We start from the raw sequence: 57,671 nt of genomic DNA on the forward strand, positions 1-57,671 counted from the left end.
TTCCTGTTTATCCCTAAGGCTATGTTCAGCGGCGAGGGTCAACTCCCCACTGATGTTGTGTCTCTCTTCATCTAACAGAACCGGATCCTGACGGGAGGACGAAGACCAACTCCGTTCATCCATGCCGATCAGGAACGTGTACGGTCTGCCGCTAAGTCCCCCATTCGCTAAAGAAGAAATATGCAAAAAGCCCGGCCTGGGTGTCGCAGAAACATGAGTTCTGAACCTCGCAAGCTGTTCTCTCGCATATTGGAGCGCTTCCGCCTTTGACATCGGGGCCGTCCCCAGCATCCCAAGCGTTTCCATCGAATCCTCCAGCGCCTTGATGACCGAGGCGTCTTCCTCATTGTGAATGACGCCATACGTACTCATCAATTGATGCAGCCAACGAAGCACAAGCAGCGGACTCCAGCCTTTATCGTCGTCAGGTAAAGGGGATAACAACTCTATGAACAGGCTCCTAAGAAGCTCGACCCTATGAATCTCCTCTTTTTCGGTACAACGTTCCGGATCGAGCAGCAGCAAATACCGCTCTTTTCCCCACCCTATATTCAGCCGCTCCAGCCATCGAATCCAATCCGAGCCGCTTACTCCCTCATCCCTCTTCCGCAATGAGATTCCTCCGCCTCGAAGCATAGAGATGAACCGGGAAACAGGAAAGTCCAATTCCACCCAGTCGAGTGCCGCAAGCAGTGTCCAACCTGCACGGGAATATGGCAGCGGCAGACCTCCAGAATAAGTACAAGGCATGCCTAACTCCAATGCCATCGTATGAATCGGACCGATGTAAGAGTCCATATCCGATGAAATGATTTCCACTTGGTCCAAAGGAATGTGCTGCTGGTGTATACGCCGCAGCACCTCCCGCACCTCGGCAAGCGTACCTGCCGCATGAAAAAACTCCGCCTTCTCTACAGGAAATCCGGAAGTCGGCTCTGTGAAGGACCTCTCCCGCTCCACAAGCACAAGACGCCCCCCCGCGATGGTTTTCAAAATGACCTGTTCGGACTTGGCTCGAAGCGCTTTCTCCGGCAGAATGTAGACGACGCTGTCCGTGTCGGGCTCTATATATGTCACGAGCGAGGCTAGATCGGCATAATGATGCTTTGCCAGATAACATTCGTATCTGTTCAGCAGTTCTTTCAAGTAATGGCCTTTGCGCTCATCCATAAACATGTCCAGGCGCAAATCCGCCGACAGAACCAGCGCGCTGCGCAAGTCGGTAACGGACCGGTGGACGCAAGCTGCCATTCCAGGCGTTAGCAGCGTTTGGCTAATGTATGTGCTGCCTTCCTCCGCAAGCTCCGTCATCAACTGCTGCACGATCCAGAAAGTTTGACCTGAGCGCAAATAGCACATGCCCTGCTGAAAAAGCTGAAGCCCCGCCTGCTTCAAAGCTAAGCTCTCTATCGTTTGCGGCTCGACATTCAGCACACGGCCATGATCTCTGCAAACCTGCTGCAGCCACTGCTGGCCATCAGCAAACCGGTCAACCAACAGGACTTTCCTGGTCAAAGGAGAATGCTCAAACACGTCGTGCAAATTCCGGATGAAGGCAGAGGACAATTCGGACCACTCCTTATCATGACATATTCCCATTTTGTCATATGGCAAAGACAACATGCTGTCAGCGAATAGCTGTTTGGTACAAAATAAGCCCGCCCGCATGGCAAGATGTCACTACGGAATGGCTTGAAAGGGTTCTAAACTATTTTATGACTTAAGGGCTCGTATGCTGATTCCTATATTTAGTAGATTCGCCTTATCTCTTGTAAATTCCTTCCTTATGGATTAACTTTAAGACACACTGAACGCACAACAGTTTCTACCGTAGAGGAGGCAGAGCCTTTTTCCCTTTATCGGTAAGCTCTTTCCATGCTTTTTTCTCTTCTTTCAAATTCACGAAGTGCCCCATATAGCCTAAAGCCACCAGAATAATGCCTATGATGTTTAAAAAAGAGATGAGAGCTATACTAACCCCGATCCCCAGCAAATATAAGAAGGTCTTCATGAAAAATCCTGTATTTCTGCGCTCTTGATGGCTGTGGGCCTTCTTCAGCAGCTTCGAGATCTTCGCGTTCTCTGCTTCCCTTCTCGATCCATATACCTTACCTTCATAGGTTCGCGCTTCCTGCTCAATAACCTTTCGGATCTCTTTGACATACTTCCTGGTCGTTTGGGGATTGAAGCTCTCCAGCTTCGCAAGCAATTGCTCGGCTTTCTCGGCGGTAGAGTAATTGCTCCGCTGAATAAGCGATTCGATCTTTTGGATTTCCAGCTCTGCAGCTTCGGCCTCATCCAAGGTGTCATAGATGATCCCATCGATTGTTCTCGCTTCCAGATCAAATTTGTTCAGCGCCGCTTTGACCTGATCTATGTGCTCTTGCGGGAGTCCCGTTTGGAAAGGCTGCTCTTCCAGCAACTTCAATGAAGCTTCGGCGCCTTCCTTCGTGGACAGATCAAACTGCTCATATAGCTCTTGAGCGGCCTCCCATTCCTCCGCCGCTAGTCTGGCTTGTTCTTCGCTGGAAAAGATAACGCCCCGGAACGAACGCTTCTCTTCAAATTTCGCTAATACGTTCTCCATTTGCTTCACATATGAGGACACCGCCGGGGTCTGAAAGCGGTGCTCTTCCATTTGCTTCAACACATGCTTCACTTGATCCTCGCTCGAGAGATCGGCCTGCTCCATCATCGGTTTAATGATACTCAATTCAGCCGAAGCCGCGGCGGCCTCTTCCATGCTGCTGTAAAGAATCCCTTCCACGGTCCTCGACTTTTCTTCAAATTTCCGCAGCGCAGCTTTTACCTTTTCGATATGCTTGTCTGCCGCTTGCGTAGTGAACTTGCGTTTCTGCAGTCTTTGCAAGAGAGCGGCGGCAGAAGCTTCCGTCAAATAATCCCCGCTTTTGACCATGGCCTCTGCCTCTTCCGCTTCGGCTTGGGCCAACGACACTCCGTTGATGCTATGCAGATGCGGTTGAGCCGCTGCGATCTGCTTCTTCACCCAACGTTGATAATACAACGGGGGTACGCCTTGATCGGACAGCATGACAGCCGCATAACCAAATAAGCTGAGTACGCCGATGACATCGTCGTTATCTACGACGCGGTATGAATATAGCTCCTCAAATGATTTTTTGACATAGTGGTTGCCGATCGACATCCCCAATAGCTGAATGTTGGCCTGAATCGTTTCTTTATCGGTCACACCGCATTTCCGAGCCCATTTCTCCGCTTCAGCCACGACCGCCTTGAGCGTTTTCTCCGAATTCCGTTTCACAGAGACCAAGTGCTCCGGATATTCGCGCTGCAGCATGTTCAGCTTCTCTTCCACAGGAACCCCGTACTTTGCCGCTTCCTTCAAGCACAAATAAGCGGGATACATCTCCTTCTCGGCCAAATAGCATTCCGCGCTGCGGAGCAGAGCAGTCCCGTCCATCGCCCGGCTGTCCATATAAGGATACTGCCTTCCGGCTTCCTTCAGGTTGCCTTGTTCATAGTAAGCATGACCTAAGCCTACTTGGGCCTTTTCATTCAGCAGTGAAAATTTGGCTCTAAATTCCCCATAGGGATCGTACTCGTCTTCATTGTAATATTGGTAGTAGTTGTCAGGGGCTACCCGGTACCGACCGTCGTTAAGCGTGATGCTTTGGCATTTCTGAAAACATTCAATAGCATCCGACCAGCGACGTTCCTCCAGACTCGTATTGCCCCCCATCACATACGCCTCTTTGATGGAATACACCTGCTGCATAGCCTCTTCCGCATCCTCTTCAAAATAGAGCGCTCTTTCAAAGGTTTCGATCGCTTGATCGATTTTGCCCCAATCCCTGTATGCGCCTGCTTTGTTCATCAGCACATCACGGTCGGACGGGTCTGACTCCAAGCATTTGTCGTACAGCTCAATGGCTTCTTCATATCGTTTCAAATACCATGATAGAAGAGTTGCCTTATCGTAATACGTTGCAAAACAGGGATTGAGCGAAAGTGCTTTATCGTAACAAAAGAAAGCTTCCTCGTATTTCCGAAGGGCTTCCAGCGAGCGGCCTTTCATCACATAATGCTCGTAATCATCCGCTTCTCTTTGAATCAGAACGTCATAGAGCTCGATGGCGGCCTCATATTTTTGGTTATCATATAATGAGCGTGCTTTGGATTGCATCGTTTGGCTTTCCTTTCTACATGAATTGTTTATTCCATTCCGGACGGTATTTGCCTACCATCAGCGGCTCTAGCGCCTTGGCGATTTCCGCAGCCCTCTCGTCTGAGCCGGTGATTAATAGCTCGATGGATAACTGATCACGGTGAGCATGCATTTTTTGTCCGGATCCATGTGTTCTTGCGCTATCGCTGTCTCTGCGATAATCCGATAGCCGTTTGCGAAAGCCCCCGTTATTCCACTCGACCGCCCGGCCGATGTATACGACCTTTCCGTGCAGCCGGGCCCGATATAAACCGACGCTAGTGTTGTACGGCGTCAGCTCAATCTGGGCTAACGTACCGATACTTCGCCATTCGTAGTCCCATTGATCCACTGTTTTCCCTTGAATCGTTCGGCTGCGATTCTGCTCGTAGGCCGAACGCTGAGCCCCCGACACTGCTTCTCCTGCCAGCGTTGCCGCGCCTTTAAGTAAACTTTTGAAAAAACTCATCTACTCCATCCCCTCATGATACTTCTCTAGCTAACCGTTATATGTACGATAAATACAACATATACTTCTAGTTCTTTGGACTTAGAAATAGTGGTTTAAGTATAAAATTAAGGGGGAATTTTGTCTATATGATGTAAGTGAAAAATAAATTCCTTTCATACCTCACGCTTGAAAGCATGCCAAAAAACCTTCCAATGAATCATCGGAAGGTTTTTATACTATTTTTCAATAATTTCTTTAACTCACGTCGTGATCCGACAAGATGATCATCCCGTTGTCTTTATAGAAAAATCGATTTTGTTATCGTACAAGCCTTTCTCGATTTGACTGAAATACGTCACGATATCAGCTGTACTTACCACATCTGCATATTTGGCGTTCATATCAAAAAGATTGATGGCATGCGACGCCTGCCCCCGATCAAAGGTGCACTCCTCGGCTACTCCTACCTTAAAGTTCAAAGAGAACGCATCGATAACACTTGCGCGCACGCAACCGCTCGTAGTCGTTCCGCAGATAATGAGAGTATCTACGCCAAGATCGATGAGATACCCTGTCAGCGGGGTGCCGACGAAGGGAGACGGCTTCAGCTTTTCAATCACAAATTCACTAGGTAATGGGGCAATTTCCTTCACAATATCATTCCCCCGGAACCCAGGCACGCCGAAATCATCGCCGGCACGCGTATTTTTACGATTCCAGCCTCCTCCGTCGAAACCGTCCGGCCGGAGATCTTTACCTGTCGAGTAAAATACCGGAATATGCTGTTCACGGGCGGCTGCAAGCATTTTTTGTATATACGGGATGGCTGCCCACGCCTCCTCGCCGCAGCTATGACGCCATGAACGGATCGATTCCAGTATTGGCTCTTCTTTATGTCCGCAGAACGCATAGTTTACATCTACAACCAATACTGCAGGCCGTTTACCGAATTCCCCCTTGGCGTTATAACCTGAGCTACCAAAAACTTCTTTATCCCACTCTGTTAAAAATGGTTCCCAAATCCGCATGAGCAAAAACCTCCTAATAGGTTATCTAATATATTCATCAGCAAACGTGATGTCTTTGACCGGATGTAAATTCATGAGTCCTTGCTTTTAACTGCTCTTCCGTGAATACCTCTTTGTCCACCAAAACCTTCTCAAAGGCATGGACCCAATGCTGGTAATAAGCAGTGACCACATCCGTTTCCGGGTTTTGACGCTCGGCCTCCCCAATCTCCCGGACAAATTGTCCGTTAAACACCTTCCACGGATAAAACCCTTTCTCTAATAAAAGCACCGCCATGGCAAAAATTCGGCCTTCCCAAGGGGTTTTAAAAATGAGCTCCCCGTTCTCCCGGGGCAAATTCGCAGATTCTTGTATATAGTTCATTAAAACTTTAGAATCTTCATCCATAGGTATGCTCCTCCTCGTTAGTTAGCAGCCCTTACTTTGGCTACGCCGATCATCGCATCCCGTGTGATTATAGCTGTCAATTCTTCCTCCGTCATATGCTCCGTTCCCGGAGGCCGCTCAGGAAGTATAAGATAACGGACCTCCGCATTGCTGTCCACGACACGGATTTCTACCGAATCCTCCAATTCCACGCCAAATTCCTGGAGCACGCTTCGAGGATCGATCACCACTCTAGAGCGATAAGCTGTGCTCTTATACCATGTAGGAGGCAAGCCCAGCAAAGCCCATGGATAACAAGAACAAAGTGTACATACCACCACATGATGAATGCCGGGCGTGTTCTCCAAAACAACCAAATCGCTTTGCATATTTTTCAAGCCAAGCTCGGTAAACGCAAGATTCCCATTTTCCAGGATCTTTTGTTTAAATTCCGGATCAACCCAGGCCCTCGCGACCACCTTGGATCCGTTCATCGGACCGATATCCGAAACGAAATAGCGAATCAGCTCATCCACTTCTTCCGTTGAAATCAATCCTTTTTCAATAAGAAGAGATTCGATGGCCATGGTCCGCATTTCTTCAAACGATTCCGGCAGCTTATGAGGATGGTTATGATCATGATGGTGATGGTGATGATCTTCATTGTTTTTCATCTCGCGTTCCTCCCCATTCCAAATAATCCTCCCACATTTCGATCAGCAATTTATCGTTAGGAGAAGCATCTTCTCCCCATATGTCTTGTGCGTTGAAGCGAACCTGGTAGACCGGCTGATACACGTCGATTCCCTCATGAACTCTGACGTCCGGCAAAAAATAATTGCCATGAATAGCTTCAACCACTCCCACTTTACCTCGAATATAACGGGGAACGCGGGTATGGCCCAAGGGAGACATTTCCTTTACCCTCACCACGGAACCCGGTGAAAATATAGGCTGAATCGGTTCATTTTTCTGCCTTACGCTCCTAGTGACCTGAATCACTTTTCTTCTCTGAACCGAAGGCAGCATGGGCTGCACTTTACGGTAGGGCTGTAAGTGAGAAGTAAATTGAACAGGAGAGATTTGCGTTATTTTATCCGCAATCTCCTCTTCCGTTAGGACGCCCTTCTCCATTAATAGAGCTTCCAATCTTAACAACCACGTCTGATAATAAGAAGAACCCAGATAAAATACGGGATGCATTCGCTCGCTGGCATGCCGGCCTTCATCAAGATTGTAGATCCGGCATTTTTTGATGACAAGCGTGGTAATCGCCCTCATTCTTGCTTCCCACGGTTCATGAAAGACCGGTTCGTTCTCTTCCCTTTCTATGGGGCCAAAGCTGTCCGTTCCGCCCACATCATGCATACCGTTCATGTTCCAGCTCCCTTACTTCAATTTAAACCTCCGCTTATTCAGCAACTATAGGCTCACTTGCCATGACTTTTCCAATTAATTCTCGGATATCACTAATGTGATATGTACGCATATAAGCTTTGATGTCCTCTAGCGTATCCGTCAACGCTGTTGGATTCACAAAACTGGCGGTTCCAATCTGAACAGCAGTAGCTCCTGCGAGGATCATTTCTATCGCATCTTCCCCGTTCATTACACCACCGCAGCCTATGATGGGCAAGCTCGATGCTTGGCGGACCTGATAAATCATCCGAATAATGATCGGCTTAACGGCAGGACCTGACAAGCCTCCCATCACATTACCGATTTTAGGTTTGCGAGTATGGATGTCGATGGCCATAGCTAAGACGGTATTCGCTATATTTAAGCCGTCGGCCCCGCCCTCTTCAGCCGCCACGGCGATCTCTTGGATGCTTGTCACGTTAGGCGATAGCTTGGCGATCAGCGGTTTGTCCGTCACTTCTCTCACCTTACGCAGCAAATTACGTGTAGTTTCCGGGTCTAAACCAAAAGCCAAACCATTTCCTTTCAGGTTCGGACAGGAAATATTCAGCTCAAGAGCCGCAACTTCTTCCAATGACCCGATGATCTCAGCCATTTCGGCAAATTCATCGATAGAGTCCGCCGATATACTGGATATCAATGGAACATGGTACTTCTTATAGTAGGGAATTGTTTTTTTTAAGTAATAGTCAATGCCTTTGCTTTGAATGCCAATGGAATTGATCATACCCGCTGTCACTTCACATACCCGTGGAGTCCTATTTCCTTTACGCGGATATTTGGTAATACTTTTGGGAACTACGGCAGCCAATTGATCAAAATCGATCACCTGATCCATATCTTCTCCAAAAGCACCGGATGCCGGCATGATCGGGTTGGGCAGCTTGAGACTTCCAATGCTGACTTCCAAATTGATTTCATCTTTCGCAGACTGATTCATGTCAACACCACCTTACCCAAAGAAAAAACGGGCCCTTCCCTGCATATCCTTACCGTATGGATCGAACCGTCGGATTCATGGATATCGCAAACGCAAGCATAGCATACGCCCATGGCGCACCCCATATTTTCCTCCAAGGCCACTTCAGCGAAAATTCCTCTTTCCTTGGTCATTTCCTGCATCAACATAGAAAGCCGTTGGGAGCCGCAAGTGTAGGCCGCCTGGATATCATGCTCACGGAATATTTGTTCCAGAAGCTGGCGAACATGCGGAACGTCGCTATTTCCGTCCTCTTCCGTTACTGTATAAACTTCCGTTCCGCAGCTCTGAAGCGATTCGGCCGCAAGCAAATCATCCTTTGTCCTTGCGCTGATAACAGCAATACTGCCCATTTGGCGCTCCGATGCTTTTTGAGCTAGCGCTGCAAGCGTGGCAACTCCCACACCCCGCGCAAGCATCAAGATTTTGCCGCCGTTTTCCTTCAAGGTGAACCCAACGCCCAGTGGGCCGAACACATCTACGGTATCGCCCGACTTGAATTGGCTCAATCGCTGTGTGCCGATTCCTTTAACCAAATATAAAAATTCTATCGTTTGTTGACGCGGATTGATTTTATATATGCTAAACGGGCGGCGCAGCAAAGGATAGGATTCATCAGCACAGCGAATATTGAAAAACTGACCCGGTTCTACGTCCTCCTGAAGCCCCGATGCATCCACAATCATATGCCAATACCGGTGGCTGACCTGCTGATTGGATACCACTTGTAGTTTTGCCACTTTCATCACAATTGCTCCTGTCCGCTTTTGTTTGACTGGATTCCGGCTTTAACATACCGGAGATCCATTTTTTTATCATTATACTGAACCAAAACAGAGCAGTCGTTGTGCAAAAGGCTAAAAGAAATAACGTCTTTTTGTCTGAACGGATAAGCAGCTCCGTTGAGAGAAAAACCCCTTCGTTCCGGTCTGTCAATCAGAGAACGTAAACGTCGGGGTTATCGATTGTTCGTTAATAATCTAAATTAAAATATCCTGATATTTGCGGGCATAAAAATCCCAGGCGGTATCGTAGTATTCCTTGTCTTTCGTTCCTTCGCTAAACTGCCCTTCCGTGTAATTCACCGGGATAGGTCTAGGGGTCCCAACTTGATGCGCCATCAATTGCATCTTCGCTGTCGTTTCCAAAGCCAATGTGTTTAATGCCGCCCGCTCGATGGTGCTGCCCACGATCGTCGCGCCATGGGAGCGCAGCATTACAGCTACCGAATTACCCATTGTAACAGCCATTGCGGCTGCTTTCTCCGGTGTATCCACTTGTCCGCTGTAATCATGAAGCGGAACCTCCGGAGCAAAAATGGTTCCCAAATGATTCACCGGAATAATCGGTACTCCGGAAATAGTAAAGCTGGTGGCTACCATCGGATGGCAATGAACAATAGCTTCTACTTCAGGACGGCGTCTATATACCTCAGTATGGATAAAACGTTCTCCTGGCGCCTCTACTTCTCCTGGCAGGGTTTCTCCATCTATATCCATAGTAACAATATCATCGACCGTGATATCAAACAGGTTTTTCCCTTTCTCATGAAGATGCCCTAGAATAAGGAATTTATCTGTACCTGGAATACGGCAGCTCATATGTCCGTAAGTTAATTCAAAAACACCTTCATGATTTAAGATTTTAAGACAATTAACAAGTCTGGTTTTCATCAATAGTATCTGCTCGTTTGCTGAATCATTAGAATGGTTCATGGATAATCCCTCACTATTTTTAGTTTGCATTACATTTCCTTCAAAATGCCTTGAGATTTGAATTCACCGCGAATTTCATGAACGTACTCCATAAACCTGGTATTGGACCGGGTATCCATCGACCGGGGTCTGGGCAGATCGATGGAAATATCGCGGACCACTTTTCCAGGACGGGAGGACATCACCAATACACGATCGGATAAGAAGACGGCTTCCTCGATGCTGTGTGTAATAAACAATACGGTAAACTTGTACTTGTCGTAAATTTTAAGCAAATCCAGCATCATTTGTTCCCGCGTAAGAGCATCCAGAGCGCCAAAGGGTTCATCCATCATCAGCAAAGACGGATTTTGAATGAGCCCCCGGCAAATCGCTACGCGCTGTTTCATCCCGCCTGATAATTCGGACGGATATTTGTCGCCGAAGCCTTCCAGGCCGACCATTTTCAGTAGTTCTTCCGCGATTTTTCGATTAGGCTGTTTATCTTTGCGGTCAAACCAGGTTGAATTCTGAATTTCAGAGGGCAGCAATATGTTCCCAAGAATCGTCCGCCACTCTAACAGTAAATCCTTTTGAAACACGATCGCATTTTCGTCCTGCGGCTCATGGGTTACCTTGCCGTTCACCTCGACGGTACCTACCGTAGGTTGATCAAGACCGGCAATCAGGTTCATCAATGTACTTTTACCGCATCCGCTCGGCCCAACAACAGATACGAACGAAGATGGCTCAATGGACAAATTTACCCGGTTTAACGCCAATACCGGTCCGCTTCGTGTTTGAAACGTTTTTTCCACATCTTTGATTACTATTTTCTTTCCCCTCATTACGCTTCCTCCTTACGCGTTGCACGGTACCAAGGCATGGACAACCGTTCAATCCAGCCGATGATGGAAAACAACCCGATCCCGATGAACGCCAGGGTGAATATAACGCAAAACTCCATGGTCACATCCAGTTGAGAATGAGCAGTCAGCTGCAGATAACCCAGACCCTTCTGGGAAGAAACAAATTCTGCGACTACGGCCCCAACCACAGCCAGCGTGATGCCGACCTTGAGTCCTCCAAATATGCTCGGGAGGGCCTTGGGAAGCCTGAAGTAAATGAAGGTTTGCATCTTGTTAGCCCGAAGCGATTTGGCCAAATGGAACATATCCTTTTCCATCGACTGCAAACCGACCACCGTGTTGATGACAATCGGGAAGAATGAAATCATGAATGCGATCAATACTTTGGTGAGCATCCCGAATCCGAACCAAATAATGAGCAAAGGTGCGAATGAAATCATAGGCACACAGTGAATACCAATCAAAATCGGGAAAACGGAATTAGAAAAATACTTTGAATACACAATCAGAATTGCGATCGGAATACCGATGAACACAGACATCGTGAATCCGAGCAACACTTCGCTGAGAGTGATTCCGCTGTGACTTACGATGACGGACCAATCCTGGATGAATCTCTCAACGATATTCATCGGGGTCGGCATTAAATACTCTGGAACTTGTAAAATACGACAGGCGACTTCCCATACCGCAAACAACCCCAGCAATGTTAATGTTATGGATGTCGTGCGGGATACGTAATTCCTCAAACGGGTTCCTCCTCTAAAGCCTATCTGGTTGAGTGCTATTGCGGCATGAATTCATTAGTGAAATAGTCATTTCCGGGCAGCTTATTCTTAATCAAATCACTTTCCAACAAACGGGTTGCCGTTTGCTCAATACTTTCCGGATCGATCCAGCCGTATGGCTTATCCTTAATTGCCGCCAGCTCGGCCGTACGCTTGATTTGTTCGATGACCAGTTCTTCATTTGCCGTATCGGGGAACAGCTTTTTCGTGATGGCCGCAGCTTCTTCCGGATGCTCAAATGTATATTTGAACCCTTCGTTCAAGGCAGCCAAGAACCGTTTGGTCGTATTCGGGTTCTCTTCCAAGAATTTATTATTGGCAATGAGCGTTAAACTCGCAATGTTGAATCCAAAATCAGCAATATACATCGGCACTAGCTTCGTTCCTAATCTTTGTTCAAATAACGGGTACTCATTGTTCGAAAAGACAGCTACAGCATCAACATCCTTATTAAGGAAAGTCGTATTGCGGGCTCCGGTTTCCAATTTAATCAGCTCAACCTTACTGGTATCTACGCCATTGGCATTCATAAACTTCTCGTAGATGTGCGTAAATGTCGAATCCGTTGAAGCGGCAAGCTTTTTGCCTTCTAAATCTTTGGGCGAATTCACCGGGTTATCGGGATACGAAAGCACCGCTATTGGCGAACGCGATGCGTATGAAGCAATCATTTTTACCGGCATCGATTTATCTATGCCTTGCAAAGGCTCGACGGTTGATGTGACTCCGATATCGTCCTTGTTTTGAGCGATCACCTGCAGGGTTTGTACCGAGCCGCTTCCTTCCAATACATCGACGTCAAGTCCGTATTTCTCAAAAATGCCTTTTTCTTGCGTTACGAAGAATGGCGCATAATCACCTTTAAACTTCCAGTTCAGCCTTAGGGTGATTTCTTTCTTTTCTGCCGGAGGCAAGCTGTCGCCCACCGTTCCTGCTGGCTTAGCCGTTGAATCCGCCGCACCCTGTTGAGCTCCGTCCGTATTTGGCGTTGTTGCCGAATTTCCGCTTTGACCACAGCCCGCCAAAATAACGGTGAAGATCATGACCATCATCATCAAAAATTTACTCGTTTTTCTCATCTCGTAAACCTCCCCAATGTTAGTTTTATCTAGCAGCATTGGCTAGATCCTATTCAGAGCGATAGCTCGTCATATACTACTTTACCGTTCACCATCGTCATAACCGCTTTTCCTCTGAGCTTCATCCCGGTAAAAGGAGTATTCTTCGATTTGGAACAAAAAACTTTCGGATCGACAATCCATTCTTTATCCGGGTCCAAGATCGTGATGTCGGCGTCGAGTCCTTCTTCCAGTTTCCCCGCAGGCAAACCCATAATTTTCGCAGGACTCGAAGTCAATTTCGCCACGGCCTCCATTAAAGGTAATTTACCGTTATGGACTAAATAGGTGAAAGTGAGTCCGACAGCCGTTTCCAATCCGACCATCCCAAACGGCACTTCTTTCAGCGGTCGCGATTTCTCCTCGAGCGAATGCGGCGCGTGATCCGTAGCTATAACGTCTAAGGTGCCGTCGACAAGCCCCTGAATAACGGCCTCTACGTCCTTCAGAGGTCGAAGCGGAGGGTTAACCTTAGCCATCGCTGCGCATAACAGCACTTGTTCGTCAGTTATGGTAAAATGATGCGGCGCTCCTTCTGCAGTTACACGCACTCCTCTAGATTTGGCTTCCCGTATAAGCTGTACTCCTCTCGCTGTCGAAACGTGCTGGATATGCAGCTTTGCTCCCGTTTCCTCGGCGAACAGAAGATCGCGAGCGATGATCAGCTCTTCACCCAAAGACGGAATACCGGGATCGTTAATCTGGGCGCTGACCTTTCCTCGATGAATGGAGCCTTGGGTAACCAAATGATGATCCTCACAATGCGAGCTGATGGGGACATCCAATTCGGCAGCCTTGCAAAAAGCTTTATAAACAAGCTTTGGGTCCATCACCGTTCTTCCGTCATCGGTAAAGGTTACGGCTCCCGCTTGATATAAGCTTTCCATATCGGTCAATTCTTGTCCCTCGATACCATACGTTATCGCAGCAGACGAATGCACTTTAACGACCCCGTCCTTTAAACCGGTTTGCAAAACATACTCCAAGGTTTCTACATTATCGATAGCAGGCTTTGTATTTGGCATGCATACTACGGAAGTAAACCCTCCGGCGGCAGCCGATAACGATCCGGTTTGAATGGTTTCTTTATACTCCAGGCCAGGGTCTCTAAAATGGACATGAATATCTACTAAACCGGGAACGACCAACAAGTCGGTTGCATCAATGACAAAATCCGCATCCACTGCGTCTTGGTTACCGATACTGATGACTTTTCCATTCTCAATCAGAACATCAACTTGCCGCATAAAATGGGTATCCGGATTGATGACTTTTCCATTCTTAATGTGCGTTTTTAAGACAATCACTCCCTCTCCTTTATTGTTCCGCCAAGCCGTCTTTCATGTTATGTTACTTCACTTGTGTGATGTTAACTTACATATATCTTATTTGAATCTCAAACCTTTTTCATTGTTCATTTAACAAATATCCGAGTGATTTCGTTGTCCGTTTCAACAATTGACTTCATCATATGGATATCCTGTTTAGATCAATGGACAATAAAGTTTGGAATCCTACCCATTTTTTTCTTGTTGATGTCATGTTTTCTCCAAATAGGGTATGGAAGAAGCATTTCATATTTGATTGTTTAAAATATCCTGTATCTTCAGTCCGATATGCAGCTTCAAACGCTCTTCCGCATCATGAATTCCGCAGCCAGTCAGCTGCTCGATTTTTTGCAGCCGGTATTTTAGCGTATTTACGTGGATAAACAATTTATCGGCCGTATCCGATAACGCACAATGATTTTTAAAGTAAGTACAAAGCGTCTCCATCAGACGGGATTGATTACTGTCGTCATATTCGACCAGCTTTCCAACCGATTCGGAGTACAGAGCCTGTAATTCTTCCCGGTCATGGAATTGGCCGAGAATCCGGTAAATGCCTAAATCATCAAAATGAACCGATTTGTTCGTTCCCCATATTTGCTTACCTAATTGAACCGCATTCACTGCTTCCCGATAACTGGAATGGATCCCTTTAATTCCGTGAGCATATCGGCCAATTCCGATCGTAAAGTAAATGTCCGGAAATTCCCATCTTAATCGCTTCAGCACCATATCCGTAAAGGCGACGATGCGTCCTTTGCTATGGCCTTCATTCTCATCGACAGGATACAGTACGATAAGGGCATCCTTCCTTAACCCAATAATGGTGCCTTTGCTATATAAGCTTAAAATGTGATCCATCTTTCGCAGCAGTCTCATTTTATATTTTTGAAGCAGAACCGCATCGTTATGATGACTCTCCGCCATAGCTGCCTTATCAAAGTCAATCACCAGCACCTGATAATTTTTCGTTAGATCCCAACCGAATTTTCTGGCCTTGGCCATGACTTCTTCCCCATCCTTGGCAACACCCAATAAAATATCGGTTAAAACATCATCCTTGTAGGTCTGCTCTACATCGACTTTTGTTTTTTCTTTCAAAAATTCCAATGCCAGTAAGGGGATGACCCGTTCCAATATAACAAAGTCCTTCTCACGAAACGGTTGGGTCGTTTGCCAGCAAGTTACATATCCATATAATTCTTCATTAAGCAATAAAGGCGTCACAATGCTTTGGATTTCCTTATGGTTTAAAGTCCGGTTCATACGGATAGAACGCTTTGACGCTTTGAGCTCATTTTTTTGATTTCGGTTTAACGGGAGAATCCCATTGTCATAAAGAACCCCTTCCACAAAGGGAAATTCCGATTCTACCGTAACCAGATTTCCAGTCATCTCCTCTACCGCTTGCACAATAGCAGGGATTCCTTTGCCCCCCATTGCTAGCTCCGTGACCCATTGAAAGAACAACTCCAGATCCTCATGCTCCGTCTCTGACTTATTTAAAATATAACTCATCAGCGGCGTCATGATGTCCAAATAGGAAACCTGGCTATCAATCTCAATGATCGGCATATTCAACCGATTCCCTTCGGAAATGATAATTTCCGGTATTTCTTTAATAAAACGATGAGTTTTAATCGCCAGCGCCGCACTCCCGATGTCCGAAAGCTCTTGAACCAAACAGCGTATCGCTTGTTCATCATTTTTGATGGGAAACAGGCTTGTAAGCAGCAAATCGTTTCCTTTCATCCAGCGGATCACATCAGGTACTTCCATGACGGCAATATAATCGATCTCCCGATCCAAACCCTTTTCGCCAGCTACGACCCTGCAGCGGGTTAATCCACCCACCTTCATCGCATTCCGAACGGCAATCCCCATATGTTCACCCCATGATCATATTTTTTTGATTTGAACGTCTTCTCAGATCAAGCGATGAGCCCTGTTATTGTCGGTTTAACCAAATCCCCCCATCATTTTTGTTCATTCCATTCTTTCATACATCCTGCTGGAAAAGATATTCGCCCTTGTGTTTAATTGGATTTTTTAATATCTTACCTCCATGTCCACATTGTGTCAACTATTGTTACATAATATTTTAATTTGTCGATTTAAACAAATTATAAATGTTATATAATATAACAAAATAGCTTAGTCAAAGTGTATCACCACGATGACTAAGCTATTTTTTCACTAAACGATCCCTTTCATGTACAAATCGCAGTTCACTTCGCCGTTATAAGGCACAATTTAATCCAAATACATTCTTAAGTTCCGTGTAATCCAAATCTAAAAGAATGCAGCATTTCTCTACTTCCATGAAGAAATCGTTTTCCTCACTAGGCAGATCCCGAGCAACATAATACATATTAATTAAATCAAATAGCTCAGATAAAACTTTAACCTTTTCTACTTTATTCATATGTATCATACCTTTCTTTAGATGGTTTGTTACATATCTTGCATAACGACCTTTTATATCACGTTTTTGGTATCTGCATTCGCACCTATTATTTCAATATCCGTGTCAGCATACTGAACCATAACATGCTCCAGCAAGGAGACACCTATAGCAATCTGCTCGATCGAGCTATACTCGTCTTTATGATGGCTTAAACCGTCTTTGGATGGAATAAAAATAAGTCCAACCGGACAAAGTTGAGCCATATTCATAGCATCATGTCCGGCTCCGCTCATCATGTTCTGATAAGTGATCCCAAGGTTGTCACAACGCGAAGATACATAGCTTAAAACGTGTTTATCCAGGATAACGGGGTCTTCGTCGCTTAAGATATTCGTTGCAATTTCTAAGCCCCGCTGCTCCTCTAATTCATAAATTAACTTGAACAGACGGTCCAGAACGGCTTGCCTGGACTGTATTACCGTACCGCGAATCTCCAGCTTTAAACTAACGAAATCCGGAACAACATTCATCGCTCCTGGATGGACATGGCACACACCGGCTGTAGCCACCGTGCCGTGACCTTGCTCCGCCAAAGCCGCTTTCTCAAGCCCCGTAATGATTTCAGCCGCCCCAATCAACGCATCCTTCCGCATATTCATAGGCGTCGTGCCCGAATGAGAAGCCTTACCCCGAATCGTAACCTCTAGTCGGGTCGGTGCGGCGATCCCTGTTGCAAGCCCTACTTGTACAGAGCTATTCTCTAATAACGGACCTTGCTCAATATGAAGCTCGAAGAAGACCTTGAACTCATTCCTGCTTCTATGAGCAGCTCCGATCCCTTCTAAATCCAAGCCGACACCGGCTAACGCTTCCCGGAATGAAATGCCATCCTTGTCTTTCAGCTTTTCAAGAGATTCATGGCTGATCTTACCCGCCATGGCTTTACTGCCAATCGTGGAAACGCCGAACCGCGCTGATTCTTCACAGGCAAATGAGATAATTTCGATAGGATTTCGGGTGGTAATCCCTTTCTTATTGAGACTGCGTATAATTTCCAGCCCTGCAACCACCCCAAGCGTTCCATCATATTTGCCGCCCTCCTGAACCGTATCCAAGTGAGAACCGCAAGCAACCACAGGAAGATGAGGCTCCCGGCCCTCCCTCCTGGCGATGATATTGCCACAGGGATCCATCCTGACGGACATTCCTTCTTCCTTACATTTGCGAATAAAATATTCATTGGCCTTCCAATGTTCCTTCGTATACGCAAGTCTGGTGATTCCCTTATTCTCAGAAGCACCTATTTTATTAATTTCTTCCAGGGTGGACTCCAAACGAGTAATTTCCAGATCGTTCACCTCACCATAACAAAGCCTTTTTATTATTATATTTAACAAACAAAGAACAATCGTTGTGGATAAAGCCGAAAAAAAATATTTTTTATTTGTCCGATCGGATAAAAATGAGACGTACGTTGGTTTATGACAATTTGAAATATCTGCATCGCAACCTCAGGATTTCCGGATCAAAATTATACCTTGTTATACTTAAAAAAACCGACTTTCGTCGGTTCGACGTCTGTTGTTCCCATTGGTTCGTTGCGTTAACTCATGCATCAGGATTAGACAGACCCCATCTCTTGATGGTGACTTTTTGGAGAAAATCAAAAACATACTTTTCAATCACGAATCCGAGAATTCCAATCGTAATCATGCCGACGATAATTTCATCTCCAGCTAACAAGGATCTCGCATTATTTATCATATACCCCAATCCACTGGCTGCAGCAACGATTTCCGCCCCTACGATATTCCTCCAGCTGGCTCCATAGGACAAACGCAAACCCGTAATAACATATGGCAAGGCTCCCGGTAGGTATACCCGGAAAAATAATGTGAATTTCGTAGCTCCCAATGCTTTTGAAGCCCGAATAAGCGTAGGGTTAATGGCATCAATACCAGAAATCGTATTAAACAAAAGGGGCCATATTGACGCCATAAAAATAATAAAGATGATGGAGCCATCGCCAATTCCGAACCAAAGAATAGCAAGAGGAACCCATGCGATTCCCGGGATCGGATATAATAATTTAAGAGTGGACATCATCCATGTACGCATTTTAAGGGAAATACCAAGCATAAAACCTAATAATAACGCTCCGGAAATCCCCATGATAAATCCTGTAAATTGTCTTTTAAGACTAATGGCTATTTGATCAAATAAAAATCCGCTAGTTAGAACCTCCCAGCCTCGCTGCACTACTGCAATAGGACCGGGCAGCATAAATGCAGGATAAATTTGCAAAGATGCAACCAATTGCCAAATGGAAATTAAAACAGCAGGAAACCATATTTGCATTAATATATTTCCGATCCATTTCTTCATTTTCATTTGGGTATCTGTCGATTCAGGATTCGTACTCTTGGTAGTTACAGATAAATCTGACATACTTAGCACCCCTCAGAAATGTATATTTTATCCAACGGACATATGATAATTTCCTTCTTGTTCCAACAGCTTGAATAACCTGGCTTTAATGTCCAATAGTTTAGGTTCATTGACATCTCTCGGCTTTTCTATATCGATCGTTTCATCTAGAATGATTCTTCCCGGTCGGCGCGAGAACACTAAAATCCGGTCGGCTAATACTAAGGCCTCATCCACCCCATGGGTAACAAACACGATGGTTTTCTGGGAACGTTGATGAATCTTGATTAACTCAAGCTGCATCATATATCTGGTTTGGGCATCTAGAGCAGCAAAAGGTTCATCCATTAGCAGCACTTCCGGGTTAGGTGCCAAAGCGCGACTTATGGCTACTCGCTGTTTCATCCCTCCTGAAAGCTGATGGGGGTATTTATCCGAGAATTCCGAGAGATTCACCATATTCAAATAATAATCCACAATTTCTTGCCTTTTTTGCTTGCTTAGGCTTTTATCCCGAAGCAGACCGAAACCAACATTATCTCCAACCTTTAACCACGGAAACAAAGCATGCTCCTGAAAAACATAGCCCCGATCAGGCCCTGGATCAGAAACCACTTGACCCGCCACCTTGACGGCTCCGCTTGAAGGATTCTCAAATCCGCCGATCATATTTAACATGGTCGTCTTGCCGCATCCGCTAGGCCCTAGCATGCATACGAATTCGCCTTCTTTAATCTCAAAACTTACGTCATCCAAAGCTAACGTACCCTCTTTTTTATCTGTCCGATAAATTTTATTTACATGGCTTGCCTGAATTTTAATATCCATAATATTTCTCCTTCATTAAAAGTAATGGATAGGATGATTGTCCAAGCATGTTGTTAAAATGAGGATACAACAAATTGTGTATCCCCATTCTTACTTCCTTACTGCTATTTACCAACGCTTCTTTGAATAAAGCTTGGGTCTACTCCGGCACTCATATCCGGCGCTTCTTTGATGATTCCCTGTTCTTTCATAGCATCAACTAAAATTTGCAGCTGCTTCGATTCCGCTTCAGCCAGCACTATGTTTGTCTCTAATGAATCGTGCGTTACCTTCACGTCCTGACGAGAGAATTCTGCCAAAATTTCAGATGCCTTCTGGGGTTCGTCTTTAATAAATTGAATCGTCTTGGCATGGACATCCGTCACAGCCTGAACCAGTGCAGGATTTTTTTCGATCAATTCATTTCTTGCGATCAGCACCGAGAAATAAGCAGGACCTTCCCACATTTTCTCCGGCGGTACAAGCATCGTTGCCCCCTTATCCAAAGCGATACTTATATACGGATCATACATTACTGCGGCATCGATCTCCCCGCGCTCTAATGGTAAATAAGTGTCTTGCGGGTTAAGCGGCACAGGTGTAATATCACTGTAGGTAAGCCCAGCTTGTTTTAATACATGCAGACGAAATTGCAGTTCATGAAGCGTCCGCCCCTGCGGCACGCCTACTTTTTTGCCTTTTAATTTTTCGACTGAATCGATAGCCTTATCCATAACTACAATTCCATTCCCGCCGGTGCTTGTACCGGAAAGAATTTTAACCGGCGCTCCGTTCGCAAGTAAAGCAACAGCCGTGGCCGTATTGGTGTACCCAATTTGCGCACTGCCCGAACCGATCGCCTCACCTGCGGCCGTTCCAGACGGAAGAGCTTTAAAATCCAATCCGCTTAAACCCGCATCCTTATAGTATCCTTGCTTATTTGCAATAAAACCCATACTTTGAGGCCAACCGGGAGCTCCCGCCACTAAGGTAAATTCGGCAGCGACATCCCCCTGCAACGTACCGGCTGCAGCTGATTTATCAGTGTTTACGGCAGTCTCTTTTACTTCGCTTGACGTATTTCCGCAAGCAGAGACCAAAATGAGAATTAGCGCCAATACGACAGTTGAAAATACTTTATAAGCTTTTTTCATAAGTACAAAACCTCCCTAAAATATAGTCCTTACATCCTCAACTCAACCCACAACGTTCATCACCATTGTCGTTTTAACCTAATTTCGGTTTACCATTAGCCCCCCCAAAATACCCATGTAATAATAACGTAATGATTCCTTACATGTATGTTACAATAAAAAATCCATATCATCATTGTCACTTAAAATAACATGTAGTGGTATTATTTTGTCAGAATAAACAATTGACATCCTAGAACTTTTAGTATCTATTTTCTCTTCTGTCTCATTGTGGCAACCCCAAATCCATGGGCTCCTTTGAAAAATATATCGCCCGCAGCTTCTTTTTCTGGATGACACGCTTTCTGCGTACGAAATACGAGCACGTGGAAATCGTGTTTATCGCTCACCACACGGAAGCGAAAGTCGTGACGGAGGAAGAGTTTTTCACTAAGGGCGAGAGCGGCGGAACGATATGTTCCTCAGCGTATCAGCTTGCGGTGGATTTGATCGACCGTTCGTACCCTTCATCGCGCTTCAACATTTATCCGTTCCATTTTTCCGACGGCGACAATCTGACCTCCGACAATGAGCGGTGCGTGAAGCTGATCAATGAGCTGGTCAAACGCTGCAATCTGTTCGGCTACGGCGAAGTAAACCAATACAACCGCAGCAGCACCCTGATGTCGGCTTACCGTAACCTGCACGACCCGAAATTTGTTCATTATGTGATTCGCGAGAAGGGCGAGGTTTATAAAGCGCTCAAAACCTTTTTCCCGAAAGGGATGGAAGGGAAGGTGGCAAGATGAATACGGATTACATGAAGCAGCTTGAATATTCCATTGCGGAAATTACAGAGGTCGCCGAAGGCTTTGGCTTAGATTTTTATCCGATGCGCTACGAAATCTGCCCCGCCGATATTATCTACACTTTTGGAGCTTATGGGATGCCTACCCGTTTTAGTCATTGGAGTTTCGGAAAAACCTTTCACAAAATGAAAATGCAATACGATTTCGGGCTCAGCAAAATATATGAGCTCGTCATCAATTCCGATCCTTGCTACGCATTCCTGCTCGAAGGCAACTCCCTGATCCAGAACAAGCTCATTGTGGCGCACGTGCTCGCTCACTGCGACTTTTTCAAGAACAATGTCCGCTTCTCCAAAACAAACCGCAATATGGTCGAGAGCATGTCCGCTACGGCGGAACGCATCCGGCAGTACGAGATGGAGTACGGCATCGATGAGGTGGAGAAATTCATCGACGCCGTGTTGGCCATTCAGGAGCACGTGGACCCGCTTCTCGTCAAGCCGTATCATCGGCAGCGCGAGGAACGCGACGCCAAACTCATCACCATGAAAGAGCCAACGGAACGGCATTTCGGTTATGAGGATCTGTGGGATCTGGACAAACGCGGCAAACCTGAGGGCGAAAAGCTTCCAGAGAAAACGAAATTCCCGCCGGTCAGGCAAAAGGATGTCATGCTGTTCATCGAAGAGCACGCGCCTTATATGAAGGATTGGCAGCGCGATATTATGACGATGCTGCGCGACGAAATGCTCTACTTCTGGCCGCAGCTCGAGACGAAAATCATGAACGAAGGCTGGGCTTCGTACCGCTAAGGTGCTCACGCAAATAAACTCTCTATGAACGATGAAGATCGTCTATGGAGAGCTTTTTAATTTGCGTTTTCGGTTAGAAACCTTGCGGGATAGCCCCACTCTGCTATAAAGAGCGTAGTCGGATCTCAATATCTTCAATTCCATGGATGATAACATACCGAATAAACGTTTGAATAATCGCTTTTGCTTGCTCCACTGGCATGAATTCTATTGCTGAGATCATGTTATAAATTTTGTCATTTAATTCATTTTGAAGTAACTCAATATCAATAGGATCCCGTTCGCCGCGGTCTGCCATTTTCATCTCAGAAATAATTTGTTCTAATCTTTCTTTTTCTTCGTTGAGATCTGTTAGTTCAATGAAGCCTGCTGTATAAGCTTCCACTTTACGTTTATACCTTGCCTTAGCTGTTTTTACTTTCTGTTCAAGCTGCTCTCTTTCTGATTTCGCCGATGGATCCGCAGCCGTCATTCTTAGAATGCCAGAGTTATCCCAACTAAGAAGTGATAATCCTTCTTTAAACCAATTTTCAACATCATCTGCACGATATTGCTTACTTGTACAGGTACCTTTATTTTTGTTTGCCGAACAACGATAAACTCGGTACCGGTGATTCTGTGACCCTGAATAGCCAATACTCATTCCAGAACCGCAATTTCCGCATCGAATTAAACCGCCTAGTAGATGTAGACTCGTTTGTGCCCGAGGAGCCATTTTCGTTTGCGCTAACCTTTTTTGAACAGCTTCCCAGGTCGGTTTATCAATGATGACAGGCAAGCAATCTTCAACGATGACCCATTCCGAATCGTCCTTTTCCTTGCGCTTTGATTTGCTTGAATCTTTTCTATTCCATACCATGGATCCTTTATATGCCGGATTGGTTAGCATGAGCTTAATGGATCGTATTGACCATTCTTTGTCATGTCGAGAGGGTATCCCTTCCTCATTCAGTAATTTTGCTATGGAATAAAACCCATTTCCTTGATGGAGATACAATTCAAAAACCCTCTTGACGATTTTAGCTTCCTTTTCATTAGTTACTAATGATTTATCTATTAAATCATACCCATAAGGGCTTTGAGTCAACCATTTCCCGGTACTTGCAGCATGCAGCATATTTTCAAATACCCGTTCACGAATTCGTTCTCTTTCAAATTCCGCAACTGCACCAAGAACCTGTAATGTAAGGCGTCCCGAGGGAGTGTTCGTATCAAATGATTCACTTATGGAAACGAATGAGACCTCGAAGTCTTGGAACAAATCAATTAGATTTAATAAATCGAGCAATCTTCTACTCATCCGGTCAAGCTTGGTCACCATTATACGAGTTACATTTCCGCTTTTAACAGCTTGTAGTAAACGTGTTAATGCAGGACGCTCAAGATTTTTCGCAGAATAGCCATCGTCAATAAAGATCTGGAATTGGTCAGTCCAACCCATTGCGCGACAATAGGCTTTTAACCGTTCCTGCTGTTCTTCTAAAGACACACCTTCGCGAGCTTGTTCATCCGTTGAGACTCGACAATACAAAGCCACATAACGGAGGTTGTCAGAATTAAGTTTCCCTGTTTTTCCGTCCATGGCTTCCCCCCTCTTATCTATTTATATGCTTGTCCTTTTTTTGATATGAGAAAAATAAGGGTTGTCCTCTCTTCTCAGTGGCATAGGATGTATTGAGGTGATCATATGGGACAACTTAAAGTACGCTTTACCATCGAGCATAGCTCGCAATTGATGAGCTTTACGAATCGTACAGAACTAGAGAAGCATCCATTGTCTTACCTTTTCATAACCCAACTGAATGAATTTGAAAGAAAACTAAAATACGCAGCGGCGGATCATTGGTTAAAACAGCGGCTAGGGTATGATTCATTGACCAGCTTTCGTATTCAATAATAAATTCAGCTTCATAAATGAACAAAGAGCCTAACTCTAAGATATGAGTTAGGCTCTCACAATTTTATTTACAACCGTAAACGTTATTTATTACTGAGAAACTGGCCGGTCATTATTTGTTTTGTAGCTCCTTTATAACTTCTTCCACCGGAACGACATCTGCATATTTCTGCTGCATATCAAAAAGATTAATCGCATGAGAAGCAATCCCACGGTCAAACACACATTCCTCTGGAACAACCACCTTATAATTATGTGAGAAGGCATCAATTACAGAGGCGCGAACACATCCGCTTGTTGTGCAACCAGTAATAATCAGACTGTCTACATGACGGGCTGTAAGATAGGAGGCCAATGGCGTCCCAAAAAAAATGCTTGGTTTTTTCTTGGAAATGAGAATCTCTCCGTGTTGAGGTTTCAACTCTTCTACTACTTGCGAACCCTTTTCCCCTTCTAAGAGCGCAGGGTGATCAAAAATATCCCCTTTGATGCCGACATGCTCGTTAGGGGAAGATTTGCTTCCCTCGATAATCGTAAAAAATATCGGGAGTCCAGCATTTCTCGCTGCATGTAACAGCAATTTAATATGGTCAATGGCTTGCCAGCTGGTCTCTCCGCAGCTGGTTGGATATTTTTGTATAGATTCCTCGATGTTTTCTGGTGAATCCCCAGTAAAACCGTATTGTACATCCACAATAACCAAAGCAGGCTTCTTACCAATTCCTAATTTTGTCCCCAAACCAGCCTTTTGGTAGACTTTCTTATCGCGTTCATCCAAATAGTTTTCCCATATTCTTGCCATGAACTCCCCTCCTATCCGTACGTAATGACCCGATCATGTTCAACGGTTAGCCGCACAAGAACATTTGGTTCTCCAAGTTCTACCTGTTTTCCACTTAATTCCTGATCAGTCATCCCACGTGCACCGCAGGAAATTTTGGATAAATAAATTTTCCCTCCCCCTGCAATGATAGTATTGTATGACTCGCGCAAAGACGTTACACCTTCTCCAACCCCAATTACGCTATCCAAAATATCATTACGCATGAGCTGAACAGCGCTTCCGGCCAAGAACATCGAGACGTTGTGACCTTCTTCTAATGCTGTTTTAGCTATAAGAAACGCACGATCAGCTTGAGTAGGCGCCTCAGGTCCATGGGTTAAATGAATAAGAATTTTCGCCATTGTTACTCCTCCTTTTAAGCAATATTTTTCCCGTTTTCACACTTATTTAGGTTTCTAAAGGAACGAACTTCCAATCTACTAGCTCAACTTTTGCTTCTTCCATAGCTTTATAGACTTCTTCATGCGATCCATAACGGATATCCGGAATTTTGCGCAACCGCACAGTGGTCTCCACGACGGAATCAAATGGAAATGGATCTACAGCAACCGTTCCGTCACCTTGCCCTTGGACCGTAATCATACACCCTTCACTATCCACCGTTTGACGTACGGGACCCATAATCAATTGGCTCTTCGTATCCAATGTATTCATAGATACATACTGTGAGAGTCGGTCCATAAATTGAAGAATCTCATAATTCATCCATAAATGATCTTCGAATCTGCTTCTCGGCTCTGCTTTATTCCACAGATCCATCTTCAGATCTATCCAAGCCTTTTGCTGCTTAATAATGTTCTCATTGATAAAAGGAACCAATTCCTCGGGAATTTTAAACGTGAACATCGGGTCATATCCAAAACGACTAGTATATAAGCCAATCCAATGCATCCCTACCAATAATCCCGCATAGGGATCTTCCGTTTTGACTTGTTCATATCCCTTGCCGTAAAACTCGACATGTTGAAGAAGATTTACGTTAAGAAAGGGAACAGGCTGCCCTGTTTCATGATTGAACAGCACCTTTGTATCCGATTCTACCCAACCAATATCGTGTTTCTCCACTGCCAAACAAAGGGAATCAAATTGATTTGGACGATCAAACTGTTCATTCCCCCAACGCCTTGCAACTTCTCCTGCTTGTACGGAATGATCATATTGATTCACGAGATACAAATATCCATCATGCCTGGTAATGAACATTAAAAGGCTCCCCCTCTATAAATTTAATTTCAACTCTTCCTCCGAAAAAATAAATGAATCATCAATTTCTAAAGGTTTATCCCTCGTAAATAGCTGTTTATATATATTTTGTACATCGGGCATCTTGGTGGCTATGCTGAACATATGTGGCGCTAAATCTTTCTTAACAGGTTCTCTTGTTAAAAACTTCTCTAACGTAACTTGAAGGTTTTGTATCATTTTCACTTCTTTTTCACGTCTTTTTTGTACTTGTTTAAGGGTTTCAATGGACAAATCATTATTTTTAAAGCCTTTATAAATAACATCTGCTGCAATTACGGCCGTTCCCATAGCCAAGGTACTTCCAACTGCTCCCCAAGGAGTTACACAATGCGCCGCATCACCTATGAGCAAACAGCCATCTTTGGCCCAATCCTTTACATACCTCATTTTACACAAAAGTAAAACAAACGATTTGAAGTCGGTTATAGGGTCCAGATAGGTTTTAAGAATAGGTATATCCTCAATTATTTTTTTCTTAAAAGCTTCAATGCCTTCCTCCTTAATTTTTTGAATCTCTCCTCTGGTCAGAGAAATTCCACACTGAATATATCCATCTAACTTAGGCAAGAAAAGGTAATTATAATGTTTTTGGAAGTGAAAATGATAAATGTTATAGTCCCATGACTCGGGCGTTTTAAAAGAAAACCATAAAAGATCGTTGACGTAATAATCGAGATCCAACTCAAAATTACCAAGTTTCTCCATTGTTGAGTTTCTTCCGTCTACACCTACAGTTAATTTGGACGTGATATATAAATCTCCCTCAAACAGCTCTGTTTCGTTAGTTTCTTCTCCTGGTTTTGTTTGTGCATACACACCTACAATTTTTTCTCCATCTCTTAGAAGATCCTTCACTTTAGTATTAAACAATAATTTGAAATTTGGATATTTTTTTGATTTCTCGAGCAATGCATTAAGAAGAGTAGGTTGAGTCAGTCTGGCACAATAACTTTCTTCTTCAATTAAGGTATTAAAAGCGAGTCGCATAATTTCCGTATTTTGGTTAAAAACGACCACTTCAGGAATTTTTACATGCGATTGAGTTTCAATATAATCTAATAAATTGAGTTGTTTCATTAATTGAACAAACCGGGGCTGTGTAATTTCTCCTCTATATTCTCTATAAAAATCCGCATTTTGCTCTAAAACCAAGATATCCATTCCCTGCTTAGCCAGCAGTAATCCTAACAGCATTCCAGCAGGACCAGCGCCAACGATACACACATCCGTTTTAATATCTTTTGTTAATTTCTCCATTAGTAAAGTCACCTTTCTCTCTCTTCTATTACATTCCGCATCAATAAATTCACCTTTCTCTCAAATGATTCATATCACTTCTTACACATATTATATTATATATAATATATATCTTGGAAATACTGTATATTTATTGCTTCATAAGTTTTATGAACATAAATCTTCAAACGGATAAATCGAATAATGGCCCATCAAATTCCGCAAGCATTTTATACTTCAATGTCGCTTACGAATTTAGATCTTTTCTTTTTAATTTCGCTGTAGATACTTAAAAGCAATATGATAAAACACAACATCATCAAAAAGAAAGATATCGGTCGATCAAAAAAGATCATAATGTCCGATTGAGAAATGGCTAAAGACTGTAACAGCGAGGTTTCGATCTGGGTACCTAAAACAAAAGTCAACACGGTCGCCGCTATGGGAATGTCCTTTTTCTTCATGATGTATCCTAGAATACCAAAGAAAATCATCACTCCTACATCCCATAAACTATTATTAATACTATAGGCCCCTATGATAGCAATCATTAGAATCAGCGGGAACAGTAATTGATATGGAACTAAGGTTATTTTTGCCCAGAATCTGGCAAGCGGCAAGTTAAAAATCAGTAGTATCAAGTTCCCAATAAACATGCTGGAAATTACAGCCCATACAAAATCGGGATTATTCTGAAACAATGCAGGTCCCGGCGTTAAACCATGCATGATAAACGCCCCTAAAATTACTGCGACTGTTGGCGAACTTGGGATTCCGAGTGTAAAAAGCGGGATAAGAGAAGCTCCGCTGTGAGCGTTATTCGCTGTTTCAGGACCAGCTACTCCCTCTATGGCCCCTTTACCGAAACGGGATGGATCCTTCGCCCATTTTTTTTCAATCGAATAGGATATCAAAGAGGAAATAGCTGCATTGGCTCCAGGAATCAAACCGATCAATAAGCCTAAAAAGGTCCCTCTTCCAATCGACTTGAACGTTGGATTCCATTCTTCACCTTTGGGTAAAAGACCCTGGATTTTGACGGGGGGCTGCAGGTCCATTTTTTTTTCGGCATTCAACAAAATCTCTGAAATACCAAACAGGCCCAAAGCCAGAACGGAAAAGTCTATCCCGTCTAATAATTCAAGCTGCCCAAAGGTAAATCGTGGCGCTCCAGATGAAGGATCCATTCCAATTAAAGATAATATCAAACCAAATAAGGCGGCAATCAATCCCCTCACCAAGGATTTACCCATTAATCCAACTAACATGAGCAACCCGAGCAGCATAATAGTAAAGTATTCGGGAGGACCAAACCTTAACGCGAATTGAGCTAAAGGAGGACCAATAAATGATAGACTGAGAACCGCCACGATGCCGCCAATAAAGGAACCGATGGCCGCTACTCCCAGTGCAGTACCCGCACGTCCTTGCTTCGCTAACTCATATCCATCAATACAGGTAATTACCGATGCGGCTTCTCCCGGCGTATTAATTAAAACAGAAGTAATTGTTCCTCCGTACATGGAACCATAGTAGATTCCGGAAAGCATAATAATGGCGGATATCGGTTCCATTCCAAATGTGATCGGAATAAGAAGAGCTGTACCCGACACAGGACCTAACCCCGGTAATACTCCAACAATCATTCCCACAGTTACCCCGATCAAACAGTAAAATATATTGGACAGGGTAAGAGCAGTTTCAAAACCTTGTAAAAGCAAGGATAGAGTATCCATGTAGCCTCCTTCTACCAACCGAATTCATTAACTGGTAATGTGACACTCAACAATGTACGGAAAAGCCAAAACAAGAAAATGGATGTCCCTACAGAAATAATTAAATTCAAGTACCATTTATACGCGCGATAGAGTAATAAAAATAAGAAGATCGCACTAGATAAAACAAACCCTAAATAGGAAATTATGATGACAAAAAGAATCAGGCAGCCTATAATATATAATACTTTTTTTAGATCTTCTCCTTTTGGCATGGATTCTTCTTCCGAATTTTCTTTATTTCTAAATTCAACCATGTAGAATAGAGAAAGGATTATTAAGATTCCACTTAGCCAAACAGGAAAAAAACCTGCCCCCGGTCCTACTGAACCCAGATAGGGAAGATCAAATGACTTCCAGAAAATAAAGACAGAAAAAAGAAAAATAGGTAGACCAGAATACAATCCTGCCTTCCATTTTTTCTCCAAGACGCCATCATCCCTTCTAAAATATATGTTGTTATAGCAAACGGAGCATAGAATCAAAAAGTGTTTCTATGCTCCCCTACTAAAAGTTACTTCACCATACCAATTTTCTTTAATGTATCCCCAATTTGGTTGAAGCTGTCCGTGATATCTTTTTGAAATTCATCAGGTCCCGCGTAAGAAGGTTCTATATCTAATTTCTTCAACTGTTCAATGATTTCAGGATCTTCCAATGTCTTTTTAAATGCTGCATCGTAAATATCCAATATGTCTTTGGGCAGCCCTTTTGGAGCTATCAGTCCATTGTATATATCTAATGCCACATCAATTCCCTTTTCTTGTAACGTAGGAACATCTTTAAAAACTCCGCTTTTCACAGTCCCAAAGTTCACCAAAGCGCGAACCTGTCCGGCTTCCAAAGGAGCCTTGGAGGTTTGGGGAAGAAGATTTCCTCCTAGTACATGGCCTCCTAATACCGCATTTAAGGATTGTCCAGCACCTTCAAATGCTACCGGTGAGGTTTTAATCCCTTCTGCGGTGCTTAATGCCTCCATACTTATATGAACTGAACTCCCGGGTCCAACCGTTGCGTAAGTAAATTTACCCGGGTTTTTCTTGGCATAATCCAGCCATTCCTCAAACGTATTCCAAGGGGAATCCGATTTTACAATTAAAAACGACGGTATAACATTTGTTCTGACTAGAGTTTGGAAGCTATCGTGACTATATATCGATTGCTCCAAATGAGGTTGAATACCAAGGTGTGTTACGCTGATCAAACCGATTTTATATCCATCCGGTTTCGCACGAAATATATCGGTTACTGCTATGGTGCCAGAACCTCCTGCCTTATTCACAACAACAACAGATTGTCCATTTGGAAGATGTTTTGATACTCCGTTAGCCAATATTCGGGCAATCAAATCTGTAGAACTACCTGCGTTATAAGGAATAATCATTTCGATAGGTTTTTGGGGAAAGTTACTCTTCGATTCACTATTGGCGTTAGCTTCAGCAGATTGACCCGCCGGACTATTTTGAGAACAACCTGATATGATAATGGATATAATTAACAGGGTTAACATAACTATTCTTTTCATTAAGAACACCTCTTTAATCGCTGCTGAATTGGGAGGGCAAGAGCTTACAAGTAAATGATTCTACGTTGGCTCTATATATTACATATGAAATAAGTTTTTCGCGTTAATAGACTCAATTTTCCGAATATCCTGTTCACTAAGACCCGCTGTTCTAATCTTCCCGCAAGGATCGGGGTCCCCCATGCTGAAAGGCTGATCCGTTCCGAGCAGCAGATGGTCCGCCCCTGCAATTTCCGCAAGGTAGCTTAAAGCTGGAGAAAAATGTGTGATGGTATCAAAATAAAGAAGCTGAAAATATTCTAAAGGTCCTTTCTTAGCTATACTTCTTGACTCCTCATGAGCCTCATAAGTATGCTGAAGACGACCAATTTGATAAGGCAAATATCCACCCGCATGGAGGAGAATTACTTTTAGATCCGGAAACCTGTCAAACACGCCACCAAGAATTAAGTATCCACCAGCAATCGTAGTATCATATGGATAGCCGATCGCGGCACGCATATAAAATCTACGGACACGCTCCTCGCCGGCTACGTGTAAAGGATGAACAAGCACGGGAACATGAAGACGGACGGCCTCCTCCCAAAAAGGATCAAATGATGGATCATCTAATTCCTTTCCTGCAATATTTGAGGCTATCATAACAGAACGAAATCCAAGATTGGAAACAGCATATTCAAGTTCCCTTGCAGCCAGTTCTCCATCTTGCAAAGGAACCGTGGCCATACCAGAAAATAGTCCATTTTTTTCCTTTAAGTCCTCAGCCAATGCCTCATTGAGAAGCCGGCTCCATTTCGCTCCCTGCTCCGAAGGCAATTCATAACCAAATAGATCAGGCCAGGTCGATAATACTTCATGACCCACTCCTTGACGAAGCATTCGTTGCTCACGATCTTCCAAGTCTATAATGGATGGAAAGAACGGACGAATGATCTCACCGTAAGCAAACTCAATAAATTCTTTACCCTCTTTATTCACTTGCAGTTTTGCACCATAAGGAGCGGGATGTTCCCGAATAACCTTTAGCGCTCTAGGGGTCACATAGTGTGCATGAATATCAGTTACCATCTGTTTTCTCTTCTCCCTTCGTTTTCTTTAATAGTTTCCATAATTTAAACGGAGACACAGGTGTTTCTGTGGTATAGATACCAAATGAAGACAATGCATCGTCAATGGCCGAATTGATGACCGCGGGCACAGGCACTACTCCACCTTCGCCACAGCCCTTTACCCCTTCAGGATTATTTGGATCAGGTGATTCCATATGCCCCAGTTGGATATCAGGTACTTCCATAGAGGTGGGAATCATATAATCCATATACGTAGCAGTCAGCACCTGTCCATTATTATCGTGAATCATTTCTTCATAGATCGCATTGCCCAATCCCTGGGCTACTCCTCCAATTACCTGTCCTTTTACAATCATAGGATTCAGTACTTTTCCGCAGTCGTCTACGACAATATATCGATGAACCTTGATCGCAGCTGTTGAAGGATCTACCTCTACAATCGCTGCATGAGTTCCATTCGCAAACGTAAGGGCTGACGGATAATAATAGAAGCTTTCTTCTAATCCCGGTTGAAAATCATCCGGCAAATGCGATCCTTCAGGGAGATGACGTTGTGTTGATCTTGAAGGATCGACTGAGATCATGGCAATTTTTTGTAAAGAAACATTTCTATCCGGGTCATTCTTCACTTGGATCATTCCTTCTACAATGTCCAAATCCATTGGATCGGCTTGCAGAACCAATCCTCCTAATTTTAAAGCTTTGTCCCGTACCTTAAGAGCCGCACCACTTACTGCGTTTCCTCCTGCTACCGCTACTCGGCTTGCCCAGGTTCCTACTCCATACTCTATGGCGCCTGTGTCACCCCCCACCACCTTTACATCATCAAAAGATACGCCAAGTCGTTCCGCACACACTTGAGCGAGTGTGGTCTCATGGCCTTGCCCTTGAGAACCGGCTCCGGTAGAAACGGTGACTTTTCCGGTTACGGGATCTACCTTCACTTTAGCCCCCTCAAACGGACCAAGACCTGCCATCTCAATATAATTGGCTAATCCAATTCCCAGATAACGTCCTTCTTTCCGATAATCCTCCTTAAGTTTTTGAAACTCGTTATAATCAATCATGTCTAATGCTTGTTGAAAAGCCTGCGGATAATCTCCGCTATGGTAGATCATCTTGCGGCCATCTCTTGAAAAAAGTCCGGTATCATAAGGCATTTCTTTCGTATGGATCAAGTTGCGCAGTCTTATCTCCGCTTTATCGAGACCAAGCTGTTCGGCTGCAAGATCCAACAACCGCTCTATCACAAAAACTCCTTGTGGTCGACCTGCTCCCCGATATGGCGCAACAGGTGTCTTATTGGTGTAGACACAGGTCATTTGCGCGTAGAAATTAGGAACTTTGTAAGGGCCAGGAATGGTGATGGCTGTAGTATAAGGAACTACAATGCCAAACGGGGTATATGCCCCGTTGTCCGCAAGGAAATGATCACGTACGGCGAGAATCTTCCCATCCTTCGTCAGAGCCATTTCAGCTTCGTGCCACTGATCGCGCTCCTGATAAGAAGCCATTAAATCTTCCATTCGATCACCGACCCATTTTACAGGTCTCCCCAACTGGAGCGCTAGCCACGGCACTAGAATTTCCTCCGGGTACAGGCGATTTTTCGCTCCAAAACCACCGCCGACATCGGGTGCGATCAATCTGACTTGTTGCTCCTCCAATCCTAGAAATCCTACGATTAGCCGACGAATCGTATGAACCGATTGAGTGCTGTCCCAAATGGTCAAATTCCCCAAGGTATCGGGAATAGCCAACACTCCTCTCGATTCCATGGGTTGCACACTACACCGCCCTATGCGAAATTTGGAACGGATAACTACGTCAGCATTGGCGAACGCGGATTGTGCATCACCTGTTTTCTCTATAATCATTGCTGCAGTATTGGAGCCAACTTCCATATGAAGAAGAGGAGCATCAGCTTTTAACGCGTCTTCCGGATTTCCAACTACCGGCAGCGCATCGTATTCAATATCAATGAGTTCGAGCGCATCCTCCGCAATATACCGACTGGTTGCCACAACGACTGCAACCGGTTCTCCGACATAATTAACTTTATCCTTAGCAAGAGGATAAGGCGTTTCGGATCGCAATGCGGGATGTGGAACCAGCATTGGTAATTTTTTACCCATTGCACCCAACTGTTCAAATGAGACAGCTGCTATCACTTCAGGAAATTGTTTTGCTTTTGTCAAATCTATTTTCACAATTCGGGCATGGGCATGGGGACTGCGCAGTACAGCCATATGAAGTGCATTCTTGGATTCTATATCCGCTAAATATCGACCGTTGCCGGTAATAAGTCGTAAATCTTCTTTGCGAGGCAATGCTTTACCTAAATAACGCATATTACGTTCCTCCTACTAAAGAATATTAATCAAATTCCTGCCGGGTGCTCGGCCTGTACAGTACATTGATCTGTCTCACTTATTTTATCTTTACTGAGCATCTCTGCTGCCATTTCTACGGCATCGACGATATTTTGATACCCGGTACATCGACATAGATTCCCTGAAATCCCTTCCCTGATTTCTTCACGGCTCGGATGAGGGTTCTCCTCAAGAAAATGGCAGGCCGATATAAGAAACCCTGGAGTGCAGAATCCACACTGCAGACCGTGTTTTTCTCTGAAGGCCTCCTGCAGCGGATGAAGGGTACCATCCGCATTCGACAATCCTTCTACGGTTAGGATTTTGGCTTGATTGGCTTGGACGCCAAAAACCAGACATGACCGCACAGGCCTCTCGTCCATCATCACCGTACACGCCCCGCAAATTCCGTGCTCACAGCCCACATGTGTTCCCGTTAAGCCAAGCTCATCCCGAAGAACATCAGACAATAGCATTCTGGGTTCAACCGATAAGCTATGCTCCTTACCATTGACGGTAACTGTTATATTGTTCAAGTTATTCTGCGTCACCGTTACACCTCCATAATATTGCACAATGTTATGATCAAATCTTTCCCTCCGCAAAAGCTGCCGCCTCTTGTTTTCTAAATTGCTCTTTGAGATATGATGGTTTCACAGGAATATTCTCTACTCGAATACCATGATCACGCAGTGCATCTTGGACTGCAGACTGGATTACTGCAAGTACTGGAATACTGCCGCTTTCACCGGTACCTTTTATACCTAATGGATTTAGCGGGGATGGGGTCTCAATATGGTGCAGATTGCATTCCGGCATCTCATTAGCCGTAGGCACAATATAATCCATTAAAGTGCTCGTTAATAACTGACCATCGCTATCATATACGACCTCTTCATATAACGCATTTCCTATACCGTTCGAAATGCCTCCAAGGGTCTGCCCCGTCACAATCATAGGATTCAATATCGTTCCGCAATCATGTACCCCTGCATAATTTAAAACTTTGATCTTAAAGGTTTCCGGATCTACTTCTACAACGGCCATATCTGCCATGGAGGTAATGGCCGCTCCCTGAGGTGCAAAATAATCAGTCACCTCTAAGCCAGGTGCAACCGGGAGATCAAAAGTCGTTCCAGGAAAAATTCCTCTTGCCTCGTGGGCCAATTGCCCTAAGGAAATCCTAGTCTTGCTATCTCCTTTTAATTGAACAAATCCTTCACTTAGTTCAAGGCTGTCAACAGGGGAACTTAATTTGTGAGCTGCGATTTTTAACGCTCTTTCCTTCACACCTTGAGCTGCTTTGTAAATAGCGGTACCTACAATAGTAGCAATCCTGCTAGCGAATGTTCCTGTACCATAAGGAAATGTTCCTGTGTCCCCTTCTCTTAAGGTTATTCTTTCAATAGGAACACTCAAAACTTCAGCAGCAACCTGCGCTAACGATGTTTCGTGACCTTGACCCTGATTGGAAGCACCGGTAAAGATCGTCACTTCACCAGTATATTCTACGCGAACTGTTGCTCCCTCATAGGAACCGAAAGCTGTACTTTCAATTGAGAAAGCGGTACCAATCCCTATATTGCGGCCTTGCTTGCGGTATTCTTCTTTAAGTTGAATCCACCGGTCATACTCGCCTTCTTTCTTTACTACATCGAAAAGCTTTTGATAATTTCCGCTATCGTATATCTGGGGTCTCCCATCTCGAGAAATTAGGCCGCTGTTATAAGGAAACTCATGATGCTGAATCAAATTTTTTCGTTTAATTTCCATTGGGTCCATACCTAGTTGAAATGCTGCTTCATCTAACAGTCGATTTAAGATCAATGCGGCTTGCGGCCTTCCGGCTCCTCGAAATGGTGCTAGTGGAACGGTATTCGTATATAGCACTCGAACATCACATAAGTAATTTGGGACTTTATAAGGACCGGGGATTAATGTTGAAGTGATTATAGGAACTATAATACCCCATGGTACATAGGCGCCAGTATTGGCCAAGATACTATCGGTTAAGGCTATAATTTTGCCATCTTCTGTTACACCTAGTGAAGCTTCATGGATTTGTTCACGTTCGTGGACAGAACTCATCATATGCTCCATGCGATCTTCAAGCCACCTTACAGGGGCCTCCACTTTCATCGACGCCCAGGCAACCAATAAGTCTTCTACATAAAAAGGAGCCTTAGCGCCGAACGCCCCTCCAACGTCCGGTGCAATAACCCGAACCTGATGTTCGGATAGATTCAGGGATTCTGCCAGGATCCTGCGCATTTCATGTTGACTCTGAGTAGTAGCATATACTTCTAATGTTGGCTCACTTTTATGATTATTCCATATAGCCAGCATTCCTCTCGTTTCAATAGGTAAACAACTTACTCTTCCAATTTTAAATCGCTGCTTCACAACTACTGCTGCATTTTTCATAGCCGCTTCTGCATCGCCGATACTCTGCTGAAATTGAGCAGCCTGATTAGACTGCAGATGTTCATGTGCCAACGGCGAATCTGGACGAACCGCATCCTCCAGATGGGCAACGGCAGGCAGTTTTTGATAATCCACTTTAATTAAGTCCAAGGCATCTTCTGCAATATAACGAGAGCTCGCAATCACCATGGCAATCGGTTCGCCAACATGATGAATAGTAGAGTTGAGTGGCTGTTGAGTAATAGGAATTAGACTCGGATATGGGAAGAGAAAAGGGAGGGAGGGAAGTTCCCCTCCATCATCAGGACCGAACACGGCTATAACACCCGGTAAACGACGAGCTTGTTCTAAATCAATACTTTGAATTCGAGCATGGGCGTGTGGGCTTCTCAAAAAAGCTGCACTTAATGTACCCTCGATTTTAATATCACCTATATAACGTCCATTTCCCCGGAGCAGCCTCGGATCAATCTTTCGTTTGATTGACTTCCCTATATATTTCATTCCTTCACCTCTCAATAGTAGTGTTCATTTTTCTCTTGGTTTCTAAGATCATCTTACAATCTAATCGAGTTTAAATTCACTAGCCGGGAAGAACTCTACTTGCTGCAATCCCCCGTTTTTCACTTCTAATAGAGCAAAGGAAGAAGCAACATTGCCAAATTCATTGAAATCTACTGGCCCAGATGCGCCTTCGTAATTAATGTCATTACCGTTCTTTAACTCTTTCATTGCGTCTGCAAAGCTATTAGCCACTACACCTGGAGGATTAGCTACCTTAGCAATATTGTCATTGACGGCTTTACCACTTGCTTCACCCCCGGCTTCAATGGCCAGCGCAATCAACATGATCATGTCATAAGCGTTAGTATCATACATTCCTGCCCCTGGAGGAAATCCAAACTTAGTCTCAAAGTCGGTTCTAAATCTAGTATACGATTCAAGTTTAATATCCTCTGCCGGCACAACCCCCATCATGCCTTCTGAAACATCTTTGCCGATGGCATTGATAAGGTCAGGGGATAGAAGCTCTGTACTTACCACCCATTGCCAACCGTAATTTTGCTGATACTCTTGTTTGAAAATAACTGTTCCGGCAGTAATTCCACCAAAGAAATAAACTAATTTAGGCTTTGAAGCCGCTATTTTTTTCAGCTCACCTTGGTATGTGTTTTGTCCTGGATTGAAGGTCACAGTGGAAACGATTTTACCGCCTTTTTCTTCGAAAGTTTTCTCGAAGGATTCGGCATTTGCCTGAGCGCCTTCTACATTTTCCACCATAATAGCTATTTCGTTATATCCTTTATCTAAAAGTATTTCTGCACTTACCAATCCATTCAAAGTGTCCGAGGGGGCGGTCCGAAACGCATAATCCCCACCTTTGTTATCAAACTCTGGGGTGCCTGCATTGTGCCCAAAAACTGGAACTTGTCTGTTTTTCGCATCCTTGAGCAGTGCCATTATTCCGTCTGATTCTGTTCCAACAACAGAAACAACCGAATTGATATTCACCAATTTTTGAAAACCCTGAATCGAGCCTTCCACACTACTGTGGTTATCCTCATTAATTAATTTGATCATTCGCCCATTGAGTACCCCACCAGACTTATTGATCTCCTCCACTGCTAATTGAGCTGCTTTAAAGTTCTCCTCAGTCCATGGTGCATAATCCCCAGTAAAACCGCCCAAATAACCGATTGAAATATCGCCTGCCTTACTCTCGGAAGTAGTGGTGGAATTGTTATTCCCAGAAGGAGGAGCCGAGCATGCCGCAGAAAGAACTATCACCATTAAAATAATAATGACCCTAGTAAGTTTATTTTTCATTTACTTATCCCCCTTTAATGGTGTGTTCCTAAGAATAAGCCTTCTAAATCTTCATTTTCCATAATTTCTTTCCCTTTATACTCAGCCCTAATCTGACCGGAATCCATTAAATAAACTCTATCGACATGCCGTAAAACCTGAAGCGGATTCTCTTCGACCACCCAAATAATGGTTGTTCCGCTCTTCCTGATCTGAACAATTAAGTCTACCAATCCAGCAATAATTTGTGGTGCTAACCCTGTTGTAGGTTCATCGAGTAACAGCAGTTTGGGCTTTACAATGAGTGCGCTAGCGAGTGCTAACATTTGCCTTTGCCCTCCGCTTAGTGTCCCAGCATATTGTCCCATACGATTTTTAAGGTCTGGAAATAGATCCAATGTCTCTTGAATAGCACTTTTTGGTTTTTTTAATGTATAGGCTCCCATTAGGAGATTCTCTTCAACTGTTAACTCAGCAAACACATTTTTTCTTTGTGGAACATACCCCAAACCAAGCTTGGAGAGTTTACTAGGATCCATGCTGCTAACTGCTTCTCCTTGAAAAGTAATTTCACCCTTTATCGTAGGTAAAAGCCCCGTTATGGTATCCATTAGCGTTGATTTCCCTGCGCCATTAGGTCCAATGATACCAATCATTTCCCCTGTCTCAACATGAAGATCCACTCCATGTAAAACATGAATTTTGCCGTATCCGGAAGTTAACCCCTTCACATTAAGAAGCATCGTGTTCAGCCTCCCCTAAATAGACAGACTTAACTAAAGGATTATTAGCTACTTCCTGCGGGGTACCGCTAGCAATAATTTCACCATGTGCTAAAACATACATACGATCGCAAATTTCCATAATAAAACCTAAGTTATGATCAATAATTAAAAATGTCATCCCTTGTTGACGAAGAATTTGAATATGCTCTACCAATTTCTCCAGCATTGCAGGGTTGATTCCTGAAGCAGGCTCATCTAACATTAATAATTTTGGATCTAACATTAATTGCCGGCTAATTTCTAGTAATCTTAGCTCTCCGGCACTGAGATTGGCTGCCAGTTCATTTCGTTTGTCATAAAGGTTAATTTTCTTTAATAAATCTATAGCTTTTTCATAATTTTCTCTCTCTCTGTCTATGACCTCACGATGCTGAAAAATGGAATGAGATATTCTCTCTCCTTTGTGAGAAGGAACAACCAATAAATTATCTAAACAACTCAAATTTGGAAAACCTATCGGTGTCTGGAATGTCTTGACGATTCCTGATCGAGCAATTTCTTGAGTGGATAACCCCGAAAGAGAACGGTTCATGAATATTACTTCCCCTTGATTATAAGGGGTTGTATAACTAATCATATTAAATAAAGTGGTTTTTCCCGCTCCATTGGGTCCGATTAAACCAATAATTTCGCCTTCTTTAATCTCTAACGAAACATCTTTAACCGCTTGAACACCGCCGAAGCTTTTACTTAAACGACTGACTTTTAGAATGAAAATCAACTCCCTTATTAGAAAAATTTCCATTAAAAAGTTTCATTCTAGTCTCTACCGATGGTATCTTCTCTGATAAAATGCCTTGCGGACGAAACCGTAAAACAAAAACCAGCATGAATCCGATAACTACCCATCTAAGGGATGCCAAAACCACGGCCATATCTGGTGAAACCTGAAAAAAGCGTGTGAATTCCTGTACAAAGATAAGAACGATAGCTCCTATGACAGCCCCTTTATTGTTTCCGATTCCACCGATTACTAAAGCAGTCCAAACCGTAAAAGTGATAGTGGATGTAAACATGCTCGGTAATATAATCGAACTGTACCAAACATAGATTGCACCAACGATCCCTACAAACATATTCGTTAGAATAAATATTTTCAATTTTGTTCTATAAATGTCTTTTCCAATCGATAAGGTGGCTGATTCGTTCTCACGAATAGCTCGCATTAATCTCCCCAAGGGTGAATATGTCAAACGTTGTGCCAACCAAAAGTAGATAGCAAGTATCACTAAAACCAATACAGTAAAAAAGAAGATATAGTTTATTCCGCTAAAATAACTCTCGAATGGCTTTGGAAGACCATAAAAACCTATATTACCATTGGTTAACCATTTTTCATTTGTAATGACTTGGCGGATTACTTCTGCAAAAGCAAACGTTGTGATCAGCAAATATTCTTTTTTTAAACGTAAGGAAGGTAGACCGACAATTAATCCTGCTACCCCTGAAGCAATAGCTGCTGCCAACAGACCAACCCATATGGGCATGCCTAATCCTAATGTCCCAGGCTGATCTAGTGTAACTAGTGTGTATGTATATGCGCCAACTGCTAAAAAACCAGCGACTCCCAAGTTCCATAATCCCAAAAAACCGGAATCAATATTGAGCGTCAAGCTCAGCATGGCATAAATTCCTGCCAAGGCAAGCAATCCCGCAATAAATAATAGCCACTCCATCAAGTACTTCCCCCTTTTGAAAGACCTTGTGGCCGAATGAAAAGTACTAATATGATAATAAGAAAAGCAACCGTTGGGCGATAAGAAGCAGGAATGATTAACGTACTGAAATCCATACTCAATCCAATGATTAATGCCGCAAGCATAGCCCCATAGATTGCACCCGATCCTCCAAGTACAGCTGCAGACAATACAACTAATATCTCAATCCATCCTATATCCGTATGCAGCGAACCATTCATTGCTAATAAAACCCCTGCTAATCCCGCCAGACCCGAGGCAATCAGCCATATAAAAGTGTACAGTCTTGAAAAGTGAATTCCCCGTATTTGCGCTAATCGGATATTTTCTGCCATAGCACGTATTCCCCGACCGCTCTTCGATTTTGCAAGAAAGATGTGAAGGGATAAAGCACAAGTGATGGCGATAAAAATAATAGCAATTTCATGAGGAGTAAAGAAGGATTTTCCTCCAATGGTCAAAGCTTGAGTTGGAGCTAAATTATATGCTTTTACTTTAGTTCCGGCTAAAGCTTGAACAGTGCCATAAATTACATAAGCTAGACCAATGGATGTAAACAAAAGTACTAATTGACCCTGATGCCTTACAGGATAATAAAAAACCTTTGCAATAAGCAGCCCAATGAAAGCCGTGACTACAACAGAGCCTATAGCTGATACAGCAAAAGGTAAGCCTAATGTTACATTAAACAAATAGGCAATATAGGCACCTACCAAAATGAGTTGACCATGAGCAATATTTAAAAATTTTTCCGATTTCCAAATCATCGAAAATCCAACTGTACTTAACAATAAAATACACCCGGTTACGATTCCGAATTTTATAATGTCCACAATAACATCCCCCCCCTATTTATTATTTTACCCAACAAACTACCTTACCTTTCTATTTTCTATTATTCTGCAATTTCTTCATTTTTTATGGCTGCATGGCCTGTACAGTACATTGATCTGTCTCACTTTTTTTATCTTTACTGAGCATCTCTGCTGCCATTTCTACGGCATCGACGATATTTTGATACCCGGTACATCGACATAGATTCCCTGAAATCCCTTCCCTGATTTCTTCACGGCTCGGATGAGGATTCTCCTCAAGAAAATGGCAGGCCGTTATAAGAAACCCTGGAGTGCAGAATCCACACTGCAGACCGTGTTTTTCCCTGAAGGCCTCTTGCAGCGGATGAAGGGTATCATCCGCATTCGACAATCCTTCTACGGTTAGGATCTTGGCTTGATCGGCTTGGACGCCAAAAACCAGACATGACCGCACAGGCCTCTCGTCCATCATCACCGTACACGCCCCGCAAATTCCGTGCTCACAGCCCACATGTGTTCCCGTTAAGCCTAGCTCATCCCGAAGAACATCAGACAATAGCATTCTAGGCTCAACCGATAAGCTATGCTCCTTACCATTGACGGTAACTGTTATATTTTTTAAGTTATTCTGTGTCACTGTTACACCTCCATTAATATCATAACAGCCTATTGTTTAATCGCTCTTTCAGCCGCAAGTTCCAATACGCGCGCTGCATACGTGATACACAAATCTCTTCGATACTCACCACTTGCATGAATATCAGGTTCCGGATCAACCAATTCTCCAATTTTATTACAGCATTCAGCTATAAGATTACGATCAGGAATATAGCCAATCAGCCCCGCCGTCACTTCATCTAAGATAACAGGAACTCCGTCAACCCCTCCCAATCCCAGAACAGCTGATTTTACCCTCCCCTGCTCATCCAAGGTAACGGATGCTGCTGCCAGAACAATAGCAAAATCGCCTTTTCGCAAGGTGAACTCATCAATTGCAAATCCAGTATTGGCAGAGGGACGCGGAATTTGAACCGATACTAACATCTCATTCATTTCGATCGTGGTTGTTAAAAAGGTCATAAAGAACTCATCGGTTGTAACCGTTCGACTCCCCTCGGTTGAAGCAAGTGTAACGGTTGCTCCAAGTGTACTAAGAATAACTGGAAGTTCCGCCGTAGGATCGGCGTGTACCACACTGCCTCCTAACGTCCCGCGAGATCGGATCTGATCATGACCAATCAATTTCACTCCTTCTGTAATCAAAGGACAAATCTGCTCAATTTCTTTGGACTGTTGAAGCTGGTAATGCCGTGTTAATCCACCTATCTGAATATCTGAATCCGTAACACGAATATAATTCAGTTCCTTAATATGATTGATATCAATTAAAGTTTTAGGACGAGCTAAACGCATATTCATCATGGGGATTAGACTTTGTCCACCCGACATGATTTTGGCGTCGTAGCCATATTCATCCAATAACTGTAAAGCTTCCTCTAGCGTTGATGGACAATGATACTCAAATACCGCTGGTTTCACGTTATACCCTCTTTTCTATTGGAGATTAATCACAGTTCTAGTTCACTTCTTTAGCATTTGATTCCTTCGCAATTTTCTTGAAGAAATCCTTTACGATCATTTTAGCAATTCCCGACAGGATTCTCTGGCCTACACCTGCCACTAATCCTCCCACCTTAGCCTCTCCATCGTAGCGGATGGTTGTTTTAGGCTCGTTATATATCAATTCAACAACGGCATTGCCTTCCACAAAACCCATTTTACTGTCGGCCTTCATCAGAAGACGGTAACGGTTCGGTGCAGATTTCTCGAAAATTTGAATCTCCGCTACATATTCACCACGTACCGCTGCAATACCAAGAACAATCTCCGCCTTATAAGAATCCGGTTCTACTTCTATCAAAGCTTTACAACCAGGGGTTGCTTTACTTAGAACCTCTGGATCATTCAATGCTTTCCAAACGTCTTCCTGACTAGCTTCAACCACGATTTCACCTTGTACCTTCATTTCTAAAACCACCTTTATTATTCATTTTTTTGTAGGTCCAGCTTTTTGTTTTTGCTTGTACCTTGAGCTCTCATCAATTGTCTAAATATTCTTTTTCTTAAAAATAATAAAATATATTATGCACAATGTGAAATACGTTATTTTTATGATGGAATAAATTTTATATATATCAAAATTTTACATATAAAAATTCCCATTACCTTTCTTGATTACAAATGTTTAATATCGTAGCGGCGTAAACCTTGGCGGCATTGACGAAGTCTTGGATCAGAACAGCGTTGCCGCCGCCTCCACTCCCTCCTCCGGGCCCATAGAAAACGGCTGGGATGCCCACTTCATTAAACGGATTAATGTCCCGCCACATACTGGTCGTTGGGATGGGCGGCTTGCCCGGCAGTTCGCCAAATAGCGATTGGTGGGCTTCGCGTATGGCTTCAACCAACGGCTCCGTTCCTTGAGCCTCATGACCAGGTCGGTAAAGGATTAGCTCTACTTGCCCTTCAAGGTTTGATTGCTGCAGCAAGGTCTCCAATTCCCGGACGATATCCGTTGGTCTCGTTCCGGGCGGCATGCGGACATCAATGTAAATATGACATACCTCGGTTGTCTTTGTTACTTGATAAGGCAGACCTCCACGAATGCCACCGATGCTTATTTTAGGGATAACCGTACCTCCCGCGCATTCGTAACGATACTTATCCTCGTATATATTTGCCCATGATTCCAATGCTTGAATAAAACGAGCCCCTTGTACGATAGCATTGGGACTTTCCTCAATTCTTGTCCTACGAGGAACATAGGGTGTGTATAAGGATTTACCACCATAAACGGTCACTTTGCAGAAAGCCTTGCCCGCCTCCACCCATCCGATGGTGAAATTGCTTGCCTCAGCGACTAGAGCATAGTCGGCTACACCTCCGTGCGTAACCAGATAACGTGCTCCCATATCTTTTCCGCTGTAATCAAGTCCTTGAAACTCATCCACGGGCTCATAGCCTATCTCACCCGAGACCATCGATAGCAGCAAATCACCCTTTAATTGCACACCGGCCTTGCGCAAAGCTTTAACCGCAATAAGCCAGGTACCCAGCTGCCCCTTATCATTCATTACTCCATTGCCGTAAAGCCAATCCCCATCACGCCAAGCCGAGTGGTATATAGGATCATTGGGTTCACGATACCTCGGGTCATTATGCCAGATGGCTGTATCCATATGACTGTTAAAAATCAAGCTTTTTCCATCCCCGCTGCCCTTTATTTTGGCAAGAATATTGGGACGCTCCGGGATGAGAGACACTTCCTTGGCCGTGATCCCCTCCTTCACCAACCATTGTAAGACATAATCCGCAACCTCCCGTTCATGTGTCGTCGGACTATAAATTTTTCCCAGATCAAGGATTAGTTCGATTAGTTCATTCTCATCAATCTGATTCCATATGAGCTCGAGGGTTTGCTTATCCGTCATTCGTAACACCTCACCTTTTTAATTTGGAACCGGTGTTCGGATACTATCCATGGGAAGGCTTAATCAATAATCGTTGTAGAAATCCAACTCCTTGCATAAGCAATAGACCTAATAGTCCGATAAATAAAATCATCGCGTATAACTCCGCCACTTGAAAGGCCGCTCCATATCGCATAATAATGGCCCCTATGCCTACAAGTGCAACTAGTTGTTCACCGATAATCAGCCCCTTAACTGCTCGGCCGATACCCAGCTGCAATCCATTCATGATCATGGGCAGCGCCGCCGGCAAAACAACCTTCTGCAGGATTTGTCCTTCATTAGCTCCAAATGAATATGCCATCTCACCTAAGGCTTTGCTTGCATGCCGCACTCCCGAAGAGGTTTGGACAATAATCACAAACACGGAGTAAAGAAAAACGACAGAAACAATACTTTGACTTCCAAGACCAAAGATTAGCACCAAAATAGGAACAAGCGCAGCCATAGGTGCGGCCATCAAAGTGTTAACATAAATGTCAAGCATGTATTCGGCAGTTTTGTAACGACCCATTAGCACGCCAACAACTAAACCAATAACAACGGCCAAACCAAATCCATATACCAGGCTCAATAAACTGTTCTGGATTGAGCTAAGAAATCTCTCGTTCGACCAAACGCTTAATCCCGCCTTAAGAACGTCAGTCAATGGAGGTAACATAAAGGTAAGTTCCATTTGGCCTAATATCTCCCAGAGAATAATGAGTGGGATGAAAGCCGTGAAACCAATATATCGATTATTAGTTATTATCTTCAACAAAATCGCTCACCCCCTTATGCTACATCAAAACCGGTGTCTGCCTCAGACATCACTTTTTTCAACGAATCCCACATATACACTGTTAAATCCGCAAATCTCGGATCTTTACGAATCGATTCGTCACGGTCACGAGGCAGATCGATATCTATAATCTCTTTAATATAGCCTGGACGTGTGGCCATGACGGCTACGCGATCCGACAGGAACACGGCTTCATCCATCGCATGAGTGACGAAAATGACCGTTTTCTTTTCTCCCTGCCAAATCCGCAGTAAATCTTCCTGCAAAATTTGACGCGTTTGCGCATCCAGAGCCCCAAAAGGCTCATCCATCAAGAGAATATCCGGATTGACCGCTAGCGCGCGAGCAATTCCCACTCTTTGCTGCATCCCTCCGGACAGCTGGCTTGGGTACTGTTTAGCGAAATTCGTGAGTCCGACCTTTTTAATATATTCGAAGGCGATTTCTTCACGTTCTTTCTTATTAATAGACCGTAGCTCTAAACCAAAGGCAACATTCTCCAAGACAGTTAACCAGGGAAGCAGGACGAAGTTTTGGAAAACAACCGCTCGATCCGCTCCGGGCTTATCGATTACTTGATTATTGATCTTAATTTGCCCCTCACTAGGTTTCACTAGCCCATCGATCATCTTTAACAGCGTCGTTTTCCCGCAACCGCTTGGTCCTAGAATTGACAAAAACTCATGATCACGAATGTCCAAATTCACGTTCTTCAGCACTTCAAAAACGCTCTTATCCTCTTTAACGTATCGCATATTAACCCCGCTGACACTAATCATGCTCCAATCCCCTTTACCATTAAATTAGCGTTTCCAATGAAGCAGCTTACGTTCCACCAGTTGAACAGCCTGTAGAATGAGAACACTGATTACCAACATAAGCAGGACGGTCGCAAAAAGCTTCGGTGCCAAGAATTGCGCTGCGTAATTGTCAAGGATACGCCCCAATCCTACCGAAACGATAAGCATTTCAGCTACAATCATACCTACTAGTGCACGAGCCGTTCCCAATTTGACCCCCGCCATGATTCCCGGCAGAGATGCTTGAAAGATGATCTTGCTGAACATTTGCCAAGACGTAGCACAGAAGGATCGACCTAGTTCCACATAGGAACGCTCTAGTCTCTTCACCGCAGCATAAGTGCTCATTACAACTTCAGGAGCCGCAAACAAAATGACAGTTACGATACGCGACAAAACATCAATTCCAAAAATCATCGTTACAATCGGTACTAATGCGGACATCGGCAAGACAATGAGAAACATCATATAGACTCTCATAACCTCCCCAATCTGCCTGAACTGTCCCATCAGAAGTCCCAAAGGAATTGCGATGAACAATGCAACAATTAAACCTACAAGAAAGGTTGAAAAGGTCTGGCCAAAGGAAATCCATAGCTCGGCTGTTCCCATCATTTCAAATAAACTCACAATGACCGAACTGGCAGGAGCAAACGTTAACGGATTTTGGAATCTGCCGTATACTTCCCAAATGGCAAAAAATAAAATGACGGAACAAATTCTTATCATAGTCGGATACCAGCTTTGTCCAGTAAGCGATATTTTAGGATTCGTGACAAAGCGAGGAGAAGGATTAAGCCTTCGGCCTGTTTGTTTTACAGTTGTTTCCGCTGATGATGGTGATTTCAAAAGAAGGCCCCCTTAGATTATGGAGTCAATACTTTCAATGCATCGAAGTCGAAATATTTGGATAAATCAAGGGCTGCCGGGTCCACTTTTACTGTTCCGGTTTCAATGAAAAACTCCATACTTTTCTTAGTTGATTCTTCTGTAAGTCCGCCTGTCGTGTCCCAAATTCCATTCTCGATAAAGCTGCGAATCGTTGCTTCAACAATTGCCGGTTCAATATCCGGAAAATACTTTTTCCCCTGTTGAACAGCGAATTCCGGATCGTTATTAATTTTTTTAGAGGCTTCCGCTAACGTTGTTACTACCAGCTCCATCGTCTCGGGATGATTTGCAGCCCATTTGCTATCTACCGCCATGCCAATATTAATGATTTCCGGATATTCTTTAGCGAATGAAAATACGTCATGAATCTTGCCAGGATTTGAATTTTCAACTGCAATAAAATCAGAAAGCTCGATTAGCGTCGCATCCGTTTGTCCGTTGATTACAGCTTGCGCCCGTACCTCGCTGCCCGGAATAATCATTTTTTTAGTATCTTTTAACTCATAGGTCTTTACAAGCCATTCATAGATGGCGTTAGTTGTTGAAGTTTCACTGTGGACCGCGATTCGTTTACCTTCTAGATCCTTAATATTTTGTATTTCAGGCGACGCTACCAATAACCAGGACATCCCTATTTCTTCCCAGAACATTTTCATGGATGCTCCGCCGTCAGCCGCCGAAATATAATTCGTGGGGCTGTTTCCTGCCGAAATATGATGCCCTCCCTGGACGACAGATTGTACAGATAAATTCGGCTTAGCTAAAAAGTCGGTTGTTACGTCAACCCCTTTTTCTTTAAGCATATCCCATGCAACTAATGAAGGCAGGAGAGAAAAAGATGTATCAACACCGTAAGCAATTTTAACATTCATCTTCTCTTGACTCGCTTCCGAGCCAGCAGATGATGCATTATTTCCCGAACTTTCGGATGCCGTAGTATTTTCTTTCCCGCACGCTGTAACAGCTAACATAATACATACTAACAATAAATACAGGAACAACCCTTTTTTCCTAAAAGCCATCAACATAACTAACACTCCTTTTTTTATATGGACCAATTTTTGAAGCATACGTTATCTGATTTTCTGATTATCTAGCCCGGATGTTATTCAATGCTCTTTCTTATTAGAATAAATGACTAATGGAATTCCACCACCTAACTAAACAAATTTTGCTGCAGCTTGTGAAGATGCCACCCTAACAAAAACATGACATAATAAGATAATATAATGTAAACTTTGTCAGAGTGGTTTGCCTTACCTTCTACCAACCGAGACTTTCAAGACACAAGATACAGTACTTTTTTTATGTTTTCCTTAAAAATATTATAAAATATATAATGTAGAATTGGGAAATACATCATTTTTATGAAATTATATGTTTTTTGAATATTAGTTTGATTCTATAGATGTGTTTAGAGTGCGAAATGAGAAACCAATTTACAATTATATTTTATTCTAATGTTATTTTTTATGACATTTATTATAATTATATTTTAATAATTAATGTTTATTATAATAAATTTCGCTTCAAAACCCAGTTATTCCATGGACGAATAATTATATATGTTATATAATATTTTTTGTAGAAGTATTTTCCACTTATCGATCCGATATATGTTATATAACTTTACATGATATTTTTATTTAAACAAGAAACGATACTCTGAAGGGAGTTTTTGATCATTAACATTGTATATCTTGAAACATTTCTGATCGTTTGTGAGTATGGGAATTTTACAGAAGCAGCCAAACAACTTTTCGTTCCACAACCAACGGTAACAAATCGAATAACTTTTTTAGAAAATGAATTCGGTCAAGAGCTTTTTGCAAGAGGAAAATCGGGGAAAAGAAATGTTAAACTTACCCGCGCAGGAGAATTATTTTTACCATACGCTCGACAGATTATTACTTCTATGAAGTTGGCCAAGCAAGAATTAAGTCACTCCAATTACTTTACAATAGGAAGCTCCATTCCTTTAAGCCACCCTTTTATCTATAAAGTAATTCAAGATTTATCTACTCTAAACGAACACTTGAATGTACATCTAACCTTTTTGGAATCATCTAATGTGTTACAAGCATTAAGCGAAAATGATGTTGATATAGCTTTCACATCCGATTTAATCAAGGATGGAAAATATCAAAGTCATTTGCTCGGATCTGAGGAATTCAGTTTAATTCTCCCTGCCCGTCATTCCTTATCTAGTTACTCATGCTTAAAAAATTTCGAATGCATGAAACATGAAAATCTAATCTTTTTTGAACCCTATAGAAATAATGTTGAAGCTCTATCCGAAATAAGTGCCAAGAAGAAGCTTTTCTCAAACCAGATTGGAATTATTAAAAATCTAATTAACCATTATTACGGAGTAGCTTTTTTACCCCCTTTAATACTAAATAAAGAAATTAATAATAATGAAATGGTCTGTATTCCCTTATCCAAAGAAATTCAATTAAATAATATAAACTATTATTTAACTTATAATAGTAATAATTTGGTGAATAAGGGCATCCTTTTAGATCAGAAACACTGGAATTTTCCTGCTAGCCAAGAAGCATGACGGGAAGATCATCTCTTCATATCTTTCGGAAACGCTTCCACAAATACTCCGACATCTCAGACGACTATTGATTCTCCCACCACGTCATAACTTAAGATTATTCCCCAGGCCAATCGGTGTGCGGGACCGCTACCTCCCAAGAAAGAATGGAAATTCACTTGGTCAATTACACCCAAATTTTGAAGCTGATATTTCGGTACGTGAACAAGAAGGATACGGAGAGCGCTTATGTGATTCAGCAACGGAATTTCCGCAGTATCGGCTGTTAGGGCTGTCTACTCAAGCTTTCTCACACGAAGTCAGCCAGCAACCAGGAAATAAGAGTAAGCTCACCGTACCTTCGGTTAGATGGCAGGTTAGTGAAAAGTTACGAATCGAAGAGGGCTTTAACTGAGTTCCCTGACGGTAATATGCGAACGTGGAGCGGCTCCTATGAATGCAAAAAGACATGTATTGAAAGGGACCGTCCGTTAAAGCTTAGCCCTTGTACATGTCGATCAAACAGCAAGATAAACTGCCGAAATGATTCGGATTTCTTTTGCATTCGTTTCCCGACAGCTGGAAGTTAGCCATTCTTTCCTAGACCCAATTCAACTCTTTTTGTTTTCTTGAAAGATTCCTCTCCTGTATTAATTCCGCCATAACACTAATGCTTATTTCCTCAGGTCCTTCTGCACCAATATTTATTCCTATTGGGGAGTGAATCATATCCGGTAAAGACTTATTTATAATCAATCGTTCAGTTCTTCTTCTTGGTCCCAATACCCCGAGATAAGCTGGAGGACAATGAAGAAAATGCTGTAAAATCTTTTGATCCCAATTAAAATTGTGGGTCATCACTAGAACGAAGCTTTGGGAAGGCAAGCGGGTAGACGCAAGATAAGTTTCCGGATGCTCGATGATTCTGTGGTCGGCTGTTGGAAAATTCTCTTCCGTACAACGACTGCTTCTCGGATCAATCACCGTGACCGAGAAATCCACCGAGGAGGCTAATTTAACCAATGGTTCAGCATCAGGGCCCGCTCCAAAAACGTACAGTGATTCTTTCGGGGTAAATAGTTCGAACAAAAAGTCGCTTTCAAGATCAAAAATATGAATCAATTTGGTGTTTCTTCTATTTTCAAGAATCTCTTTTACATAGGGAACAAGTTTTTGATTTTGATTTAGGTTGCTGTCCTGTTTCCCCCATATCATTTCTCCATCATGGGAATAAAGAAATTGAGTCCCTTGGTTATCTTTTCCTTTCACACACTTTGCAGAAACAATTCTTTTACCTCCCTCTAATAATCGATCTATCAGAGACCACACCGGTGTGCAATGATTCCATTCATCCTGTTCCCATACGATAGCTTCAATATATACCTCTATCTCCCCATCGCATCCCGCACTTTGCCCCCAAGAAAAATCGTCTGTTGATTTCAAATCATAAGTAACGCTTTTAGATGTATTGAATTTTATGACTTCTTGTGCGTGATGAATTAAATCCTCTTCCAGACATCCAGCACTAATTGTCCCATAGCGTCTTCCATCTTCGCCGAACAGCATTTTTGCGCCTTCGCGTCGGTAGGCTGACCCATCGACGCGAATAATAGTGGCCAAAGCAAACCTTATTCCCTTATTTTCTTTCATTGTTTTTAATATTCTATAAGAATCATTCATCAAACTCACTCTCCATTCCACGCTATAAAGAATAAGATCCGTCAATTATCTAAGTAATTCCACAGCCTTGGTTTCCTTTTCAGTATTGGAAGGATGTAAAATTAAATGCACCGAGTCCCATATATGTTCCACCATGCGAGAACGGGCTACTTTCCCATCCCTAGCCATTAGCGCCTCTAAAATCTTCTGGTGTTGATTATGAGTCGTGAAATGGCGATCTTTGTTGAGATTCCATGCCCTGATTTGTATCCAATTAATTCCCGTCCGAAGATGGGTTAGCATATTCTTTAAAGCTTGGTTGTCGCTGGCCTCCACAATAAGATCATGAAATTCATTATTAGATTCAACCCTCTCGGAAGCAAAATAAGTGGCTTCATCTTTTTCTCTTTCTTTATTTATAATAATTTCCATTTTTTCAAAAAACAATATATTCCCTCGTTCGGCCGCCAATTCTGCCGCTAGCCCTTCTAATTCAGCACGAAGTTGATAATAATCTTCTATTTCTTTAACTGAAAGATCTTTGACACGCACCCCATGATGGGGAATGGATTCTAATATCCTTTCCTGGACAAGCATTCGCAGTGCTTCACGAATAGGTGTACTGCTTACTCCCAATAATTCCTTAAGTTGGCGCTCCCTTATCCACTCCCCAGGTGGAAATTGCCCATTCAGTACAAAATCGCATAATCGCTTATATACTGTCATGGTTGTCGTTTCCTTAATAACCTTACCCGATAAATTCATGTTACCCACCCCTTTCACCAAACATCTTATTTAAAACTATCCCAACATCCTAGTAAACGTTTACGTATATATTTAAGTTTTAAACTTGAGAGTTCTTAGACGCTTAGCTTAGATTTAACCCCCCCTCTAATTAACCTTCCTTCATTTGTGTTCTTTCTTTATGGTTGCAATGGCTAAAATTTCTTTATTATTAAATTATAAGATACATTATATATAATGATAAATACTAACCCCTTATTGTTAAATAAATATTATGAATGTTAACCCCTTAAATGAAAGTGGCCGTTCTGATGGCATTTGCATTATCCGAACTCAAAAATGGTTAAAATAAAGCACCTTAGGAGAACGAAGGCTGGGCTTCGTATTGGCATCAACGCATTCTGCGCGAGCTTGATTTGACCGATGACGAAACGATTGAGTATGCGAAGCTCAACTCCTCGGTCGTTATACCTTCGCGGCACAGCTTGAACCCTTATTATCTGGGGCTCAAGATTTTTGAAGACATCGAGAAGCGTTGGGAGAACCCATCCAAAGAGGAGCGCGAGCGTTTGGGACGCAAGGGCGGTGAAGGGCGGCAAAAAATATTCGAGGTGCGGGAGTTTGATTCCGACATTTCGTTCGTCCGCAATTACATGACCAAGAAGCTGTGCGACGAGCTGGATCTGTATGTTTTCGAGAAAAAAGGGCCGGAATGGAAGATTACCGATAAGTCGTGGGAGAACGTTCGCGATCAGCTGGTCTATTCCCGCGTGAACGGCGGCTTCCCTTACATTGCGGTGGAGAACGGCGACTATGAACGGAACGGGGAACTGTATCTGAAACATATGTATGAAGGGATGGAGCTCGACCTGAAGTATGTGGAACGTACGATCCCTTATATCTATCGCCTCTGGGGCAAAACCGTACATCTGGAAAGCGTGATTGAATCGAAGCCCGTACTGTTCACCTATGATGGCAAGAAGCACAACCGGAAGTTTTTATGACATATTTTAATCGCGGCAGCATTGTGGTCATATTATCAGCAGCCTTTTACTTCAGAAATGAAACTACGGCATAATTTTTCATAATAAAATGACCATTTTCATCAGAAAATGGTCATTCTCTATTTCCAATATAACTTAGGGCCAATCTCTTACCTGGCATTCCGGAAACGTATATCCGACCAATCGTCATCAATCGCGGCCAGGCGCACACCCTCGAAGCCTAGATCTATAAGCGGCTGCCAGCCCTCATCCCGTGAAATATCCGCCTTGTATTTCTTCGACGTCTTCTTGGGGTATGCGAACCACAGCATTCCGCCCGGCTCGCCGCGTTTCACAGCCTCAGGCGCCAAGGCGGTTACGTCTTGACTGTTCCTCCCGATTGATCGCTCCGTGATCAGCTCTGTTTAGACTCCAGCTTACTTCTTGCTTCTTCCACCAGCTGATCGAACAGCTCGTCGTCTTCCTCAAGTACTTCCTCCAGCAACAGGATTTCCTTTTCGGGACCCGATTCATTGGCGAAATTTAAGCTGTACATCCATTCTTTGGCCTTCTTGCTGTGAAACGTAATTTCATATGGAGCCTGATGCCCTTCGCAGGTAAATTCCACCTGCCCGACATACCCATCCTCTTTGCTGTACGTCATGCCGGATTTGACGATTTGAATATTCATCCCGCCTGATCCCCCTTTGATATTGTGAGCTAAAAGCAATTGGTGCAGCCCTGTTCCCACAGTATACCACAACCCTGTAACGTCTGTGCTACCCAGACGTTTTTCGACGTTACAGCCCGCGGGAGCGGCGCTCGAGGCTACTGTCGCTTGCCGTTTCGCGAATATCTAACGTTCCTCACTCAGCCGGTGCCTGGTAAGGAGTCCGGTTTTTGCCATGAGGAGGTTGAAGCTCGAGGGCCACTTTGGCAAATCTGTACCCTACACCATGGACGTTGACGATGTAATGAGGGGACGGATGGCCGAGCTCGATTTTTTTACGGAGACTGCTAACATGTACAATAATTGTTCGCGTGTCGTTAAAGCACTCCTGATCCCATATTTCCCGAAACAGCTGCTCGTGACTGAACGTTTGCTCCGGACGGTAAGCGAGGAAGCTCAGAAGTTCGAACTCCTTGCGGGACAACATGACCTCTTCCCCATCTACCCTCACCACACGGCTTAAGGTGTTGATATGAAGCGAACCGATCGTAAGCTTGGATGGCTGGCCCTGGTCTTCTGACACCTCACTGCCGGCCAGATGCGGTCTGCGCAAGTTGGCCTGCACCCGGGCTATCAGCTCATTCGGACTGAAGGGTTTCGTAATATAATCGTCTCCACCCATATTTAACCCCATGATTTTATCCATTTCATCCTTCTTGCAGCTAAGAAACAAGATCGGCACGGATGAGATTTCACGCAGCTCACTGCAAACCTCGAACCCGCTTCGCCCGGGAAGCAGTACATCGAGTATGACCAAATCCGGCTGCTCCGCCGCGGTCAAAGAGAGTGCATCTTCCCCATTTTCCGCCCAAATGACCCGATAATTGTTTTTCTCCAAATATAGTCGGATGACCTCTCGTATCTCGACATCGTCTTCAACGACCATAATGGTTTGACCAGTCACTCCTTATTCCCCCCCAGTTCATAGTTATCTTTCACTTTGTTTTCTCAGACGGGAGAACTGTACCTCAGTCGTGCACCGAGGGTAAGGAAAAACTTATGACGGTTCCTTTTCCCTGACCCGAGCTCTCCACCCATATACGTCCGCCATGATACTCCACGATTTCTTTAGAAATAGATAAACCTAGCCCTTTACCTCCCGTCTCCAAATTCCGCGATTTGTTGTTAGTGTAGAACCTGTCGAACACATAGGGCAAATCTGCCGGGTTGATTCCGTGACCGCTGTCGCTGATGCGGCACAGCATACAATGACCGTCATCGATCATTTCCACATCAATCGAACCGCCTTCCGGAGTAAACTTGATGGAATTATGAATCAAGTTGCCGAACACCTGATGCATACGCTCCAGATCTACCTCTATGATCGAGAACATCCCCTGTCCATCGGACGCTCTCTTCAGATTCAGCTTATAATGAAGTCCTGCGTTTCGCGTATCCAGCTCATATCTGGTATACAGCAGCTCGGTCAGATGATCGGTTCGCATCGGCTTTTTTTTGAATACGACCTGCCTTGCCTCCAATTGGGAGAGGTGGAATAAGTCTTCAATCAGCCGGTCCATCCCAACTACCTTGCTGTGGATGATCTGAAGATAGCGCGCCTTCTGCTCTTCCGTATCCACCATTCCATCCATAATCGCCTCCACGTAACATTGAATTGTAGTAAGCGGAGTTCCGAGGTCGTGCGATACGTTGCTCAGCAAATGACTCCGCGAATTTTCCAAACGGGATAGTTCGTCGTTTTTCTGCTTTAACGCTTCATTGGCTTGTTCGAGGTCTGAGGTTCGTGATTTGATTTTGTCGTGGAGACTACTGTTAAGCTCGGTCAGCGCAGCCGACAGTTTCTCTTCATTCATATAAGCACGTGACCATTTGGTCGACAGCAGCATCGATTGGGAAAAAACAAAGATCAGCAGGCCATACCCCGACATTTGGTCTGTCGTCCGAACAAGCTCGTGTGCGTACAGCATGTCATTCACAATCGTCACAGAAAAAATAAAGCACGCTAATAGTATGATGCCGCTTCCTTCACGTTGACGTATAAAAGCGAGCGCTACGATCCTCATAATGTAAACAATGGCTGCTAACATCATCAATTGCAGCACGACCAGCGCTTTGGTGAACACCATCGTAGGGGACATCATGATAAACAATGAAAAGGCAAACATCGATGCGCATAAACCGAGGTTGATCTTCCGAGAGCTTTCGCACGGGAACAGATTCGAGAAGAAGAGTATGAACAAGGGAACGCCCAAGGATGCGGTCAAATATTCCAGCTTTATTAAAAGCATCCAATAAAATCCGGGGAACGCTCTCGTCAGTACAATTTCGCCAAGCAGCGACACCCGCAAACTGACCAAAAGGCAGAATAGGCCGAAAAACAACATAGACAGCTCTTTGGTTCTGACGGCAAACACGCCCAGATGATACAGTCCCATGATTAGAAGGCTGCCGATCAGCAGCGTGTCGAATCCGCTGAATAGCTCTTTTGTGCGGACAATGGACTCAACCTCGCCTAATTCAATAGGTTTAAGGATTCCACCTCTTTGATGGAAATAATTAGAAATCTGAAGCACTACATCCAACTGTGCATGCTGGGCATTCGCCACCGCAACCTGCGTGATATATTGTGGCTTGGAATCCAGCTTCGACGTTCCAACGGTACCCACCGATGCAATTTCTTGTCCATTCACCCACAGCCTGTAGGATGTATTCATTGTCGGAATCCAAAGCGCCAACTGGTGATCATCCTTCTCAGGAAGAAGCACCTTGAGCCGATAAGTGGCAAAGCCTTCACCCGGGAGCGCTTCACCGTCCATCTGCATTCCGTTCCAAGCTCCGGGAATGGCGGAGTAACTCCGCGCTAGAGGGTCTGAATCACCGGTGAGCTCATCTGGCGGGACAAGCCGATTCCAAAAAAATTCCCATTGACCGCTCAGC

Annotated in this window: 53 protein-coding genes and 3 pseudogenes (2 of these 56 cut by a window edge); 5 read left to right on the top strand and 51 right to left on the bottom strand. The window is 43.7% G+C overall.

Annotated features, from left to right (window positions below; translation table 11 throughout):
• The 20 genes from JOE45_RS09805 to JOE45_RS09900 form a co-directional block, all read right to left on the bottom strand.
• Window positions 1–1,566 carry the 5' portion of a PD-(D/E)XK nuclease family protein gene (locus JOE45_RS09805; RefSeq protein ID WP_210020371.1) on the bottom strand. It extends 1,341 nt beyond the left edge of the window, so 1,566 of the gene's 2,907 nt are visible here — the first part of the coding sequence; its start codon is at window positions 1,564–1,566; the stop codon falls past the left edge of the window.
• 259 nt (window positions 1,567–1,825) lie between these two features.
• Window positions 1,826–4,165, bottom strand: a complete 2,340-nt coding sequence (locus JOE45_RS09810) for a tetratricopeptide repeat protein (RefSeq protein WP_210020370.1) — start codon at window positions 4,163–4,165, stop codon at window positions 1,826–1,828.
• Window positions 4,166–4,181: 16 nt separating this feature from the next.
• Window positions 4,182–4,655: a GIY-YIG nuclease family protein gene (locus JOE45_RS09815; protein ID WP_210020369.1), complete on the bottom strand. Its 474-nt coding sequence runs from the start codon at window positions 4,653–4,655 to the stop codon at window positions 4,182–4,184.
• Window positions 4,656–4,921: 266 nt separating this feature from the next.
• Window positions 4,922–5,665 (bottom strand): isochorismatase family protein, encoded by a 744-nt coding sequence (locus tag JOE45_RS09820; protein ID WP_210020368.1) that lies wholly within the window; start codon window positions 5,663–5,665, stop codon window positions 4,922–4,924.
• Between the two features lie 37 nt (window positions 5,666–5,702).
• Window positions 5,703–6,053 carry a nitrile hydratase accessory protein gene (locus JOE45_RS09825; protein WP_210020367.1) on the bottom strand — a complete coding sequence of 117 codons (351 nt, stop codon included), beginning with the start codon at window positions 6,051–6,053 and terminating at the stop codon, window positions 5,703–5,705.
• Between the two features lie 17 nt (window positions 6,054–6,070).
• Window positions 6,071–6,706, bottom strand: a complete 636-nt coding sequence (gene nthA, locus JOE45_RS09830) for a nitrile hydratase subunit alpha (RefSeq protein ID WP_210020366.1) — start codon at window positions 6,704–6,706, stop codon at window positions 6,071–6,073.
• Window positions 6,693–7,409 carry a nitrile hydratase subunit beta gene (gene nthB, locus JOE45_RS09835; RefSeq protein WP_210020365.1) on the bottom strand — a complete coding sequence of 239 codons (717 nt, stop codon included), beginning with the start codon at window positions 7,407–7,409 and terminating at the stop codon, window positions 6,693–6,695. Before nthB ends, nthA begins: the two co-directional genes overlap by 14 nt.
• 34 nt (window positions 7,410–7,443) lie before the next feature.
• A complete protein-coding gene (locus JOE45_RS09840; protein WP_210020364.1) occupies window positions 7,444–8,391 on the bottom strand; it encodes a dihydroorotate dehydrogenase in 948 nt (315 codons plus the stop codon).
• Entirely contained in the window at window positions 8,388–9,176 is a 789-nt protein-coding gene (locus JOE45_RS09845) for a dihydroorotate dehydrogenase electron transfer subunit (protein ID WP_245246836.1), read from the bottom strand. Before JOE45_RS09845 ends, JOE45_RS09840 begins: the two co-directional genes overlap by 4 nt.
• 234 nt (window positions 9,177–9,410) lie before the next feature.
• Window positions 9,411–10,103 (bottom strand): class II aldolase/adducin family protein, encoded by a 693-nt coding sequence (locus tag JOE45_RS09850; RefSeq protein ID WP_210020363.1) that lies wholly within the window; start codon window positions 10,101–10,103, stop codon window positions 9,411–9,413.
• A 71-nt stretch (window positions 10,104–10,174) separates the two neighbouring features.
• Entirely contained in the window at window positions 10,175–10,972 is a 798-nt protein-coding gene (locus JOE45_RS09855; RefSeq protein WP_210020362.1) for an ABC transporter ATP-binding protein, read from the bottom strand.
• Window positions 10,972–11,742 carry an ABC transporter permease gene (locus tag JOE45_RS09860; protein ID WP_245246838.1) on the bottom strand — a complete coding sequence of 257 codons (771 nt, stop codon included), beginning with the start codon at window positions 11,740–11,742 and terminating at the stop codon, window positions 10,972–10,974. The genes JOE45_RS09855 and JOE45_RS09860 overlap by 1 nt, the downstream gene beginning before the upstream one ends.
• A 35-nt stretch (window positions 11,743–11,777) precedes the next feature.
• Complete coding sequence (locus JOE45_RS09865) at window positions 11,778–12,860, bottom strand: ABC transporter substrate-binding protein (protein ID WP_210020361.1); 1,083 nt, start codon at window positions 12,858–12,860, stop codon at window positions 11,778–11,780.
• Window positions 12,861–12,913: 53 nt separating this feature from the next.
• Window positions 12,914–14,206 (bottom strand): dihydroorotase, encoded by a 1,293-nt coding sequence (locus JOE45_RS09870; RefSeq protein WP_348632516.1) that lies wholly within the window; start codon window positions 14,204–14,206, stop codon window positions 12,914–12,916.
• Between the two features lie 267 nt (window positions 14,207–14,473).
• Window positions 14,474–16,111 (bottom strand): PucR family transcriptional regulator, encoded by a 1,638-nt coding sequence (locus JOE45_RS09875; protein ID WP_210020360.1) that lies wholly within the window; start codon window positions 16,109–16,111, stop codon window positions 14,474–14,476.
• 355 nt (window positions 16,112–16,466) lie between these two features.
• Window positions 16,467–16,652 (bottom strand): hypothetical protein, encoded by a 186-nt coding sequence (locus tag JOE45_RS09880; protein WP_210020359.1) that lies wholly within the window; start codon window positions 16,650–16,652, stop codon window positions 16,467–16,469.
• A gap of 53 nt (window positions 16,653–16,705) precedes the next feature.
• Window positions 16,706–17,992, bottom strand: a complete 1,287-nt coding sequence (locus JOE45_RS09885; RefSeq protein WP_348632517.1) for a Zn-dependent hydrolase — start codon at window positions 17,990–17,992, stop codon at window positions 16,706–16,708.
• Between the two features lie 250 nt (window positions 17,993–18,242).
• Window positions 18,243–19,082 carry an ABC transporter permease gene (locus tag JOE45_RS09890; protein ID WP_210020358.1) on the bottom strand — a complete coding sequence of 280 codons (840 nt, stop codon included), beginning with the start codon at window positions 19,080–19,082 and terminating at the stop codon, window positions 18,243–18,245.
• Window positions 19,083–19,109: 27 nt separating this feature from the next.
• Window positions 19,110–19,889, bottom strand: coding sequence for an ABC transporter ATP-binding protein (locus tag JOE45_RS09895; RefSeq protein ID WP_210020357.1), 780 nt, complete (start codon window positions 19,887–19,889; stop codon window positions 19,110–19,112).
• A gap of 104 nt (window positions 19,890–19,993) precedes the next feature.
• Window positions 19,994–21,022: an ABC transporter substrate-binding protein gene (locus JOE45_RS09900; protein ID WP_210020356.1), complete on the bottom strand. Its 1,029-nt coding sequence runs from the start codon at window positions 21,020–21,022 to the stop codon at window positions 19,994–19,996.
• Between the two features lie 284 nt (window positions 21,023–21,306).
• On the opposite strand from JOE45_RS09900, the pseudogene JOE45_RS09905 reads away from it, so the two are divergent.
• Both JOE45_RS09905 and JOE45_RS09910 read left to right on the top strand, forming a co-directional pair.
• Window positions 21,307–21,810, top strand: a pseudogene (locus JOE45_RS09905) (DUF444 family protein); the annotation flags it as partial.
• Window positions 21,807–22,616, top strand: a pseudogene (locus tag JOE45_RS09910) (SpoVR family protein); the annotation flags it as partial. The pseudogenes JOE45_RS09905 and JOE45_RS09910, both read left to right, overlap by 4 nt.
• 109 nt (window positions 22,617–22,725) lie before the next feature.
• Here JOE45_RS09910 and JOE45_RS09915 read toward each other — a convergent pair.
• Window positions 22,726–24,204 (bottom strand): recombinase family protein, encoded by a 1,479-nt coding sequence (locus JOE45_RS09915; protein ID WP_210020354.1) that lies wholly within the window; start codon window positions 24,202–24,204, stop codon window positions 22,726–22,728.
• Window positions 24,205–24,309: 105 nt separating this feature from the next.
• Between JOE45_RS09915 and JOE45_RS09920 the strand changes: the two genes are divergently transcribed.
• Complete coding sequence (locus JOE45_RS09920; protein ID WP_210020353.1) at window positions 24,310–24,519, top strand: hypothetical protein; 210 nt, start codon at window positions 24,310–24,312, stop codon at window positions 24,517–24,519.
• Window positions 24,520–24,631: 112 nt separating this feature from the next.
• On the opposite strand, the gene JOE45_RS09925 is transcribed toward JOE45_RS09920, so the two are convergent.
• From JOE45_RS09925 to JOE45_RS10040, 24 genes are all read right to left on the bottom strand, one after another.
• Window positions 24,632–25,321, bottom strand: coding sequence for an isochorismatase family protein (locus JOE45_RS09925; protein WP_210020352.1), 690 nt, complete (start codon window positions 25,319–25,321; stop codon window positions 24,632–24,634).
• 11 nt (window positions 25,322–25,332) lie between these two features.
• Entirely contained in the window at window positions 25,333–25,704 is a 372-nt protein-coding gene (locus tag JOE45_RS09930) for a DsrE family protein (protein ID WP_210020351.1), read from the bottom strand.
• 46 nt (window positions 25,705–25,750) lie between these two features.
• Window positions 25,751–26,566: a DUF3891 family protein gene (locus JOE45_RS09935; RefSeq protein ID WP_210020350.1), complete on the bottom strand. Its 816-nt coding sequence runs from the start codon at window positions 26,564–26,566 to the stop codon at window positions 25,751–25,753.
• Between the two features lie 15 nt (window positions 26,567–26,581).
• A complete protein-coding gene (locus tag JOE45_RS09940) occupies window positions 26,582–27,865 on the bottom strand; it encodes an FAD-dependent monooxygenase (protein WP_210020349.1) in 1,284 nt (427 codons plus the stop codon).
• Window positions 27,866–28,074: 209 nt separating this feature from the next.
• Window positions 28,075–29,580 (bottom strand): tripartite tricarboxylate transporter permease, encoded by a 1,506-nt coding sequence (locus tag JOE45_RS09945; RefSeq protein WP_210020348.1) that lies wholly within the window; start codon window positions 29,578–29,580, stop codon window positions 28,075–28,077.
• An 11-nt stretch (window positions 29,581–29,591) separates the two neighbouring features.
• Window positions 29,592–30,047: a tripartite tricarboxylate transporter TctB family protein gene (locus tag JOE45_RS09950; protein WP_210020347.1), complete on the bottom strand. Its 456-nt coding sequence runs from the start codon at window positions 30,045–30,047 to the stop codon at window positions 29,592–29,594.
• A gap of 86 nt (window positions 30,048–30,133) precedes the next feature.
• A complete protein-coding gene (locus JOE45_RS09955) occupies window positions 30,134–31,144 on the bottom strand; it encodes a tripartite tricarboxylate transporter substrate binding protein (protein ID WP_210020346.1) in 1,011 nt (336 codons plus the stop codon).
• Window positions 31,145–31,222: 78 nt separating this feature from the next.
• The gene (locus JOE45_RS09960) at window positions 31,223–32,212 is read right to left on the bottom strand and encodes an amidohydrolase family protein (protein WP_210020345.1); all 990 of its coding nucleotides are present in this window, start codon (window positions 32,210–32,212) and stop codon (window positions 31,223–31,225) included.
• Window positions 32,202–34,565 (bottom strand): xanthine dehydrogenase family protein molybdopterin-binding subunit, encoded by a 2,364-nt coding sequence (locus JOE45_RS09965; RefSeq protein ID WP_210020344.1) that lies wholly within the window; start codon window positions 34,563–34,565, stop codon window positions 32,202–32,204. The genes JOE45_RS09960 and JOE45_RS09965 overlap by 11 nt, the downstream gene beginning before the upstream one ends.
• A gap of 29 nt (window positions 34,566–34,594) precedes the next feature.
• Window positions 34,595–35,137 carry a (2Fe-2S)-binding protein gene (locus tag JOE45_RS09970; protein ID WP_348632518.1) on the bottom strand — a complete coding sequence of 181 codons (543 nt, stop codon included), beginning with the start codon at window positions 35,135–35,137 and terminating at the stop codon, window positions 34,595–34,597.
• 34 nt (window positions 35,138–35,171) lie between these two features.
• The gene (locus JOE45_RS09975; RefSeq protein WP_210020343.1) at window positions 35,172–37,514 is read right to left on the bottom strand and encodes a xanthine dehydrogenase family protein molybdopterin-binding subunit; all 2,343 of its coding nucleotides are present in this window, start codon (window positions 37,512–37,514) and stop codon (window positions 35,172–35,174) included.
• Window positions 37,515–37,574: 60 nt separating this feature from the next.
• Window positions 37,575–38,837 carry an ABC transporter substrate-binding protein gene (locus tag JOE45_RS09980; RefSeq protein ID WP_210020342.1) on the bottom strand — a complete coding sequence of 421 codons (1,263 nt, stop codon included), beginning with the start codon at window positions 38,835–38,837 and terminating at the stop codon, window positions 37,575–37,577.
• 14 nt (window positions 38,838–38,851) lie between these two features.
• A complete protein-coding gene (locus JOE45_RS09985) occupies window positions 38,852–39,559 on the bottom strand; it encodes an ABC transporter ATP-binding protein (RefSeq protein ID WP_210020341.1) in 708 nt (235 codons plus the stop codon).
• Complete coding sequence (locus JOE45_RS09990) at window positions 39,549–40,346, bottom strand: ABC transporter ATP-binding protein (protein WP_210023339.1); 798 nt, start codon at window positions 40,344–40,346, stop codon at window positions 39,549–39,551. The genes JOE45_RS09985 and JOE45_RS09990 overlap by 11 nt, the downstream gene beginning before the upstream one ends.
• Window positions 40,288–41,277 (bottom strand): branched-chain amino acid ABC transporter permease, encoded by a 990-nt coding sequence (locus JOE45_RS09995; protein WP_210020340.1) that lies wholly within the window; start codon window positions 41,275–41,277, stop codon window positions 40,288–40,290. The genes JOE45_RS09990 and JOE45_RS09995 overlap by 59 nt, the downstream gene beginning before the upstream one ends.
• Window positions 41,277–42,131, bottom strand: a complete 855-nt coding sequence (locus JOE45_RS10000; RefSeq protein ID WP_210020339.1) for a branched-chain amino acid ABC transporter permease — start codon at window positions 42,129–42,131, stop codon at window positions 41,277–41,279. The genes JOE45_RS09995 and JOE45_RS10000 overlap by 1 nt, the downstream gene beginning before the upstream one ends.
• Window positions 42,132–42,216: 85 nt before the next feature.
• Entirely contained in the window at window positions 42,217–42,750 is a 534-nt protein-coding gene (locus JOE45_RS10005) for a (2Fe-2S)-binding protein (RefSeq protein WP_210020338.1), read from the bottom strand.
• 29 nt (window positions 42,751–42,779) lie between these two features.
• On the bottom strand, window positions 42,780–43,652 hold the full coding sequence (locus tag JOE45_RS23985; RefSeq protein ID WP_210020337.1) for an FAD binding domain-containing protein: 873 nt from the start codon (window positions 43,650–43,652) through the stop codon (window positions 42,780–42,782).
• Between the two features lie 37 nt (window positions 43,653–43,689).
• Window positions 43,690–44,139: an SRPBCC family protein gene (locus tag JOE45_RS10015; RefSeq protein ID WP_210020336.1), complete on the bottom strand. Its 450-nt coding sequence runs from the start codon at window positions 44,137–44,139 to the stop codon at window positions 43,690–43,692.
• Between the two features lie 196 nt (window positions 44,140–44,335).
• The gene (locus tag JOE45_RS10020) at window positions 44,336–45,604 is read right to left on the bottom strand and encodes a M20/M25/M40 family metallo-hydrolase (protein ID WP_210020335.1); all 1,269 of its coding nucleotides are present in this window, start codon (window positions 45,602–45,604) and stop codon (window positions 44,336–44,338) included.
• A 43-nt stretch (window positions 45,605–45,647) separates the two neighbouring features.
• The gene (locus JOE45_RS10025) at window positions 45,648–46,403 is read right to left on the bottom strand and encodes an ABC transporter permease (RefSeq protein WP_210020334.1); all 756 of its coding nucleotides are present in this window, start codon (window positions 46,401–46,403) and stop codon (window positions 45,648–45,650) included.
• 14 nt (window positions 46,404–46,417) lie between these two features.
• On the bottom strand, window positions 46,418–47,203 hold the full coding sequence (locus tag JOE45_RS10030; RefSeq protein WP_210020333.1) for an ABC transporter ATP-binding protein: 786 nt from the start codon (window positions 47,201–47,203) through the stop codon (window positions 46,418–46,420).
• A 24-nt stretch (window positions 47,204–47,227) separates the two neighbouring features.
• Window positions 47,228–48,073, bottom strand: a complete 846-nt coding sequence (locus tag JOE45_RS10035) for an ABC transporter permease (RefSeq protein ID WP_210020332.1) — start codon at window positions 48,071–48,073, stop codon at window positions 47,228–47,230.
• Window positions 48,074–48,090: 17 nt separating this feature from the next.
• A complete protein-coding gene (locus JOE45_RS10040) occupies window positions 48,091–49,143 on the bottom strand; it encodes an ABC transporter substrate-binding protein (RefSeq protein ID WP_210020331.1) in 1,053 nt (350 codons plus the stop codon).
• A 650-nt stretch (window positions 49,144–49,793) separates the two neighbouring features.
• On the opposite strand from JOE45_RS10040, the gene JOE45_RS10045 reads away from it, so the two are divergent.
• On the top strand, window positions 49,794–50,678 hold the full coding sequence (locus tag JOE45_RS10045; RefSeq protein WP_210020330.1) for a LysR family transcriptional regulator: 885 nt from the start codon (window positions 49,794–49,796) through the stop codon (window positions 50,676–50,678).
• Window positions 50,679–51,257: 579 nt separating this feature from the next.
• On the opposite strand, the gene JOE45_RS10050 is transcribed toward JOE45_RS10045, so the two are convergent.
• Window positions 51,258–52,337, bottom strand: a complete 1,080-nt coding sequence (locus tag JOE45_RS10050) for an XdhC family protein (RefSeq protein ID WP_210020329.1) — start codon at window positions 52,335–52,337, stop codon at window positions 51,258–51,260.
• 45 nt (window positions 52,338–52,382) lie between these two features.
• Window positions 52,383–53,081 carry a GntR family transcriptional regulator gene (locus tag JOE45_RS10055; RefSeq protein WP_210020328.1) on the bottom strand — a complete coding sequence of 233 codons (699 nt, stop codon included), beginning with the start codon at window positions 53,079–53,081 and terminating at the stop codon, window positions 52,383–52,385.
• Between the two features lie 344 nt (window positions 53,082–53,425).
• On the opposite strand from JOE45_RS10055, the pseudogene JOE45_RS10060 reads away from it, so the two are divergent.
• Window positions 53,426–54,064, top strand: a pseudogene (locus JOE45_RS10060) (SpoVR family protein); the annotation flags it as partial.
• A 149-nt stretch (window positions 54,065–54,213) separates the two neighbouring features.
• Here JOE45_RS10060 and JOE45_RS10065 read toward each other — a convergent pair.
• The 4 genes from JOE45_RS10065 to JOE45_RS10080 all read right to left on the bottom strand — a co-directional run.
• On the bottom strand, window positions 54,214–54,414 hold the full coding sequence (locus tag JOE45_RS10065) for a hypothetical protein (protein ID WP_210020327.1): 201 nt from the start codon (window positions 54,412–54,414) through the stop codon (window positions 54,214–54,216).
• Window positions 54,415–54,458: 44 nt separating this feature from the next.
• Complete coding sequence (locus JOE45_RS10070) at window positions 54,459–54,734, bottom strand: hypothetical protein (protein ID WP_210020326.1); 276 nt, start codon at window positions 54,732–54,734, stop codon at window positions 54,459–54,461.
• A gap of 175 nt (window positions 54,735–54,909) precedes the next feature.
• Entirely contained in the window at window positions 54,910–55,677 is a 768-nt protein-coding gene (locus tag JOE45_RS10075) for a response regulator transcription factor (protein WP_210020325.1), read from the bottom strand.
• A 64-nt stretch (window positions 55,678–55,741) separates the two neighbouring features.
• Window positions 55,742–57,671, bottom strand: the 3' portion of a protein-coding gene (locus JOE45_RS10080; RefSeq protein WP_210020324.1) for a sensor histidine kinase. 182 nt of this gene lie beyond the right edge of the window; the window shows 1,930 of its 2,112 coding nt (coding positions 183–2,112); its start codon lies off the right edge, out of view — the gene reads right to left on this strand; it ends in the stop codon at window positions 55,742–55,744.

Source organism: Paenibacillus sp. PvR098 (assembly GCF_017833255.1).
In the GTDB taxonomy this organism is placed as follows: domain Bacteria; phylum Bacillota; class Bacilli; order Paenibacillales; family NBRC-103111; genus Paenibacillus_G.

What these genes read in the sequence shown, in the direction of transcription:
- JOE45_RS09810 (WP_210020370.1), bottom strand. Translation starts at nt 4,165, where the DNA reads ATGCAATCCAAAGCACGCTCATTATATGATAACCAAAAATATGAGGCC.
- JOE45_RS09815 (WP_210020369.1), bottom strand. Translation starts at nt 4,655, where the DNA reads ATGAGTTTTTTCAAAAGTTTACTTAAAGGCGCGGCAACGCTGGCAGGA.
- JOE45_RS09820 (WP_210020368.1), bottom strand. Translation starts at nt 5,665, where the DNA reads ATGCGGATTTGGGAACCATTTTTAACAGAGTGGGATAAAGAAGTTTTT.
- JOE45_RS09825 (WP_210020367.1), bottom strand. Translation starts at nt 6,053, where the DNA reads ATGGATGAAGATTCTAAAGTTTTAATGAACTATATACAAGAATCTGCG.
- nthA (WP_210020366.1), bottom strand. Translation starts at nt 6,706, where the DNA reads ATGAAAAACAATGAAGATCATCACCATCACCATCATGATCATAACCAT.
- nthB (WP_210020365.1), bottom strand. Translation starts at nt 7,409, where the DNA reads ATGAACGGTATGCATGATGTGGGCGGAACGGACAGCTTTGGCCCCATA.
- JOE45_RS09840 (WP_210020364.1), bottom strand. Translation starts at nt 8,391, where the DNA reads ATGAATCAGTCTGCGAAAGATGAAATCAATTTGGAAGTCAGCATTGGA.
- JOE45_RS09845 (WP_245246836.1), bottom strand. Translation starts at nt 9,176, where the DNA reads ATGAAAGTGGCAAAACTACAAGTGGTATCCAATCAGCAGGTCAGCCAC.
- JOE45_RS09850 (WP_210020363.1), bottom strand. Translation starts at nt 10,103, where the DNA reads ATGAAAACCAGACTTGTTAATTGTCTTAAAATCTTAAATCATGAAGGT.
- JOE45_RS09855 (WP_210020362.1), bottom strand. Translation starts at nt 10,972, where the DNA reads ATGAGGGGAAAGAAAATAGTAATCAAAGATGTGGAAAAAACGTTTCAA.
- JOE45_RS09865 (WP_210020361.1), bottom strand. Translation starts at nt 12,860, where the DNA reads ATGAGAAAAACGAGTAAATTTTTGATGATGATGGTCATGATCTTCACC.
- JOE45_RS09875 (WP_210020360.1), bottom strand. Translation starts at nt 16,111, where the DNA reads ATGGGGATTGCCGTTCGGAATGCGATGAAGGTGGGTGGATTAACCCGC.
- JOE45_RS09880 (WP_210020359.1), bottom strand. Translation starts at nt 16,652, where the DNA reads ATGAATAAAGTAGAAAAGGTTAAAGTTTTATCTGAGCTATTTGATTTA.
- JOE45_RS09890 (WP_210020358.1), bottom strand. Translation starts at nt 19,082, where the DNA reads ATGTCAGATTTATCTGTAACTACCAAGAGTACGAATCCTGAATCGACA.
- JOE45_RS09895 (WP_210020357.1), bottom strand. Translation starts at nt 19,889, where the DNA reads ATGGATATTAAAATTCAGGCAAGCCATGTAAATAAAATTTATCGGACA.
- JOE45_RS09900 (WP_210020356.1), bottom strand. Translation starts at nt 21,022, where the DNA reads ATGAAAAAAGCTTATAAAGTATTTTCAACTGTCGTATTGGCGCTAATT.
- JOE45_RS09915 (WP_210020354.1), bottom strand. Translation starts at nt 24,204, where the DNA reads ATGGACGGAAAAACAGGGAAACTTAATTCTGACAACCTCCGTTATGTG.
- JOE45_RS09920 (WP_210020353.1), top strand. Translation starts at nt 24,310, where the DNA reads ATGGGACAACTTAAAGTACGCTTTACCATCGAGCATAGCTCGCAATTG.
- JOE45_RS09925 (WP_210020352.1), bottom strand. Translation starts at nt 25,321, where the DNA reads ATGGCAAGAATATGGGAAAACTATTTGGATGAACGCGATAAGAAAGTC.
- JOE45_RS09930 (WP_210020351.1), bottom strand. Translation starts at nt 25,704, where the DNA reads ATGGCGAAAATTCTTATTCATTTAACCCATGGACCTGAGGCGCCTACT.
- JOE45_RS09935 (WP_210020350.1), bottom strand. Translation starts at nt 26,566, where the DNA reads ATGTTCATTACCAGGCATGATGGATATTTGTATCTCGTGAATCAATAT.
- JOE45_RS09940 (WP_210020349.1), bottom strand. Translation starts at nt 27,865, where the DNA reads ATGGAGAAATTAACAAAAGATATTAAAACGGATGTGTGTATCGTTGGC.
- JOE45_RS09945 (WP_210020348.1), bottom strand. Translation starts at nt 29,580, where the DNA reads ATGGATACTCTATCCTTGCTTTTACAAGGTTTTGAAACTGCTCTTACC.
- JOE45_RS09955 (WP_210020346.1), bottom strand. Translation starts at nt 31,144, where the DNA reads ATGAAAAGAATAGTTATGTTAACCCTGTTAATTATATCCATTATCATA.
- JOE45_RS09960 (WP_210020345.1), bottom strand. Translation starts at nt 32,212, where the DNA reads ATGGTAACTGATATTCATGCACACTATGTGACCCCTAGAGCGCTAAAG.
- JOE45_RS09965 (WP_210020344.1), bottom strand. Translation starts at nt 34,565, where the DNA reads ATGCGTTATTTAGGTAAAGCATTGCCTCGCAAAGAAGATTTACGACTT.
- JOE45_RS09975 (WP_210020343.1), bottom strand. Translation starts at nt 37,514, where the DNA reads ATGAAATATATAGGGAAGTCAATCAAACGAAAGATTGATCCGAGGCTG.
- JOE45_RS09980 (WP_210020342.1), bottom strand. Translation starts at nt 38,837, where the DNA reads ATGAAAAATAAACTTACTAGGGTCATTATTATTTTAATGGTGATAGTT.
- JOE45_RS09985 (WP_210020341.1), bottom strand. Translation starts at nt 39,559, where the DNA reads ATGCTTCTTAATGTGAAGGGGTTAACTTCCGGATACGGCAAAATTCAT.
- JOE45_RS09990 (WP_210023339.1), bottom strand. Translation starts at nt 40,346, where the DNA reads ATGGAAATTTTTCTAATAAGGGAGTTGATTTTCATTCTAAAAGTCAGT.
- JOE45_RS09995 (WP_210020340.1), bottom strand. Translation starts at nt 41,277, where the DNA reads ATGGAGTGGCTATTATTTATTGCGGGATTGCTTGCCTTGGCAGGAATT.
- JOE45_RS10015 (WP_210020336.1), bottom strand. Translation starts at nt 44,139, where the DNA reads ATGAAGGTACAAGGTGAAATCGTGGTTGAAGCTAGTCAGGAAGACGTT.
- JOE45_RS10020 (WP_210020335.1), bottom strand. Translation starts at nt 45,604, where the DNA reads ATGACGGATAAGCAAACCCTCGAGCTCATATGGAATCAGATTGATGAG.
- JOE45_RS10030 (WP_210020333.1), bottom strand. Translation starts at nt 47,203, where the DNA reads ATGATTAGTGTCAGCGGGGTTAATATGCGATACGTTAAAGAGGATAAG.
- JOE45_RS10040 (WP_210020331.1), bottom strand. Translation starts at nt 49,143, where the DNA reads ATGTTGATGGCTTTTAGGAAAAAAGGGTTGTTCCTGTATTTATTGTTA.
- JOE45_RS10050 (WP_210020329.1), bottom strand. Translation starts at nt 52,337, where the DNA reads ATGAATGATTCTTATAGAATATTAAAAACAATGAAAGAAAATAAGGGA.
- JOE45_RS10055 (WP_210020328.1), bottom strand. Translation starts at nt 53,081, where the DNA reads ATGAATTTATCGGGTAAGGTTATTAAGGAAACGACAACCATGACAGTA.
- JOE45_RS10070 (WP_210020326.1), bottom strand. Translation starts at nt 54,734, where the DNA reads ATGAATATTCAAATCGTCAAATCCGGCATGACGTACAGCAAAGAGGAT.